The following is a 57671-nucleotide window of genomic DNA, read 5'->3' as shown; positions in this document are numbered from 1 at the left end:
GCCCCGGCCACGATCCCGGCGGTGGCGAGCAGCGCACCCACGGACAGCAGGGCCAGCCCCGTGACGCCGTTGCCCAGGGTGCAACCCAGCGCCGTGATGCCGCCGAAGCCCATGAGCAGGCCGCCCGCGAGATGCAGCGCCAGTTCGCGCGCGTCGGTGAAGCCCTGCAGCCGGCACTCGCGCCGCATGCTTGCCGAAGCGAAGCTGCCGAGCAGCACGCCCACGCCCAGCGTCACGCCGAAAGTGGCCACCGTGCCGCGGTCGGTCCACAGCGTCAGCAGATCCAGCCCGTGCGCGAGCGGGGCGACGAAGCTCAGCCCTTCCGGACGGTTCGACTGCGTGCCCACCCAGCCCGGCTCCAGGGTCTGCGGGTGCTCCGCGACGAAACCAAGTTGCCCGGTCAACAGGAACGCCGCGGCCACCAGCATGCCCACCGCGACGCCCCCGATCCAGTGCGAAGCCGCGATGGCGGCGCGCCGCCGCCAGCCCCATCCGAGCACGATGGCGACCAGCGCGGCCACGGCGACGAAGCGCACCAGCCCGGGGTCGCCACCCGCGCGCCCGGCCAGGGAGCCGAGGTCCTGCGGCCCAGCCAGCGCCAGCGCCGCGGCGTCGAGCGTGTTGGCGCGCCACGGCGCAAACACGCCGCGCAACGTCATGAGGGCCGCCACCGCGGTCACCAGCAGCGTCACCAGTGCGCGCAGGTCGCCCGAACCCGTCTTCACGAGATTGCGCTGCGGGCAGCCGCCGCCGAGCATCATCCCGAAGCCGAACAGCAGCCCGCCGACGGCGCAAGACAGCCAGGGAAGCCGCTGGCTCCAGGCCAGGGTGCGGCTGGCATCGAAGGCGCCGAGCGCGATCAAGGACTGGACGCACGCGGCAGCCACCGCGACGGCGAGCAGCCAGGCCAGCAACCGGCCCGGGCGGCGTGCCCCCGCCCAGTCCGCGATCGCGCCGCGCACGCAAAAGCGCGTGGACTGGCCCACGGCACCGAGCAGCAGTCCCAGCAGGAATCCCCCCCAGACCACCCAGCGGGCGAGGACGTCGATATCGGCGTCGGCGTTCATGGATGAACAAGGCAATGGCAGGCGGACGATGATCGCACGGGGTCCGACCCCTTGATGGAAAATGAACGCATGCAACACCGCCGTCGTTTCCTCGGGACGTCCTTGAGTTGGTTGGCCATGGGTCCCATGGTCGGGTCGCTTTCTTCCCGGGTGCATGCAGCCGGTAGAAGCGGTTTCGACGCGCGCACCGCCGCGGAGGCGGTGCGCGCGTTCGGCGGCTCCCCGCCCGTGGAGAGCCGCGAGGTCACGATCCAGGGCCCGGAGATCGCCGAGGACGGCGCCGCCGTGTCGCTGTCGCTGGCCTCCACGCTGGCCGACGTGCGCCAACTGCTGTTGCTGGTGGAGCGCAATCCGACGCTGCTGGTCAGCCGCTTCGAGGTGAGCGATGGCGTCGAGCCGGCCTTCGCGCTGAAGGTGAAGATGAGCGAGACCTCCGGCGTGGCCGCCGTGGCGATCACGCAGGACGGCCGGTCGTTCATCGCTCGCCGCGAGGTCAAGGTCACCCTCGGCGGCTGCCTCGGGTCCGGCGGCACCGCCACCACGGCCACGCCGGCTTCCGAGCCGAGCCGCATCCGGGCCCAGGCAAGGGCGTCCGGGGCCTTGGTGCGGGTGCTGATGACGCACGACATGGAAAGCGGCCAGCGCCGCGATGGCGCCGGCAAGCTGGTGCCGGCGTGGCACATCACGGACGTCGGCGCCACGCTGAACGGCCGCCCGGTGTTCGCCGCCCAATGGGGACCGGGCGTCTCGCGCAACCCGCTCCTCCAGTTCCAGCTCAAGGGTGCGAAGGCCGGTGACCGGCTGGCGATCACCTGGCGCGACAACCGCGGCGCGAGCCGAACGGACGAGACCTCCGTCGCTTGAGCGAAGCGCAGTGCCTGGCGCGGCGCTCCTGGCGGCCGCCCGCAGGACGCGCCGCCGAGCGGAGCCCCCGTGGGCACCGCTTCGAGAGCTGCCCTCAGCGCACCGCCCCCCAGCGCCGCACGGTCACCCGCTCCAGCGTCGCGAACACCAGGCTCTCGATGGCCAGCCCGATCACGATCACGCAGGCCAGGCCGGCGAAGACGCGGTCGGTGTAGAGCTCATTGCGGTTCTGGAAGACGTACCAGCCCAGCCCGCCCTGGCCCGAGGTGGCGCCGAAGACCAGCTCCGCCGCGATCAGCGTGCGCCAGGCGAAGGCCCAGCCGATGCGCAGCCCCGACAGGATCGCCGGCAGCGCCGCGGGAATCAGGATGTGCACCACCAGCCGCAGCCCCGTGAGCCCGTAGTTGCGCCCGGCCATGCGCAGCACCTCCGGCACGTTCTGGAAGCCCGCATGCGCGGCCAGCGCCAGCGGCCACAGCACCGCGTGCACCAGCACGAACAGCAGGCTGTTGCGCCCCAGCCCGAACCACAGCAGCGCCAGCGGCAGCAGCGCGATGGCCGGCAGCGGGTTGAACATGGCGGTGAGCGTGGACAGCAGGTCGCGCCCAAGCCGCGTGCCCGCGGCCAGCGCCGTGAGCGCGAAGGCGGCCACGATGCCCAGCACGTAGCCCTGCAGCAGCAGCGTCAGCGACACGCGTGCCTTGTCCAGCAGCTCGCCGTTGAGCAGCCCCTCGGCAAAGGCCGCGGCCGTGGCGGCGAAGGTGGGCAGCAGCAGCTCGTTGTCGGTCCAGCGCGCCAGCGCCTCCCACAGCAACGCCAGCAGCGCCAGGATCAGCGCGCGGCGCATGAAGGCGTTGTCACGCAGGCGCCGCGTCCACGGCAGCGTGCGCGCCACGGGCGCGGCGGTGAAAGGCTCCAGCGCGAACTCGGCTTCCGGGCGCACCGGCGCGTCAAGCGGCAGCGGCCGGGTATCGGTATCGGTGTCGGCAGCGATGCCGGTTGTGCCGGCAACCGGCGCGGCGCCGGAGCCGCCCGGGCGCGGCAGCGAAGGAAGTACGGCACTCATGCGGTGGCGGCCTCGGGTTGCGCGTCCTCGTCGAAGAGCAGGTGATGGATGCGCCGGGCCTGGGCCTGGAAGGCCTCGCCGCCGACGCTGGAGAGGTCGAACTCGTGCGCGTGCAGTTCGGCGCGCACGCGCCCCGGGTGCGGTGACAGCAGCACGATGCGGTGCCCCACCACCAGCGCCTCCTCGATCGAGTGCGTCACGAACACCAGCGCGCAGCGCACCTGCGCCCACAGCGCCAGCAGCTCCTGCTGCATGCGCCGGCGCGTGAGCGCGTCCAGCGCGGCGAAAGGCTCGTCCATGAGCAGGATGCGCGGCTGCATCGCCAGCGCGCGGGCGATGGCCACGCGCTGCTTCATGCCGCCGGAGAGCTCGTGCGGGTGCGCGTCGGCGAAGGCCGACAGGCCCACCTGCTCCAGCACGCGCAGCGCGCGCGCCTCGGCCTCGGCGCGGCCGGCGCGCTTCGAGGCCAGCAGCGGGAACATCACGTTTTGCCTGACCGTCTTCCAGGGCGGGAGCTGGTCGAACTCCTGGAACACCATCACGCGCTCCGGCCCGGGGCCGGCGATCTCGCGACCATCGAGCGTGATGCGGCCCTCGACCGGCCGCATGAAGCCACCGATGGCCTTGAGCAGCGAGGACTTGCCGCAGCCCGAGGGGCCGAGCAGCACCAGGCGCTCGCCGGCGTGCAGCTCGAAGCCGACGCGGTGCGTGGCGCGCACCACGCGCGCGCCGCTGGCGTACTCCAGGCTCACACCGTCCACCAGCAATTGGGGCGAAGGGGCTTGCATGCGAAGGCTCCTGCGCGCCGGGCTCAGTTCGCGCCCGCGTTGTGCGGGTCGTCAAAGAAGTAGTCGCGCGCGGACGCGGGCTTGTTCTTGATGGCGCCGACACGGTGCATGAACTCGGCCAGGGCGAAGGTGTTCTGCGGCGCGAGCTTGAACTGCACTTCCGGGCTCTTGACGATGCCCAGCACCAGCTGGCGGTCCACCTTGCTCTTGTTGACGCGCAGGAAAAGGTCGGCCGCGGCCTCGGGGTTGGCGGCGATCCACTGCGCGGCCTCGGCCAGCGCGGCGGTGAAGGCTCTATAGGTTCTCGGGTTCTCGCTGCGGAACTTCTCCGTCGTGTAGAGCACGGTGGCCGAGGCCGGGCCGCCGAGCACGTCGTAGCTCTTGAGCACCACGCGCGCGGCCGGGTTGGCGGCCAGCGTCTGTTCCTGGAACGGCGGGTTGCCGAAATGCGCCGTGATCTCGGTGCCTCCCTTGATCAGCGCGGCCGTGGCCTCGGGATGCGGCAGCGCGACGCTGATCCGGTCGAGCTTCGCGAACTGCGCGTCGCCCCAGGTCCTGGCCGCGGCCATCTGCAGGATGCGCGACTGCACCGACACGCCCACCGCCGGCAGCGCGATGCGGTCCTTGTCGCCGAAGTCGGCGATGGTTTTCACCGCCGGGTTGGTGCTGACGAGGTAGTAGGGAAAATTGCCCAGTGAGGCCACGCCGCGCACGTTCTGCTTGCCCAGCGTGCGGTCCCACAGCGTGAGCAGCGGGCCGACGCCGGCGGCGGCGACGTCGAGCGAGCCCGACAGCAGCGCGTCGTTCATGGCCGGGCCTCCGGAGAGCGTCACCTGCGACACCGTGATGTCCAGGCCCTGCGCCTTGCCATGCTTCTCGATGAGCTTCTGGTCCTTGGCGACGTCGAGCAGGAGGTAGACGATGCCGAACTGGTCGGCGATGCGGATCTGCCCTTCGGCGCGGGCGCCGGCGGTGCCCAGGGCCAGCAGGCCGGCCAGGCCCAGCGCGGCCAGGCGGTGGAATATCTTTGTCATGGGGGTTTCGACGGCGGAGATTGCAGGCAGGGTGGTTGCGGGCGCATCGGCCAGGCGTCAAGCCGGCACGTCGCCCTCGATGGTGGTGCGGTAGAGGCGCCGGCGCTGCCCGGCCGGGCAGCCGGCGGCCAGGTGCAGCACCGAGCGGTTGTCCCAGAACACCAGGTCGCCCGCGCGCCAGCGGTGCCGGTACACCAGCTCGGGCTGCGTGCCGTGGCGGAAGAGTTCGTCGAGCAGCGCGCGGCTCTCGTGGTCGGGCAGGCCGAGCACGCGGGTCGTGAAGTGCTCGCTGACGAAGAGCGCGGGGCGGCCGTTCTCGGGATGGGTGCGCACGACCGGGTGCACGGCCGGCGGCACCTCGGCGACCTGCTCCGGCGTGAGGTTGGGGCGCCAGGGGCTGCGCTGCTGCAGCTCGGCATAGCGCGCCAGGTACCAGTGCTCGGCGAAGCGCCCGGCCACGGCGTCCTTCAGCCGCGCGGGCAGCGTTTCATACGCCAGGTGCTGGTTGGCGAAGAGCGTGTCGCCGCCCTCGGCAGGCAGCTCCTGCGCGTGCAGGAACGAGCCCAGGCTGGGCCGCGGCTTGTAGGACAGGTCCGAATGCCAGAAGTGGCCGGCGTCGCCCAGGCCGATGGGCTGGCCGTTCTCGACGATGTTCGACACCACTAGCACCTCGGGATGCCCGGGCAGCGCGAACTGCTTGAGTACGTGACGCTGCAGCGGGCCGAAGCGCGCGCTCAGCGCCACCTGCTGCGCCGGTGTGAGCGCGTGCTGGTCGCGGATGACGAGCACGTGGTGGTCGAGGTGGGCGCGGTGCAGGCGTGCGAATCCCGCGTCGGACAAGGGCTGTGACAGGTCCAGCCCCAGCACTTCGGCGCCCAACGGGCCGGCAAGGGGACGGACTTCGAATGCTGATGACGATGACATGCAATGCAACGAGACGGCTGGGATGCGAGGCAGTCTAGGAAGCGCCTTCCGTGGACGGAACGAAGCATCCCGAATGTCGTTCGTTGCTTTGTGCAGTTGCGGCCGGCAGCGCCAGGGCCGCCCGGCGGCCGGTATGAGCTTCTGCCATTTCGTTCGTTATCCGCACCAGGCGGCGTCAATAGCATCACGGGACGCGGCCTGCACATGCCGTTGCCAACGCATCGGTCATCTCTGTCCAGCCTGCAGCCGAAGCCCCCTGCCTTCCTCACCAAGCCCGAAGAACCGCCATGAGACGCCGATCCCTTTTGCAAGGCGCTGCCGCGCTGGCCCTCCCCGCCACGCTGCGCGCGGCCGAGCCGCCGCGCGAGCTGCGCCTGGACTACGCTTACTACTCGCCCACCAGCCTGGTGCTGCGCCGCTTCGGCTGGCTGGAGGAGGCTTTCAAGGCCGACGGCACGGCGGTGCGCTGGGTCTTCAGCGCCGGCAGCAACCGCGCGCTGGAGTACCTGGCCGGCAACAGCGTGGACGTCGGCTCCAGCGCCGGCCTGGCCGCGCTGCTCGCGCGCGCCAACGGCAACCCGATCCGCGCGCCCTACATTTTTTCCCGGCCGGAATGGACAGCGCTGGTGGTGCGCCGCGACTCGCCGATCCGCACCCTGGCCGACCTGAAGGGCAGGAAGGTCGCGGCCACCAAGGGCACCGACCCGTACCTCTTCCTGCTGCGCGCGCTGCACACCGCGGGCCTCAAGCGCGGCGACATCGAGCACGTGGCGCTGCAGCATGCCGACGGGCGCACGGCGCTGGAGCAGGGGCGCGTCGATGCCTGGGCCGGGCTGGACCCGCTCATGGCCGCCAGCGAGCTCGACGCCGGCTCGCGGCTGCTCTACCGCAACGTGGCCTTCAATACCTACGGCTTCCTCAATGCGCGCGAGGAGTTCATCAACCGCCACCCGGAGACGCTGAAGAAGGTCATCGCGCAGTACGAGCGCGCGCGGCGCTGGGTGCAGGCCAACACCACCGGGGCGGCGCGCATCCTCTCCGAGGAGGCCAAGGTCAGCCTGGAGGTGGCGCTGCTGCAACTGAAGCTGCGCACGGACTTGAGCAACCCGCAGCCCGGCGCCGAGCACGTGCAGGCGCTCAGGGCGGCCGCGCCGATCCTGATCGACGAGCAGCTCGTCAGGCCGGGCACCGACGTGAATGCCGCCATCGCGGCGCTGGTGGACACGCAGTTCGCACGCGGCCTGGCCGGCGCGGCGGCCTGAAGCGATGTCGTCGCTCGACCCGGCCGTGCCGGCCGCGGCACCGCGCCTGGCGGCGGCCGATGCGCCGCGGCAAGACTCTCCCTCGTCGGCGGCGCGCTCCCGCCCACCGCGCTGGCTGGGCCTGCTGCTGCCGCTGGCGCTGCTGGCGGCGGTTGAAGCCGTGGTGCGTGCCGGCTGGATGCCGGCGCACCTGCTGCCGCCGCCCTCGGCCATCGTGCGCACGCTGGGCGAGCTGTTCGAGCGCGGCCTGGGCGCGCACCTGCTGGCCAGCACGCTGCGCGTGGCGGCGGGATTCGCGCTGGGCGCGGGCCTGGCCGTGCCGCTGGGCGCGCTGGTGGGGCTGTCGGCCCGGGCCGAGGCGCTGATCGACCCGGCCTTCCAGGCGCTGCGCGCGATCCCGTCGCTGGCCTGGGTGCCGCTGCTGCTGCTGTGGCTGGGCATCGACGAGGGGGCGAAGGTGGCGCTGATCGCCATCGGCGCCTTCTTCCCGGTCTACATGGGCGTGGCCTCGGGGCTGCGCGACGTGGACCGCAAGCTGATCGAGGTGGCGCGCATGTCGGGCCTTGGCGGCCCGGCGCTGGTGCGCCGCGTGCTGCTGCCCGCCGCCCTGCCCGCGGTGATGACGGGCCTGCGCAACGGCTTGAGCCTGGCCTGGATGTTCATGGTCGCCGCAGAGCTGATCGCCGCCACGCGCGGACTGGGCTACCTGCTCACCGACGGGCGCGAAACCGGCCGCGCCGACATCGTCCTCGCGGCCATCGTGCTGCTGGCGCTGCTGGGCAAGCTCAGCGACGGCGGCATGGCTGCGCTGGAGCGGCGCTGGCTGGCCTGGCGCGACACGCTGGAGACGCGGCGATGAGTGCTCCGCTGCTGGAGGTACAGGTGCACCGCAAGCGCCTGGGTGGCCGCGAGGTGCTGCGCGACCTGGCATTGAGCCTGCGCGAGGGCGAGATCGCCGCGCTGGTGGGCGCCAGCGGCTGCGGCAAAAGCACGCTGCTGCGCCTGGTGGCGGCGCTGGACCAGGACTTCGAGGGCACGGTGCGCCTGGATGGCCGCGCGGTGGCGGCGCCGTCCACGGCGATCCGCATCGTGTTCCAGGAGCCGCGCCTGTTCCCGTGGCTGAGCGTGGCGCAGAACATTGGCTTCGACGGCCGGGGCTCGGCCCAGGACCGGGCCCGCATCGAGACGCTGCTGGCCGAGGTCGGCTTGCCCGGACTGGGTGAGCGCCTGCCGCGCGACCTCTCGGGCGGGCAGGCGCAGCGCGTGGCGCTGGCGCGCGCCTTGTTCGTGCAGCCGCGCCTGCTGCTGCTGGACGAACCCTTCTCCGCCGTGGACGCCTTCACCCGCGTGAAGCTGCAGGCGCTGCTGCTGCGCCTGGTGCGGGCGCACCGCATCGGCGTGCTGCTGGTGACGCACGACATCGACGAGGCCGTGGCGCTGGGCGAGCGGGTGCTGGTGCTGCGCAGCGACCCCGGCCACGTCGCGGCCCAGGTCGAAGTGCCGGTCGAACACCCGCGCGACCGGGACGACCAGGCCTGCGCTGCCGCAGCGGCGGCAGTGCGCCGCGCGCTGCACGAGGTGCATGCCTTTTGAACCGTCGAATCTGGATCGGCATGAATATTGAAATGCAAATACCTTCGTTCATTCAAATGTGCCGTGGTGAATATATTGGCTCATTCACCCCGACCAAGCAATTCATCTCAACAGATCAAGAAGGCCGCGCGCCACCATGACCGAAATTACCATCGAACATGCGCTCACTGCAGGAGGGCTGGATGCTTTCCGGACCGTCGGCGATTTGAAGCAGCGTGCCGCAACCCTGTTGGCAGAAATACGGCAGGGAGCCGAGAAAAGGGAGCGCGAGCGCATTCTGCCGCACGAGCAGATCCGCCGCCTCGGCAGCGAGCGGCTGCTGACCTGGCGCATTCCGCGTTCCCAGGGCGGACCGGGTGCGACGGTGCGCGAGACGGTGCAATTCGTGATCGACGTGGCGGCCGCCGATTCCAACATCGCGCAGGCCTTGCGGCCGAGTTTCCTGTTCATCGAGAGCCTGCTGGCCGCTGGCGACGAATCCCTGCTGAAACGCTGGCTGCCGCGCTATTTGCGTGGCGACGTCTTCGGCAATGCCGGCTGGGAGATAGGCGGCGCCAACGGGGCCGTCAGTGCCACCATCGTGCGCGACGGCGATCATTACCGCGCCAGCGGCAGCAAGTATTACTCCACGGGCAGCCTGTACGCCGACTGGATCAGCGCGGTGGCGCTGGACGACGGCGGCCGGGAAATCCGCTTCATGCTGCCGCGCGAGCGGCCTGGCCTGGAATTGGTCGATGATTTCGACGCCATGGGCCAGCGCCTGACGGCCAGCGGCACGACAAACCTCGTGGACGTGCTGGTGCGCGAGGAGGACATCGTGCCCGCGCCGGCCAACCCGAGCGGAACCGCCAGCCGCTCCATCGTCCCGCCCTTCGCGCAATTGTTCCTGGCCGCGGTGGAGGCGGGCGTGGCGCGCAATGCGCTGGAAGATGCCGTCCATTTCGCCCGGCACCATGCCCGGCCCATCAAGCACAGCTCCGCCTCGCGCTCGGTGGACGACCCTTACGTTCGATTTTCGGTGGGACAGATTTCCGCCCTGGCCTATGCGGCCGAGGCTGTGGTGTTGCGGGCCGCGGACAGCATCGATGCCGCCTGGTCCGCGGGATTGGAGGACGATTCCATCGTGCGCGCCTCCATCGACGTGGCGCAGGCGCAATTCATTGCGGCGGAATCGGCGCTGCGCGCATCGGAATTGATATTCGACGTGGGCGGCGCCTCCACGACCGCGCGAAAGCACAATCTCGACCGACATTGGCGCAATGCCCGCACGGTGGCCAATCACAACCCGCGCCACTGGAAAGCCGCGGTGGTGGGGGCCTGGCACCTCGACGGCATCACGCCGCCGACCTCCGGGCTGTTCTGAGTTTCTCCCGGATGGCCATAGTCCAGTATTCCCATGCCTTTCAATGACGTGACGTTGCGCCATGCAGGCGACGAAGCCGTTGCCGCCCTTGCCCAGGAACTGGCGGCGGAAATTGCCGGCACGGCGGCAGCCTTCGATGCTTCCGGCGAATTTCCCTTTCAGCATTTTGACCTCCTGCGCCGGCGCGGGGCATTCAGTTTGATGATCCCGCGCAGCCTTGGCGGCCAGGGGCTGACGCTCTATCAGTTGCTGCTGTTCCAGGAGCGCCTGGCGCAGGGCAGCGGCGCCACCGCGCTGGCGCTGGGATGGCATTTGATGGCTTTCGGCTATTTGAGCTTCGAGCTGCAGTGGCCCCGGCCGGTATTCGAGAAACTGTGCCGGGACGTGGTCGAGCAGGGGCATTTGATCAACATATTGATCACCGAGCGCGATGCCGGAAACCTGCTGCGCGGCGCGCAGCCCACCACCACGGCGCGGCGCACGGCCGAGGGTTACTTGATCCGGGGCCGCAAGGCGTTCTGCTCCGCGGCGCCGGCCCTGGACCAGATGGTCATTTATGCCTTCATCGAGGAGGAAGACCGCACCGCGGAATTTCTGGTGCCCCGGTCCGCACGGGTGCGCGTGATCGAGAACTGGAACAGCCTGGGCATGCGTGCCACGGCCAGCCACGACATCGAGTTCGACGACGTGCTGGTGCCGCTCGAAGCCCGGCTCAATGATTTCATTCCGGGAAAGTCCGGCAGTTTCACGACGGGCAGCCGTGCCTTCGGCCTGCAGATCGCGGCGGTCTATCTCGGCATCGCCACGGCGGCGCGCGATTTCATCCTGGCTTTTGCCAACGGCCGCCATTCGGCCAGCCTGGGCGGCAGCATTCTCGATGCGCCGCAGGTGCAGTTGAAACTCGGCGAAATTGAGCTGCTGCTGGGAGCGAGCAAAGCCCTGCTGTATGGATTGGCCGAGCGCTGGGAGCGTTATGCCGACATTCGGCACCGGCTGGCCGACGAGGTGGCCATTACCAAAACCACGGTCACGCAGAATGCCGCGCGCATCGTCGAATTGGCCATGGGCATTGCCGGCGGGCATGCCTTGTCGAAGGAATACCCGCTGGAGCGCTATCTTCGGGACGTGCAGTGCGGGCTGTACAACCCCCCGCAAAACGACATGGTGGTTGCCAACCTGGCGCGGCAGGCGACGCAGCGCCAGCGCGCGCCGGCTGCCGCCAGTACCGTCGCGCCCGATACCGGAATTGCAATTCCGGAGTCGCCCGCCATCCGGGCTGAAACCCTTGGAATCGCCGAGCCCGTGACGCCCTGAGTTTCTGAGATTTCAGCATTCGCTCCACCGAACAGACATTTTCCATGCCGAATCGACCCATCATCCTCAACGCGTTCAATGAAAATTGCGTGGGCCATATCAACCATGGCTTGTGGACGCATCCGCGTGACCGCAGCGGCGAATACAACACGCTGGAGTTCTGGACCGGCATGGCGCGCACGCTGGAGCGCGGGCTGTTCGACGGCATTTTCATTGCCGATGTGCTGGGCGCGTACGACCTGTACGACGGCGGGCTGGACCTGACGCTGCGCGAAGCGGTGCAATTGCCCATCAACGACCCGATGCTGCTGGTGTCGGCCATGGCGGCGGCGACTTCGCACCTGGGTTTCGGCGTGACGGTCAACGCGCTGTCCGAGCACCCGTACCTGCTGGCGCGGCGCTTCTCGACGCTGGACCAGCTCACGCGCGGCCGCTTCGGCTGGAACGTGGTCACGGGCTACCTGGACAGCGCGGCGCGAGCCATCGGCCTGGACAACCAGATCGTGCACGACGAGCGCTACGACCGGGCCGACGAGGCGCTGGACGTCATCTACCAGCTGCTCGAAGGCAGCTGGGAGGACGGCGCGGTGCGCCGCGACAAGGCGGCGCGCGTGTTCACCGACCCGTCGAAGGTGCACCCGATCCGCCACCACGGCCGCTGGTACGACGTGGAGGGCGTGCACCTGAGCGAGCCCTCGCCGCAGCGCACGCCCGTGCTGTACCAGGCGGGCACCTCGGGGCGCGGGCAGCGCTTCGCCGCCCGGCATGCCGAGGCCATCTTCATTGCCGGCAGCGACAAGGGCGTGGTGCGGCGCACGGTGCAGGCGCTGCGCAGCGCGGCACAGGAGGCCGGGCGCCGGCCGGAGGACGTGAAGATCGTGCTGGCCATCACCGTGGTGCCCGGCCGCACCGCCGCGGAAGCGCGCGACCGGCACGACGAGTACGCCCGCTATGCCAGCCCCGAGGCTGGGCTGGCCCACTTCTCGGCCAGCGTGGGCGTGGACCTCTCGCGCTACGGGCTGGACGACCCGATCCGGCTGGAGGGTACGAACGCGATCCAGTCCGCCGCCAAGGCCATCGAGCACCTGGGCGGTACGCGCCGCAAGCTGCTGGAGCACTTCCGCCTGGGTGGCCGCTACCCGGCCATCGTCGGCGATGCCTCCCAGGTAGCCGACGCGCTGCAGTCCTGGGTGGAAGACACCGGCATCGACGGCTTCAACCTGGCGCGCACGGTGGTGCCCGAAAGCTTCGAGGACTTCGTGGACATCGTCGTGCCCGCGCTGCAGGACCGGGGCCTGCACAAGACCGCCTACGCACCGGGGACGCTGCGCCAGAAGCTTTTCGGCGCGGGCGACCGCCTGCCCGAGCGCCACGCCGCCGCGCGCTTCCGGCGCGCAGGCTGACCCTCCCCACCACCGCTTACCGACCGATTTCCCCACTTGAAAGCACACCAATGAAACCCTCCCGACTCCTCCTCTCCTTCCTGGCCGGCTTCTTCGTCTGGGGCGCCGCGCAGGCACAAACGCTCAAGGTCGGCGCCTCCGCCGGCGTGCATGCCGACACCATGGAGGCCGCAGCGCGCGAGGCGCGCAAGCAGGGCCTGGACGTGAAGGTGATCGAGTTCACCGACTGGACCACGCCCAACACCGCGCTCCAGGCCGGCGACCTGGACCTGAACTACTTCCAGCACCAGGCCTTCCTGGACAATGCCGTCAAGGAGCGTGGCTACAAGTTCGCCGTCGCCGGCATCGGCGTGCTGCCCAACATCGGCCTGTTCTCCTACCGCATCAAGAAGTTCGACGAGCTCAAGGACGGCGCCAAGGTCGCCGTGGCCAGCGATCCGGTGAACCAGGGCCGGGGCCTGTCGCTGCTGGAGAAGGCCGGCCTCATCAAGCTGCGCGACGGCGTGGGCGTTCGCGGCACGGTCAACGACATCGTCGCCAATCCGAAGAAGCTCAAGCTGGTCGAGGTGGAGGGGCCGCAGCTGGTGCGCGCCATCGACGACGTGGACCTGGCGCAGGGCATTCCCGCGCATTTCGTCAGCGCCGGCAAGCCGCAGGTGGCGGGATCGGGGCTGCTCTACACCGGCGTGGCCGACCAGGTCTTCGCCATCCGCTTCGTGACCCGGCAGGACAACGCCAACGACCCGCGCATCGGCAAGTTCGTGAAGATCTTCCAGGAGTCCAGGGCGGTGCGCAACGAGGTCCACAGGCTCTTCGGCAACGACGCGAAGCTGTACTCGCTGCCGTGGCTGAACCAGTGAGCCGCGCCATGACAGCCAAGCAATGGACGCTGGCGCCGTGGTCCCGCTTCATGCCCGGATCGGCGGGCACCGGGGCGCGTAACGCGCGGCCGGAATCCGGCGCGAAGGCGCCGGAGGCGGCTGCCCATGACGGCGCGGCCATGGCCCAACATGCCGCGGGCTCAGTGCGCTTCGAAGCGTTGAGCAAAACCTACGAATCCGCCGCCGGCCCGGTGCAGGCGCTGGCGGACATCACGCTGGACATCCCGGCCGGGCGCATCGTCGGGATCATCGGGCGCAGCGGTGCGGGCAAGTCGAGCCTGCTGCGCACCATCAACCGGCTGGAGCAACCCACGCAGGGCCGGGTGCTGATCGACGGGCAGGACATCGCCGCGCTGGGCGAGGACGATCTCGTGCGCCTGCGCCGCCGCATCGGGATGATCTTCCAGCATTTCAACCTGCTGTCGGCCAAGACGGTGTTCGACAACGTCGCGCTGCCGCTGCGCGTGGCCGGCGCACAGCCCGGCTACGTCACTCGGCGCGTCACCGAGTTGCTGGAGCTGGTGGGTCTGGCCGACAAGCAGATGGCCTACCCGGGGCGGCTCTCGGGCGGGCAGAAGCAGCGCGTGGGCATCGCCCGCGCGCTGGCGCACGGCCCGGAGATCCTGTTGTGCGACGAGGCCACGTCGGCGCTGGATCCGGAAACCACGCAATCGATCCTGGCGCTGCTGCGCGACATCAACCGCCGCCTGGGCCTGACGGTGGTGCTGATCACGCACGAGATGGGCGTGATCCGCGAGATATGCGACGAGGTCGTGGTGCTGGAGCGTGGGCGCATCGCCGAGTCCGGCCCGGTGTGGAAGGTGTTCGGCGCGCCCGCGCACCCGGCCACGCGTGCGCTGCTGCGGCCGCTGGAGCAGGCGCTGCCGGCCGAGCTGCTGGAGAAGCTGCAGGCCCAGGCCCCAGCCGGCGTGCCGAGCCGGCGCGTGCTGGAGCTGGGCTTCACGGGCGAAGGCGGCATCGAGCCGGACCTGGCGCTCATCGCCGCCGCGCTGAACGCGCCGGTGCGGCTGCTGCACGGCGGCATCGACCGCATCCAGGGCCACGGGCATGGGCGCCTCGTCATCGCCACCGCGTCCGCGCTGCCTGCCGCCGAGCTGGCGGTGCGCGGCCTGTGCCACCACGCCACGGAGCTGGGACATGTCGCCGATCATGCTTGAGCGCCTCGTCGAGGCCTTCTTCGACACGCTGCTGATGGTCGGCACCTCGGCGCTGATCGCGCTGCTGGCGGGCATTCCGCTGGCGGTGCTGCTGGTGCTCACGGCGCCGGGTGGCGTGCTGCCGTGGCCGCGCTTCAACCGCGTGGCCGGCGCCATCGTCAACGCCTTCCGCGCCACGCCCTTCATCGTGCTGCTGGTGGCGCTGATCCCGCTGACGCGGCTGATCACGGGCACGACCATCGGCATCTGGGCCGCGGTGGTGCCGCTGTCCATCAGCGCCACGCCCTTCTTCGCGCGCATTGCCGAGGTCAGCCTGCGCGAGGTGGACGCGGGCCTGATCGAGGCGGCGCAGGCCATGGGCTGCCGGCGCTGGCACATCGTGCGCCACGTGCTGCTGCCCGAGGCGCTGCCTGGCATCGTGGGCGGGTTCACGATCACGGTGGTGTCGATGATTGGCGCCTCGGCCATGGCCGGTGCCGTGGGCGCGGGCGGGCTGGGCGACCTGGCCATCCGCTACGGCTACCAGCGCTTCGACACGACCGTGATGGCCGTGGTGCTGGTGGTGCTCGTCGCGTTGGTGAGCGCAGTGCAGCTCGCCGGCGACTGGTGGGTGCGGCGGTTGAAGGCACGCTGAGGGCGCGCTGAAGCCCGGGGCCGGGCCACATCGCCGGCCGGCTCATATGCAAGGGCGGAATGCGTCGTTGCCGTCCGCGATGGCCGATTCCTAGACTGGGCTGATTCGAAATGCTTGGCAGGAAGATGGCCCATCACGACACCCACCACGGCAGCGCAACGCCCCACCTCGTCACCCAGGAACAGGTCGCGCTCGCAACCGATGCGCTGGCCCAGGCGCTGGAAGAGACCGCCGTCGCACGCGACCAGCGCGGCGGCCATGCGCGGGCCGAGCGCGAGCTGATCCGCGCCAGCGGACTGCTCGACATCACCACGCCGCGCGACCTCGGCGGCTGGGGCCACTCCTGGCAGACCTTCCACCAGGGGCTGCGCCGGCTGGCGCAAGCCGACAGCGCGCTGGCGCACCTCTACGCCTTCCACCACCTGCAGGTGGCGACCGTGCTGCTGTACGGAGGACCCGAGCAGCACGAGCTCTTCCTGCGCCCCACGGTGCGCGGGCGGCTGTTCTGGGGCAACGCCCTGAATCCCAACGACAAGAGCGCGCTGGCGGTGAGCGAGGGCGAGGGCTTCGTCGTCACCGGGCCCAAGAGCTACTGCTCCGGCTCGGTGGGCGCGGACCGGCTCACCTTCTCGGCCTGGCACGAGGCCTCGCAGGCGCTGCTGATCGCGGCGCTGCCCAGCGACGCGCCGGGCCTGTCGGTGCGCGCCGACTGGGACGCCTTCGGCCAGAAGCAGACCGACAGCGGCACGGTGCTGTTCGAGCGGGTGCGCATCGAGCCGGAGCAGGTGCTGGTGCGCCCGGGCACGGTGCTCACGCCGCGCGCCACGCTGCGCTCGCAGCTGGCGCAGCTGATCCTGGTGAACCTGTACGTCGGCATCGCGCAAGGCGCGCTGGCGCAGGGACTGCGCTACACGCGCGAGTCGTCGCGTCCCTTCTTCGCCTCGGGCGTGGCCAGCGCCGTGGACGACCCCTACGTGCAGCACCGCTACGGTGAGCTGTCGCTGCTGGTGCGGCCAGCGCAAGTGCTGGCGGACCTGGCGGCGCAGCGCATCGACGCGGCGCTGGCGCGCGGGGATGCCGTCACGGCCGCCGAGCGCGGCGAGGTCGCCATTGCCGTGGCGCAGGCCAAGGCCGTGGCGCACCGTGCTGCCATCGAGGTCAGCAGCCAGGTGTTCGAGCTGATGGGTGCGAGCGCGACCAGCGGCCGGCTCGGCCTGGACCGCTTCTGGCGCAACGCGCGCGTGCACACGCTGCACGACCCCATCGACTACAAGCTGCGCGACCTGGGGCGGCATGCCCTCACCGGCCGCTTCCCCGAGCCGACGTCCTATTCCTGATCTTGCTGATCTTCCTGACATTCACGACGAAGAGACCGCCATGAGCCTCGACATCTTCTGGTTCCTGCCCACTTCGGGCGACACGCGCTACCTGGGCAAGTCCGACTTCGGCCGCCCCGCCACCAACGAGTACATGCGGCAGATCGCCGTGACGGCCGAGAACCTGGGTTACGACGGGCTGCTGATTCCCACCGGCGCCTCGTGCCTGGACCCCTGGGTGACGGCGGCGAGCCTGGTGCCGGTGACGCAGCGCATCAAGCTGCTGGTGGCGCTGCGCACCTCCATCAGCGGCCCCACCGCCTCGGCGCGGCAGGCGGCGTCGCTGGACCAGGCGCTCAAGGGCCGGCTGCTGCTCAACGTGGTGCCCGGCGGCGACGCGGCCGAGCTGGCCGCCGAGGGCGTGTACCTCAAGCACGACGAGCGCTACGAGGTGGCCGACGAGTTCCTGGGCGTGTGGAAGCGGCTGCTGCAGGGCGAGACCGTGGACCATGAGGGCAGGCACCTCAAGCTCGAAGGTGCACGCAACTACTTCGAGCCGGTGCAGCAGCTGCATCCGCCGCTGTACTTCGGCGGGTCCTCGCCCGCGGCGCACGAGCTGGCGGCCAAGCATGTGGACGCCTATCTCACCTGGGGCGAGCCGCCCGCGGCGGTGGCCGAGAAGATCGCCGACGTGCGCGAGCGCGCCGCGCGCCATGGGCGCACGGTGCGCTTCGGAGTGCGGCTGCAGGTGATCGTGCGCGAGACCAGCGAAGAGGCCTGGGCCGCTGCCGACAGCCTCATCAGCAAGCTTAGCGACGACGACATCCGCGCCGCGCAGGCCAACTTCGCGAAGATGGATTCCGTGGGCCAGCAGCGCATCACGGCGCTGCACGGCGGGCGGCGCGACAAGCTGGAGATCAGCCCCAACCTGTGGGCCGGTGTCGGGCTGGTGCGCGGCGGCGCGGGCACGGCGCTGGTCGGCGACGCCCAGACCGTGGCGGCGCGGCTGAAGGAGTATGCGGACCTGGGCGTGGACAGCTTCGTGCTGTCGGGCTATCCGCACCTGGAAGAAGCCATCCGATTCGCCGAGCTGGTGTTCCCGCTGTTGCCGGGCAAGCAGCCGGTGACGCTGCGCGACCGCGCGCTCACCGGCGGCGCCTTCGACGTGCGCGCGGGCGAGGACGCTACGCAACGGAAGGCAGCCTAGTCTCCTGGGCGAGCAGGTGCTGTTCGGGTCCTCGTACCCGTTTCGCCCCATCGGCCAGGGCATCGAGGATGCGCAGCGGCTCGGATTCAAGGACGCCGTCCTGGAGACGCTTTTCGCCGGCAATTCGCGGCGGGTGTTGGCGCGGGGCTGATCCGATACAGCCGCAGGAAGACCGTGCGGCCGGCCAGCGCCGGTAGGAGGCCCGCTTGCGGGCCGAACCCGCCACGGTGGCCACGAACGCCGGCCCGCAAGCGACCCCTTACGCGAACCGCCACGGCGATCGGTTGATGCTGCACCCGTCATGGTGGGACGGAAACACGAATGTCCTGCTTCGATCCTCGCTTTGGTTGTATCGATCCAAGCATTGTTTCGTTCCGGCCCGGACGGCGCCCTCCTACGCTGCAAGCCAGCCATCAGGTCAGCTCCCTCAAACATCCCAGGAGACCGCCCCATGTCCGCAGTGCTCAACGAAGTGTTCCTGCATCCCGTGCTCGAAGAGACGCGCCGGCTCGCGCACCGCACCGGGCTGGCCTACGCCGGCGGCGTGCTGCCGCCACAGGCCTGGGCCCTGGCGCAGTCGGGCCACGCCACGCTGGTGGACGTGCGCAGCGCCGAGGAGCGCAAGTTCGTCGGGCTGGTGCCGGGCAGCCTCCACGTGGCCTGGGCCACCGGCACGGCGCTCACGCGCAACCCGCGCTTCACGCGCGAACTCGAAGCCAAGGTGCGCAAGGACCAGCCGCTGCTGCTGTTGTGCCGCAGCGGCAAGCGCTCGGTGCTGGCGGCCGAGGCCGCGGCCAAGGCCGGTTTCGCGCTGGCCTTCAACGTGCTCGAGGGCTTCGAGGGCGATCTCGATGCTGGGCAGCAGCGCGGCAGGGCCGACGGCTGGCGCTTCCACGGCCTGCCCTGGGTTCAGGATTGAAGGGTGCGGCCACCGGCGCGTTGCCGGCCGGGCGCGTTGCGGAGCCTTCAGGCAGATGGTTTGCCCCGGTGCGGGGGTTGATCCACACAACGAGGAGACCTCCATGACCGCCGTGCTGGCCGAGCTGCTGTTGCTGCATCCCACGCTTGCCCGGATCCGTGCCGAGGCGCAGGCTGCGGGGCTGCCCTACGCTGGCGGCGTACCGCCTGCCGACGCCTGGGGCCTGGCGCAGGCCGGCGTCGCGACGCTGGTGGACGTGCGCACGCACGAGGAGCGGGTCTTCGTCGGGCGCGTGCCCGAGAGCCTGCACGTGCCCTGGGCCAGCGGCACGGCGCTCACGCGCAACCCGCGCTTCGCGCGCGAGCTCGAAGCCAAGGTGCGCAAGGAGCTGCCGGTACTGCTGCTGTGCCGCAGCGGCAACCGCTCGGCGCAGGCGGCCGAAGCCGCGACCAGGGCCGGCTTCCTGTTCGCCTTCAACGTGCTCGAAGGCTTCGAGGGAAGCCATGACCCGGCCCGGCAGCGCGGCCACGTCAACGGCTGGCGCTGGCATGGACTGCCCTGGATACAAGATTAGGGCATGCATGCAACTGCAAATTGCTTATGCGAATTGCGCGTTTCCCAAGCCGCGGGAACGGCGCTAATCTTTAGACACAGAATGAATGAGCTTGGAGAGATGAGCGCATAAGGCGGTTGCCGACCTCAACCAACGTGGAGGTTGCGCCGCTCTGGTGCACCGAATCCATGCGGTGCGCCAACGCCATGGACCTGCGCCTTCGGTTGCTTTGGCACCGAGGCTGCGACCGACGCTGGGCCAGGAATGAACGACAAGAACGATTGGGGAAGCACCGGCCTGAACGGCTGCGGTGCAGGGCCGGATCTGGAGCTGGGTGCCGTCGTGGCGGAGCTGCGGCAGGCACGCCAGCGCTGGCGCGAATCGCAGCAGCGGCTGCGCGAGATCGGCGCGCGCGAGCTGCCCTCGCGCGAGGCGCTGGCCGGCATCGTGGCCGGGCTTTGCGGCGCCCTCTTTCCAATGCGGCTGGGTCCGCCGGAGCTGCGCCAGGAAAGCGAGGACTATTACGTCGGCCACACGCTCGACGCCGTGCTGGGTGCGCTGCTGCAGCAGGTGAAGCTGGAGCTGCTGCACCGCCAGCGCCAGGCGCAGCGCGGTGCGCCGCTGCCCGACGGCGCGGCGCAGGCTGACGTCGCGCAGCGGGCGGTGCAAGTGGTGCGCGACTTCGCCGCGGCGTTGCCGGGCATCCGCGCGCTGCTCGACTCGGACGTGCTTGCGGCCTACCACGGCGACCCGGCGGCGCACAGCGTGGACGAGGTGCTGCTGTGCTATCCGGGCATCCACGCCATGATCCACCACCGCATCGCGCACCGGCTCTACGGGCTGGGCGTGCCGCTGCTGGCGCGCATGGTGGCCGAGCTGGCCCATGGCGAGACGGGCATCGACATCCACCCCGGCGCCAGCATCGGGCCGGGCTTCTTCATCGACCACGGCACGGGCGTCGTCATCGGCGAGACGGCGCGCATCGGCGCCAACGTGCGGCTATACCAGGCGGTCACGCTGGGCGCCAAGCGCTTCGAGACCGACGCGGACGGCCACCTCCACAAGGGCGGCGCGCGCCACCCCATCGTCGAGGACGAGGTGGTGATCTATGCCGGCGCAACCATCCTGGGCCGCGTGACGATCGGGCGCGGCTCCGTCATCGGCGGCAACGTCTGGCTCACGCGCAGCGTGGCGCCGGGCAGCCACGTGACGCAGGCGCAGACCCGCGAGGAAGGACGCAGCCATGCGCCGGCCGGCTGAGCTTTCACCGGTCGCGCCACGTTCCGGGCCGCCGCCCTGATGCCGGGGCCGGCAGGCCCCATCCGATGCGCCGCGCGCCCGGCGCGCGACGCCTCCTGTCTTCCCGTCCTCACGCCTTGACTGCACGCGTGCGGATGCGCTCGCCCGTGCGGCAAGCGCGGTTGAGGTCTTCGCAGTTCCACGATTCCATTTCGCAAGCCCGGCTTGCACGCCCAGGAGAGCCTGAATGAACCATCCCGCCGATCCCGTGACGGCCGATCCTTCCTCCGCCCACACCACGCTGGGCGACGCCGCGGCGCGGCAGTTGGCCACCACGACCAAGAGCACGCCGATCCTGCCCACCATCACGCCGCGCTGGCTCACGCACCTGCTGCAGTGGCTGCCGGTGGAAGCCGGCGTGTACCGGCTCAACAAGGTGCGCAACCCCAGGGACGTGAAGGTGGCCTGCGCCAAGCGCGACGAGGCCGAGCTGCCGCAGACCTTCGTGGACTACGAGGACAACCCGCGCGAATACCAGCTCACCGCGCTGAGCACGGTGCTGGACGTGCACACCCGCGTCTCCGACCTCTACAGCAGCCCGCACGACCAGATCAAGGAGCAGCTGCGCCTGACCATCGAGACGATCAAGGAGCGCCAGGAGAACGAGCTGATCAACAACCCGGACTACGGGCTGCTGGCCAGCGTGCACCCGGACCAGATCGTCTACCCGCTCACCGGCGCGCCCACGCCCGACGACATGGACGAGCTGCTGGTGCGGGTGTGGAAGGAGCCGGCCTTCTTCCTCACCCACCCGCTGGCCATCGCGGCCTTCGGGCGCGAGTGCACGCGCCGCGGCGTGCCGCCGCCGACGGTGAGCCTGTTCGGCTCGCAGTTCATCACCTGGCGCGGCATACCGCTCATCCCCAGCGACAAGGTGCCCGTGGCCGACGGCAAGACCAGGATCCTGCTGCTGCGCGTGGGCGACAAGCGGCAGGGCGTGGTCGGGCTGTTCCAGCCCGGGCTGCCGGGCGAGCAGAGCCCGGGGCTGTCGGTGCGCTTCATGGGCATCAATCGGCACGCCATCGCCTCGTACCTCATCAGCCTGTACTGCTCGCTGGCGGTGCAGAGCGACGACGCGCTGGCGGTGCTGGAGGACGTGGAAGTCGGCAAGTACCACGACTACCCGGACACCTACAAGTAAAGCGAGGGCCGGCCCATGCCGCAATTTCCCCCTTCCGAAGGCGCGCCGCCGGGCCTGCCCGACGCGGCCGCGCTGGCGCAGCTGGCCGGCGCCTTGTTCAAGGCGCTGCCAGGCCAGGAGCCCGGAGCCGGCTCGGTGCTGCAGCGGCTGATGCCGGGGCTCGACCTGCCAGGCGGCCCCTCGCCTTCGCCCGCGCTCGCGGGTGTGGATGCGCCGGCGCACCCGCAGCCCGCGGGTCTGACGCCGCCGCCGGGCAGCTTCGGTCCGGCCACGCCGGCGAGCGTGCCGCTGGGCGCCCTGCCGCCGGGCCAGCAGGCGGTGCCGACCTCGCCGCAATCGGCTGCCAACCTGCCGGCCTCGCTGCCGGCGCGCGTGCCGCATGCCCTGGCGCCCAACGGCGTGCCCGACCTGGTGCTGGGCGCGGCACCCGGCTATGACGGCCGTGCCGGCAGCCTGGTGCTGGGCGAACCCCGGGCCGCCGCGGCGGCTTCGCCGCCGGACACGGCCGCGCCGCGCGGCGACAGCGCCACGGCGACCGCGGGCGCGCCCTACTACTTCCTGGACCAGCCGCGCCCCGAAGCCATCGCCGTGGCGACGCCGCTGCGCACGCCCGCGCCGGGCGGCGATGCCCTGCTGGGCGCACTGGCCGGCCTGGACGTGCCGCAGCTGGACTTGGGAGCACCGGCGCGCGCCCCGGCCGCTCCCGCCGGCGGCAGCGGCTTCTACTTCCTGGACCACGCCACGCCGGCCGTGGTGCAGGCACCGCCGCAAGTGAACGCCGCGGCGCATCCGCCCTTCGACGTCCACGCCGTGAGGCGCGACTTCCCCATCCTGCGCGAGCGCGTCAACGGCCGGCCGCTGGTGTGGTTCGACAACGCGGCCACCACGCAGAAGCCGCAGGCCGTGATCGACCGGCTGGCGCACTTCTACGCGCACGAGAACTCCAACATCCACCGCGCCGCGCACGAGCTGGCGGCGCGCGCCACCGACGCCTACGAAGGCGCGCGAGAAACCGTGCGCCGCTTCATCGGCGCGGGCTCGGTGGAGGAGATCATCTTCGTGCGCGGCACCACCGAGGCCATCAACCTCGTGGCCAAGACCTGGGGCGCCAGGAACATCGGCGCGGGCGACGAGATCATCGTCAGCCACCTGGAGCACCACGCCAACATCGTGCCCTGGCAGAAGCTCGCCGCCGAGAAGGGCGCGAAGCTGCGGGTCATTCCGGTGGACGACTCGGGACAGGTGATCCTGGAGGAGTACCAGCGGCTGCTCAACGACCGCACGAAGATCGTTTCCGTGACGCAGGTTTCCAACGCGCTGGGCACGGTGGTGCCGGTGAAGGAGATCATCGACGTCGCCCACCGCCACGGCGTGCGCACGCTGGTGGACGCGGCGCAGTCGGTGAGCCACATGCGCGTGGACGTGCGCGCGCTGGACACCGACTTCCTTGTCTTCTCCGGCCACAAGATCTTCGGGCCCACGGGCATCGGCGTGGTCTACGGCAAGCGCGAGGTGCTCGAAGACATGCCGCCGTGGCAGGGCGGCGGCAACATGATCGCGGACGTGACTTTCGAGCGCACCGTGTTCCACGGCCCGCCCACGCGCTTCGAGGCTGGCACCGGCAACATCGCCGACGCGGTGGGCCTCGGCGCCGCGCTGGAGTACGTGGAGCGCATCGGCATCGAGGCGATCGGGCGCTACGAGCACGCGCTGCTCGAATACGCCACGGCGCAGATGCAGCCCATTCCCGGCGTGCGGCTCGTCGGCACGGCACGCGACAAGGCCAGCGTGCTGAGCTTCGTGCTGGCGGGCTATTCGACCGACGAGGTCGGCAAGGCGCTGAACCAGGAAGGCATCGCCGTGCGCACCGGCCACCATTGCGCGCAGCCGATCCTGCGCCGATTCGGCCTGGAGACCACGGTGCGGCCGTCGCTGGCGTTCTACAACACCTGCGAGGAAGTCGATCGCATGGTGAAGGTCGTGCGCCAGCTGGCGGGCAGCCGGCGCTGAAGCGCTTTGCTCATCCCGGCCCGTGCCGGGATGACGATTCCTCGCCCGCCTTGTCTGCGCCGGTGCCCCCGGGACGCCCGATGTGTGGTGTTGACGACAATATATTCATTTATATATTGTTTTCGAGCCGTTCACGGGCAGGAGGTTTTCCATGGACGCCGGCATCGCCATCCAGCCGTTCTTCGACCCGGCCACCTCGACGGTGAGCTACGTCGTGGCCGATCCCGCCTCCGCCTGCGCCGCCGTCATCGACCCGGTGCTGGACTTCGACATCAAGCCGGGCCGCACTCATACGCGCTCGGCCGACGCCATCGCCGACCACGTGAAGTCCGAGGCGCTGTCGGTGCAATGGATCCTCGAGACCCATGCCCACGCCGACCATCTCTCCGGCGCGCGCTACCTGCAGCAGCGCCTGGGCGGCCGTGTCGCCATCGGCGAGCACATCCGCGAGGTGCAGGCGACCTTCAAGAAGCTCTACAACCTGGAGCGCGGCTTCCTGCCTGACGGCAGCCAGTTCGACCACCTGTTTCGCGACGGGGAGCAGTTCGTCATCGGCAGCCTGCGGGTCACGGCGCTGCACGTGCCCGGACACACGCCGGCGGACATGGCCTACCTGGTGGGCGATGCCGTGTTCGTGGGCGACACGCTGTTCATGCCCGACGTGGGCACGGCGCGCGCGGACTTTCCCGGCGGCGATGCGCGGGCGCTGCATCGCTCCATTCGTCGGCTGCTGGCGCTGCCGTCGGCCACGCGCGTGTTCGTGTGCCACGACTACCCGCCTGCGGGGCGCGGGCCGGCCTGGGAAACCACGGTGGAAGAAGAGCGCCGGCGCAACGTCCACGTGCGCGACGGCGTGGACGAGGACGCCTTCGTGACCATGCGCCAGGCGCGCGACGCCTCGCTGGGCGTGCCCGCGCTGATCCTGCCGTCGATCCAGGTCAACGTGCGCGCGGGCCAGTTGCCGCCACCGGACGACAACGGCGTGTCGTACCTGCGCATCCCGCTCAACCTGCTCTGAAGCCGCGGCGCAGCGCAGGGGCCTGGCATCGGCCCTCGCCGGCGGCGGCATGGTCCCCAGCACCCGCGCGACGGCTCGGCGGCGTACATGGGCCAGCGCTTACGGCTGTGCGCGCCACACGCCCAGCTCGGCCAGGTGCACCTTGCGTGGCAGCACGCCTTCATTGGTGAAGGCGTCGGCAATGCGCTGCAGGTCAGCCAGGCCGTCGGCATCCACGGGCTGCACCTGGTAGCTGCGCCGGGCGTTGGCGGCGGCCACCGTGGCCGCGTCCAGCCCGATCACCGGTGCGTGCCACTGCGCCGCAGCATCCGGGTTGCGCTTGATCCATGCGCCGGCGCGCAGCAGTTCGGCGAAGAGCACGCCAAGCACGTCGCCGCGGCGCTGCGCGAAGGCGCTTCCGGCAAGGTAGAAGCGCCGGTAGTCGGACAGCCCCACGCTCTCGGTCAGCAGCCGCGCGCCGGACTGGCGCTGCACCGCGGCCAGGAACGGGTCCCAGATGGCCCATGCGGCGATGTCGCCCCGTTCGAAGGCCGCGCGCGCATCGGCCGGGCTGAGGTAAGCCGGCTCGATGTCGCGCATGGACAGCCCCGCGCGCTTGAGCGCGGCCAGCACCAGGTAGTGCGCGCCCGCGCCCTTGGCGAAACCTACCTTGCGGCCCTTGAGCTGCGCCACGCGGGCCAGGCCCGAGTCGGCGCGCACGACCAGCGCCTGCGCCTGCGGCGATGGCGCTTCGGTGGCCCAGCAGCTCAGCCGCGCGCCGGCGGCCAGCGCAAAGGGAGGCACCGCGTCGGCCACGTCCGAGCTCACGTCCACGGCGCCGACGTTGAGCGCCTCCAGCAGAGGCAGGCCCGACGTGAACTCGTGCCAGCTCACGTCCACGTCCAGCGGCGCCAGCGCCGTCTCCAGCGTGCCTCGGCTCTTGAGCCAGATCATCAGCGTGGACGACTTCTGGTAGCCGATGCGCAGCCGCTCGGGCGCGGCCCGCACGCGGGCAGGCCACAGGACGGGCAGCGCCAGCGCGGCGGCAAGGAGGTGGCGGCGGTCGGTCATGGTTCACACGTGAGATGGGACTGGCACCGACCATAGGCGGCCGGTCCAGCAGCGGGAACGACGCGATGCGCGCATGCTCATGTCGCTGGCGCATGAACGGCTGCCGGCGGCATGTGGGCGCGGTTCACCACGATGCGACCGCAGCTTCAACGGCAACCCTCGGCCTGGGATCTTGCATATCGGAATTCGTCATTTGCCTGGGCCACGAGGCAGCGATTACGGTAGCCCGGTGCGCATCCGCCTTGCGCACCCTACCCGCAACGGCCGCGAACGCGCGGCCCCTGCCCTGCCATCCGCCATGAGCCTGCAACGCAAATCCGAGTACCCCGTGGACCCGATGTTCACCTGCCGCTGGTCACCGCGCGCGTTCAACGCCGAGTCGATCGAGCCGGCGACGCTGATGACGCTGTTCGAGGCGGCGCGCTGGGCCCCGTCGAGCTTCAATGCCCAGCCCTGGCGCTTCATCTACGGGCGGCGCGACACGCCGGCCTGGCAGCCGCTGCACGATGCCCTCAACGACTACAACCGCAGCTGGGCGCACCGGGCATCGGTGCTGGTGGCCGTGCTGTCGAGCACGACCTGGACGCCACCGGGCAAGTTGCAGGCGCAGCCGCTCGGCAGCCACTCCTTCGACACCGGTGCGGCGTGGGCCAGCCTGGCGTTCCAGGCCACGCTGCTGGGCTGGCACGCGCATGCCATGGGCGGTTTCGATCGCGAGCGCTTGCGCCAGGCGCTGGACATTCCCGAGGACCACGCCATCGAGGCGATGGTGGCCATCGGCTGGCGCAGCGACCAGGACGTGCTGCCCGAGGCGCTCCAGGCCCGCGAGGTGATGACGCAGCGGCTGCCCCTGGACCAGCTGGTTGCGGAAGGCAGCTTCACGTTCAATGGTCGACACAGGAACGTGGACCCAGCGCCCTCGCTCACAGGGGCGGAAAGGGTCGCCAGCTGAACTTGGGCCGGTATCTGCGGATCGCGAGATGGCGCGGTTGGGTGACCCTCGTCAGATGCCCCAGGAAAGGACCGAAGGTCAGCGTCGCTACGCGGAAGATCCAGTCTTGAGCAAACGCTGTGAAGCGACAGCTTCGAAGCTTTTGTCGCGCGATGCCGTGGTTTTTCCATAGGGCTTCACAAGCGCTGCGAGGATTGATTAGAGCCACCGGCCAGAGTCATCAAGAACGACGTCCTGCCAGTAACAGCCTCGACGCTTCGCTTCCGTGTCTTGACGATAGCAGACCTGCGTCAAGGCGCCGGTGTCACGGTATCGCGCTGTCACGCCACGGTTGCTGGCGAGTCCTGGTCAACTGTCCACCCATGTCGTGCGCGAACCGGTTCAACATCGCCCACAACCCGCACGCGTTAATGGTTCCGGGTGCCTTGATGCCTTCCCGGTCAGCAGCGGCAGCACCATCTCCGCAGCACTCACCGCGATCGCGAGCGGTCACGTCACAGCATGCGAGCATGCGAAGCGAGGGCAGATGGCTATCGATTGCTGTGAACTCGGCCGGCAACGCTTGCATCTCGTCGATCAGCCGCGCGATTGGCGTGAGGTTCCTCGCGGCCCGTGCATCACGCAGCGCGCTCATCGGGGACAGCATCATCGTGCGCTCGCGTTCCTCGCCATCCCCCCAAGCTGCACGCGCTACACGGCCGGCATCGCCGCCGCCGCCGCTGCTGCCGCTGCCCGGCGTGCAGCCATCTCCTGCACGGCCGCCTGCATCACGCGCGTCACCAGCGCGGGGTAGGCCCAGGGCACGTCGTGCGCCGGGCCCGACAGGAATGGCGAGCGCGGATCACGCACCCATTCGCGCGGGAACAGCGCAATTTCCTGATCGAGCGGCGCCTGCTCCAGCTGCGCTGCCACGTTCGGGTGGGTGATGGAGGAGACAAAGGCTCCGATCAGATCCACGCCCACCAAACGACCCAGGTGCAGCCACGCCACCGGCCGCGGATTGCATTCAATGGCCAGGGCACGGCCGCTGGCCTCATCGATCATGAAGTCCACCGAGAAATAGCCATCCATGCACCAGAGCGCGGCCAGCCGCTCGCAGGCAATGCGCATGTCCTCGCTGGCAATGGCCCGCACACGGGTAGCCGGCCCGGTGCCGGACTGCTGCTGGGTGTTGAGCAACGACATGCCTGCGACGACGCGTCCACCTTGCGCCAAGCAGGCGCGCATGGCACAGCGACCGCGTACCAACGCTTGCGCGATCAACGGCCTACCGGCACCTTGCAGGCGCTGCAGCGCTGCGTCGAACTCCGTCCGGGACGACACCAGTGCAACGCCCGTTCCGGCCACCGTAGCTTCGGCCTTGAGCACGCAGCGCCACTGGCGCGCCTGGGCCCACTCGTGCAACGGCTTGCCCTGCTCCGGGCACCATCCCTCAGGCTGGAGAACCTGCTTGCCCAGCGCCACCAGCGCACTGCGCCGCCCACGCAGCGCCAGCGAATCCATGTTGCCGAGTGAGTCGCGCAGCAGTGCCCCGAAGGGCAGGAGCGCGGCGTGCTGCTGTTGCCACAGCTGCGCCAGCAGCAGCACCGCCCGGTCGTCCAGCGGCACGATGCGCTGCGGAGCAAAGCGCCGCAGCGCATCCAGCAATCCGGCCCAGGAGCTGCCCGGCCGGTAGGCCGCGCGCAACGCCAGGTTGAGCGCCTGCAGCGTCGTACCTTCGGGATGCCAGGCCGCGCACGCCACGCCGCGCTCCATCAACGCCAGCACCAGACGCTCCGGACCCACCCATGGTTCGGTTTGCACGAACAGAACGCGTGGCGGTTGACCCGGATTGACGCCAGAGCTTGCAGTAGCGGACGAAATGGGAAGGCTCATTCAAAGACGACCTGAATTCCTGAGAAGGCCTAAGCAGGCCACGGCCGGCCCGCAGTGTGCGGGCAGCTGTGGTTTCCATACGTAAAGCGCAACGGATATCCGGCTTGTGCGTGGCAAAAGCCACGCAGCTTCACCCGATCCATTGACTACATTGCTGGCCGACTGCCGATACATGCTTTGGCACACGGCCGGGACTTTCGGCTTCGTCACGAGTCCCTTGCCACGGGGATGTTCTCCCTCGCTGATGCGGCTGCAACCATGACTTGATGCGGTGCATCGTTCTCTGCTGCCTGCAAACCGTTCTACGCCGTGGCTTCAGGCCCCACTTACAACGGCTTGCCCGGGCCAGGCAAGGGACGCGAACTCCGGCCTACATCGACATGAGTTTTCCAAAGGTGCCTGCCACGCAAGTGATCCGCCTGCAGCCTGAATTCCGGATGCTGGATGGCCACGCGCCGCAGTTTGGCGGCCCGGGGTTGCTGGCGACGCTGGAGCTGCAAGCCCTGCCCGAGGGTGCGGCGACGGCGCTGGACGCCATGCACGCCCTGCTGGCAGCCGCACTTCCGACCGGCGCGCTGCCGGATGGCGTGGGCATGACGCTGCCCGAGCGGCTGTTGGCGTGGGCCACGGCGATGCAATATGCCGCTGGCTGGCCGGTGTTCCAGAACGCCAGGGCCCTGTGTGCCCGGCACCGTGATCCCGACATGCCGGACCGGTGGCACCTGCTGCACCTGCCGTGCCAGCCACACGAGGCCACGGCCACGGCCCAGGCGCTGCACTGGGTTGTGGCGCGCGCCGAGGACGCATTGCGCGGCATGGACCCCGAGGCGAGCCTGTCGACGCTGGCGCCGCTGCGGGCGACGCTCGAAGCCCTGGCGCCGCAGGGCGTGAACACGCTGCGCTTCCTGCAGGCGGCGCACGATGCGGGCATTCCGTGGCGTCACGTGCACGGCAACGTCTACCGCTTCGGCTGGGGCGCGCAATCGCGCCTGCTCGACAGTTCCTTCACCGACGCCACACCGCGTATCGGCGCGGGGCTGGCCCGCGACAAGACGGGGGCTGCAGCAGTATTGCGTGCGCTGGGCATGCCCGTGCCCGCGCACCGGCTGGCGCGCGACGCGAACGAGGCCGTGGCGGTGGCCGCACAGTTGGGCTGGCCGGTGGTGGTCAAGCCGGCCGACCAGGACGGCGGACTTGGCGTGCAGGCTGGGTTGAACACGCCAGAAGCCGTGCGCAGGGCCTTTGTCGCAGCGCGCGCGCTGTCGAGCCGCGTGCTGGTGGAGCAGCACGTCGATGGGCGCGACCACCGGCTGCAGGTGTACCAGGGCGAGGTGTATTGGGTCGCCGAGCGGGTGCCGGGCGGCGTGACGGGCGACGGCACGCGCAGCGTGGCACAGTTGCTGCAAGCCCTCAACGACGACCCGCAGCGCAGCGCGGCCGGCCCGCTCCAGCGTCTCGTGTTTGATGACGAGGCCAGTGACCTGCTGGCCGAACAGCAGCTCCAAGCCGACGCGGTGCCGGCTGCCGGGAGATTCGTGCGGCTGCGGCGCGCGGCCAACATCTCCCGGGGCGGGGTGCGCGTGCCGTTGCCACTGGAGAAGGTGCATCCAGACAACTTGGCCCTGGCGGCACGCGCGGCCCGGGCGCTGCACCTGGACCTGGCGGGCGTGGACCTGCTCATCCCCGACATCGGCCGCTCTTGGCTGGAAGGCGGCGCTGCCCTTTGCGAGATCAATGCCCAGCCTCAGCTCGCGCCGCAGCTACCGGGCTGGCTGCTGCAGCGGATGGTGCATGGTCAGGGCCGCATCCCGGTGGTGGTGGTCCTGGGGCACCCGATTCCGCAGGCGCTGGCGCTGGCACTCTCCGAGGCCATGCCGGGCCAGCGCCTGGGCTTGGCGACGGCCGCTGGGGTGTGGATTGGCGGACGCCGCGTGGCGCCGGGAGGGCTCGGCGTGCTGGCGGCCGGCGGCGCGCTGCTGGCCGATGCCGATGTGGACGTGGCGCTGCTTTGCCTCGACGGCGCGGCCGGGCTGCGCGACGGCCTGCCGGTGGACCGCTTCGACCTGCTGGTGCTGGCCGGCGGTCCCGCGGCGCACGCTGATGCAACGGCCTGGCTGCACTGGCGCCACCAGGCTGCCGCACTGCTGCCCATGAGCAGCGCCGGCGCTGTCGGCGCTGCGGAGTGCGTCGGCTGGGCGCCGCTGCTGCAGGGTCTGCCGGCTGGCCAGGGCCGCCGGGTGCCGTTGCCCCAGCTGGCTTCGGCAATCGGAACCGTGCTCAGTGAAACACCGCCAGGCATCGGCACGCGGCGTCAGTCGCCCGGGATCAGGCCAGATTGAATCGGCGCGCCTGCCGGCTTCCAGGCCCGTGGCACTGAACGGCAATAACGGCTTGCCAAAGGCCCCTTTTTCACGGCATCTCCAGCCGGCTCCTCGCGAGAGGATCACATCATGAGCCAGTCCCACACCCTGCCGCCCTTCGTCATCGATCACGCCGGGCAGATTGCCGAAGCCGCCGCTGCGCTGCGCGAGGTGTTGCCGCACCTGCCCGCCACCCTGGTGCAGGGACTGGCCCGCGCGGAAACCGCACGCAAGCACGGGCTGTTCCCCGCTGCTGAGCAGCAGCTTGACGCGCTGCAACCCGAGTACGGCGAGCGCCCGGTGCTCAAGCGCGAGCGCATCCTGCTGCACGTGGCCGCGGAGGAATTCGATCGCGCCGAGGCGCTGCTAGAGCAGGAGTGTCAGCGCACGCCGCCGCAGCGCTGGATCTGGATGATGCTGGCATCGTGTCGCATGCGCCTGGGCAAGCCCGCCGGCGAGAGCGAGGCGCTGCGCCAGGCGCTGGCCTTGCAGTACGAAGAAGCGCCGGCTCGGCGGCTTTTCGAGCTGCAGCGCGACGCTGGCGACATGCGCGGCGCGCTCGACACGGTGCTGCGGCTGCGCACACTGCGCGACACCGAAGAGCTGGCGGTGGCGCATGCCAAGCTGCTGGTGCGCCTGGAGCGCCACGACGAAGCCGAGGTCCTGTGCGGGCAGCTCATGCAGCGCGTGCCTGCGCCCACCGGCGCGGTGGAAGTATGGACACAGTTGCTGCTGCAACGCAGCGGCGGGCCGGAGCAGGTGCTCGCCACGTTGGACGCGTTGCGGGCCCAGGGTCGTGAGGAGGCCGCGCACCTGCTCTCGCGCAGCCGTGCCTGCCACCGCATGGACCGCACCGACGCGGCCATTGCGGCACTGCAGCGCGCACTGGCGCTGCAGCCGCAGCACAAGCAGTGGTGGTACGACCTGGCGGTGCAGCAGCGTCAGGTGGGGCAGATTGCGCAGTCGCAGGTCAGCTTCGAGCGAGCGATGGAGATCGACCCGCTGGACCCTACCACGCTGCGCGTGCACGGCGTGGAACACCGCTACGCCTACGGCGACGACGCCTGGCGCCGCGTCAACCAGGCGCTGGCTCGCATGGAGAGCTATCCGCGCGAGCGCCAAGTCGAGCTGCACTACGCCGCGGCCAAAGCCTGCGAGGACGTGGGCGAGCACGATGCGGCCTTCGACCACTACCGCATCGGCGGCGCCAAGCAAACGGAGATCAACCCTTACCGCCACGGTGCCGCGCTGAGTTTGCTGCGCACGCTGCGCCAGGGCATGCACCCGGCCACCTATGCCGGCTTCAAGGAGCCTGCCTGCCCCAGCGACACACCGGTGTTCGTGCTGGGCATGCCGCGCTCGGGCACCACGCTGACCGAGCAGATCATCGCCAGCCACCCGCAGGCCTGGGGCGCGGGCGAGCTCAAGCTGCTGCACCGCGTGCTCGACGGCATCAACGTCAACGGCACGCGCATCCAGACCGGCAGCGACGACGGCGGCGCGATCCCGACCTACATCCCGGGCGTGGACCTGCAGTGCGCCACGCTGGGATTTCGCGAGCGGGGCGAGCGCTACGTGCAAGCCATCTCGGCGCTGGCCGACGCCGCGGGCCGCACCGGGGCCCTCCGCGTGGTGGACAAGATGCCGGGCAACTACTTCTGGGCCGGCATGCTGCCTTTCATCCTGCCCAACGCACGCATCGTGCACACGCGGCGCCACCCGATGGACTGCGCGCTGTCCAACTACCGCATCTTCTTCCCCGACGGCATGCCCTGGAGCTACGACCTGCGCAACCTGGGCAAGTGCTGGCGTGCCTACCACGAGCACATGCAGCACTGGGAGTCGAACCTGCCGCCGGGGATGCTGCTTTCGGTGCATTACGAGCAGGTGGTGGCCGACCTCGACACCATGGCGCGGCGCATCGTGGCCCACATCGGGCTGCCCTGGGACGACGCCTGCCTGCGCTTCTACGAAACCGAGCGCTCGGTGAAGACTGCCAGCCTGAGCCAGGTGCGCCAGCCCATCTACAACTCCTCGGTGGGTCGCTGGCGCAAGTACGAGAGCTACCTGCAGCCGCTGCTGGCGGAGATCCGACCGCTGGTGGATGCGTACGAGGCCGAGCTGGACGCGCTCTCGCCCCAGGGCACTCCCGCAACCCAGGATGCGGTCCAGGCATCCTGCTCCACGACGGCCTGACCGCCCTGTAGCCCCTGGGCACCACGGCCGGAGCACGGACGTCACGCGCCACGTTCGGACGTGCCGGCGCAGGCCGGCCGCCCATGCGGTCCCGAAGCCAGCCGCAGTTTCTTGACGTCTCCTGGAGTAACCGTGTACGCCGCGTCCGCCTGATTTCAGGCAAACGCGCGGCGTTCGCATGACCGCGACCCGGTCGGCCAGCGCGTGCTGCCGGCCCACTGTGTCAGAAGCGTAAACGAACGCCCCGATACCCCCGGACGACCCTTCAGCCGCTCGCGGTTGCAACCGAAGTAGCGCCATTCCCGTTCGGTGCGCCGGCCTCCCGCGAAGAACAGGCACGGTCACCGGTTCCCCGCCCCGATCCTTGAACGGCATTGCATGAAGACGAACCCCGACACGCTGCGACCTGACACCATGACTGCGCGGCCTGCTGCTCCTCAGCGTCCCACGCTTCCCAACCTGCGCCGCCGTCCTGAGGACGAGCTGCAGCAACTGCAGGACGGCGAGCTGCAGGACGCGCTGCCCGCCGACGCCGACGCCGCAGCGCTGACCGATGCCGCCGAATCCCAGTTGGTGGCCCAGGTCGAAGAAGGCGCTGCGGCCGCGACCGAAGCCGGCGGCGGTGCTGGTGCTGGTGCTGGTGCCGGTGCAGGTGGCGGTGCTGGCGCTGGTGCTGGTGCTGGCGCTGGCGCTGGCGCTGGTGCGTCTGGCGCAGCCGGGGCTGGAGCAGCCGGTGCGGCCGGCGCTGGCGCGGCCGGTGCGGTGGGCAGCGTGGGCGTGGCCACGGCGAGCGCGGTTTCGGCCGGCGCCATCGGTGCCGGCGCAGCTGCCGCAGTCGGTGCGGCTGGCGCAGCCGGCGCAGCCGCTGCCGCCTCCAACGGCGGCTCCAGCCCCACTCCGAGCTCTCCCAGTGCGCCCAGCACCACCGTCAGCGCCATCCACATCAGCGCCGACACGGGCACTTCCACCACCGACTTCCTCACTTCCCAAGCTGCACAGACCGTCACAGCCAGGCTCAGCGCCGCATTGGCCGCGGGCGAGACGCTGTGGGCTTCCGTGGACGGCGGCACCACCTGGACCGACGTCACTGCAGCCGTCGACGGCACCAGCGTGTCGTGGGCCGGCGCAACGCTGCTGGCGGGTACCAACGCCATTGCATTCCAGGTGCGCAACACCGCTGGTGCCGGGACGACCGCCAGCCAGGACTACACGCTCGACACCCAAGTCAGCATGCCCACCTTGGCGCTGTCCCAGGACAGCGGCACCGACAGCAGCGATGCCATCACGAGCAACGGCACGCTGGCCATCACGGCCGAAGCCGGCACCACGCTGGCCTACAGCATCGACGGTGGCCAGACCTGGAGCAGCAGCTTCACCGCCGTCGAGGGCGTCAACAACGTGCTCGTGCGCGCCACCGACGCAGCGGGCAACCAGGCCACGTCCTCGCCCTTCTCCTTCACGCTCGATACGCAGATCAGCGCGCCCACCGTGGCGCTGGCCCAGGACAGCGGCGCCAGCGCCAGCGACCGCCTGAGCAACAACGGCTCGCTGGCCGTCACGGCCGAAGCCGGCACCACGCTGGCCTACAGCATCGACGGCGGCCAGACCTGGAGCAGCAGCTTCACCGCCGTCGAGGGCGTCAACAACGTGCTCGTGCGCGCCACCGACGCCGCGGGCAACCAGGCCACGTCCTCGCCCTTCTCCTTCACGCTCGACACCCAGGTCACCGCCCCCACCGTGGCGCTGGCCCAGGACAGCGGTGCCAGCGCCAGCGACCGCCTGAGCAACAACGGCTCGCTGGCCGTCACGGCTCAGCCCGGCACCACGCTGGCCTACAGCATCGACGGCGGCCAGACCTGGAGCAGCAGCTTCACCGCCGCCGAGGGCGTCAACACCGTGCTCGTGCGCGCCACCGACGCTGCGGGCAACCAGGCCACGTCCTCGCCCTTCTCCTTCACGCTCGATACGCAGATCAGCGCGCCCACCGTGGCGCTGGCCCAGGACAGCGGCGCCAGCGCCAGCGACCGCCTGAGCAACAACGGCTCGCTGGCCGTCACGGCTCAGCCCGGCACCACGCTGGCCTACAGCACCGACGGCGGCCAGACCTGGAGCAGCAGCTTCACCGCCGTCGAGGGCGCCAACACCGTGCTCGTGCGCGCCACCGACGCCGCGGGCAACCAGGCCACGTCCTCGCCCTTCTCCTTCACGCTCGATACGCAGATCAGCGCGCCCACCGTGGCGCTGGCCCAGGACAGCGGCGCCAGCACCAGCGACCGCCTGAGCAACAACGGCTCGCTGGCCGTCACGGCTCAGCCCGGCACCACGCTGGCCTACAGCATCGACGGCGGCCAGACCTGGAGCAGCAGCTTCACCGCCGTCGAGGGCGCCAACAACGTGCTCGTGCGCGCCACCGACGCCGCGGGCAACCAGGCCACGTCCTCGCCCTTCTCCTTCACGCTCGATACGCAGATCAGCGCGCCCACCGTGGCGCTGGCCCACGACAGCGGCGCCAGCGCCAGCGACCGCATCAGCCAGAACGGCACGCTCACGGTCACGCCCCCGGCCGAGCCCGGCGTGACGCTGAGCTACAGCACCGACAGCGGCCAGACCTGGAGCAACAGCTTCACCGCCGTTGAAGGCCTGAACAACGTGCGCGTGCGCGCCACCGACGTGGCGGGCAACACCGCCCACACCGGTTTCAGCTTCACGCGCGATACCACCGCGCCGGCGGCCCCGAGCCTGTCCGTGCCCGAGCATGACACCGTCAACGGCGTGGACGCCGACGAGCGCGCCAGCGACGGCGGCGTGAACGTGCTGGTGCCGCTGTCCGGCCCGGACCTGGCACCGGGCTTCGTGATCACGCTCACGGTGGACGATCCCGGCACGGGCACGCCCTTCACCATCACCCGCACGGTCACGCAGGCCGAGATCGATGCCGGCCAAGCCGTCATCGTCATTCCCGGCATGCAAGCCGCCCTGCCCGGCAGCTACAGCGTCACGGCCACGCTCACCGACCTGGCGGGCAACACCTCCGGCGGCGGCGCGGCCGCCACCTTCGTCTCCGTGCCCGCACTGGTGCTGGGCGACGCGCCCTGCCAGATCTTCGGCCTCCAGCGCCGCCAGTACGAGGCGACCGATGCGAGCGAAACCAACGAGGACAGCAACGTCTTCGTGCTCACGCAGGGCCTGCCCACCCACTCGCCCACGCCTGCGGGCATCGCGGTGGCGCAGTACGCGCTGCGCACCGGCGAGACGCTCACCGGCACCGCGCAGACGCAGAACGTGAGCGCGGGCGGGCTCGACATCCAGGTCACCGACCCGGACGCGGCCATGACCGTCGGCGCGCGCGTCGGTGGTGTCATGCCTGCCGAGACCCTGTGGGTGGACCGCCTGGAGCTGGGAATCAATTCCGCCACCAGCGCCGAGGGCAACCTGCTGTTGGTGGCTCATGGCCAGAGCAACGGCAACCGCGCGCAGCTCGGCGTCTTCGATGCCGGCGTGCACGTGCAGGCCGCGGGCAGTGCCGATGCCGAAGGCTTCGTGTATGCCAAGGCCGCGGGCAACAACTCCCAAGCCAGGGTGGAGGCCTGCCACATCGACGTGCAGGCCCAGGGCGGCACGCAGGCCAGCGCCAGCCTGCAAGGCGTCGCGGTCGCCCAGGGCGACTTCGCCATCGCCAACGACTTCATGTTCACCGGCATCGCCGCCGTGGCCAACCGGGCCGGCTCGCATGCGAGCGTGACCGTGCACGAGGACGTGACGGTGGCCGCCACGGCCACGGCCGGCCCTGCTTCCGCCACGCTGGCCGGCGTACACGCCCTGGCCGTGCAGCCTGGCTTTGCCCCGAGCAGCGCGCGGGTGGACATCGGCGGTGACGTGCAGGTGACGGCGCAGGCCGACACCACGGCCGTGGCCCAGTTCGTGGCCCTGCACGCCACGGCCAGCCGCGCCAGCGCCACGGCCGGCGTGCACATCGGTGGCGACCTGAGCATCGAGGCCACCGGCGCGGACGCGAGTGCCGTCGGCCAGCGCGCGGCCCGCGTCCTGGCCGACGGCGGCAACTCGTACGCGAGCGTCACCGTGGACGGCGACGTGCGCTTCAGCGCCACGGCCACGCAGGGCAACGCCGTGGCCTCGACTTCCAGCGTCAACGAGGTGGTCTCCAACGGCGAGAGCGCCTCGATCGCCGCGCTGACCGTGGGCGGCAGCCTGCTGGCGCAGGCCAGCGCCGCCGACAGCGACGCCCTCGCCACCCTGGCCGGCCTGGACGTGCGGGCCAACAGCGTCGGCGGCGCCGCCAGCGTCCAGGTGGGCAACCGCCTGGAGGCCGAGGCGCACGCCTTCAACCACGCCAACGCCTCGCTGGGCGACATCGACGTCCTGGGCCTGGCAAGCAACGCGGGGGCCAGCGTCGGCATCGGCGGCGAAGACGGCGGCTTCATGGGCGCCCGGGCCTACGCCACGGACGCCGCGGGCGCCGGCCTGGCGAATGCCAGCGTGGGCAACGTGACCGTGGCCGTGGTGCCGCACGTGGTCACGGTGCCAGCCACCAACAGCTCGCCCGCCTACACCTACCTCGGCGGCGTCGAGGGCGCCGGTGCGTCGCTGGATCTGGGCGGTGATTTCCAGGCCTATGCCGAGGGCCTCTACGGCGCCACGGCCAGCTTCGGCAACATCCGCGTGGCCGCTGGCGATGTCGCCACCGGCGCGCGGCTGAACGTGTTTGACGACATCAACGCCGTGGCCCGCGCCGACGACGGCAACGCGCAGGCCAGCGTGGGCCGCGTGGACGTGCTGGCCGAGGGCTTCGGCTCCTACGCCAGCATCTTCACGCACAACGACATCAGCGCCGAGGCCGAGGCTGGCAACAACGCCACGGCCCTGCTGGGCGATCTACGCATCGGCGCGCTGGCCAGCCAGGCCAGCGCCCGCGTGCACCTCAACGACGACTTGGGCGCCTACGCCGAGGCCGTCTCGGGCACGGCCCAGGCCAAGGTGGGCAACATCGCCATCGAAACCCAGGGCAACCAAGCCTATGCCCAACTGGACGTTGACAGCGACCTGGTGGCCGAGGCCGACTCCGAAGAGGGCAACGCCACGGCCACGCTGGGCAGCATCAGCGTGGCCGTCAGCGGCGGCCAGAATGGCACGGCGCGCCTGAACGTCGGCAGCGACCTGATGGCCGACGCCACGGCCGGGGGTGGCAACGCGAACGCCACCGTGGGCTTCATCGGTGTGCAGGCCCATGCCAACGGCTCCAGCGCCCTTGTCGGCGTGGACGAAGAGCTGGTGGCCACCGCCCGCGCCCTTGACCAAGCCGATGCGCAACTGGCCGGGCTGCACATTGCCGCCCTGGGCAACAACGCCAGGGCCGAAGTGCGCATCGGCGGCGAGGACAGCGGCTTCCTGGGCGCGCGCGCCTACGCCAGCGACGCCTCCGGCGCCGCCCTGGCCAACGCCAACGTGGGCAACGTGACGCTGCAGGCCGGTGCGCAGGGCGCCAGCGCCATCCTGGACGTGGGCGGCACGTTCGAGGCCTATGCCTCGGGTGCGCACGGCGCCAGCGCCGCCATCGGCAACATCAGCGTGGGCGCCAGCGTCAGCGGCGCCGTCGCGCAGCTGACCGTGGCCCGGGACGTGCAGGCCTACGCCACCGCCCCCAGCGGCAGCGCTCAGGCCGGCATTGGCGACGTGAACGTGCAGGCCAGCAGCGACGGCGCCCTGGCCGTGCTCACGGTACGAGGCAACTTCAGTGCCTCGGCCACGGCCCACGACAACGCCACCGCCACGCTGGGCAACCTGCGCATCGCCGCCGATGGCACCAACGCCGTGGCGGAAATGAACGTGGGTTCGGACACGGGCGGCGAGGATGACGCGGCCGAGTATCTCGGTGCCTACGCCTATGCCGCGTCCACCGCGAGCGCGAGCGTGGGCGACATCACCGTCGAGGCCAACGGCACCAATGCCTGGGCACGGTTGAACGCCCAGGCTGCCATCGAGGCGTCGGCCAACGGTGCCCAAGGCGCCACGGCCGAGCTGGGCGACATCACGCTGGCGGCCAACGGCACAGCTTCGAACGCACGCCTGGAAGTCAGCCACGGCATCAATACCCTGGCCTGGGCGGCCGACAGCGGCAACGCCACCGCTGCCATGGGCAGCGTCGACGTGGCCGCCCGTGCCGCCGGCGCGCAGGCGGTGCTGCGTGTGGAAGGCGACCTTGGCGCCACGGCCATGGCCGTGGGCAGCAGCGGCAACGCCACCGCGTCCGTCAGCGGCCTGGACATCGTCGCCTCGGGCGCCAACGCCGTGGCGCGGGTTGAAGTGCTGGGCGACGCCATGGGCGCCTATGCCCTGGCCGACAACGGCGCGGCCAGCGCGAGCTTCGGCAGCGTGAGCGTGACGGCCGATGCCAGCGGCGCGATGGCCAGCCTGATTGTGGCGGGCAACCTGGAAGTCAAGGCCAGCGGCATGGACGGCGCCTCGGCCAGCATGGGCTCCTTCGGCGTGGCGGCTTCCGGCATCGGGTCCGTGGCTCGCGTGGACATCGGCGGCGACCTGGTCGTCGATGCCCGCGCCCTGGGCGGCAACGGCCAGGCCACGGCCTCGATCGGCTCCATGAGCGTCTATGCCAGGACCGATGCCGTGGCCGAGCTCAACGTCGGCGGCAACGTGATGATCCGCGCCGAAGGCGTGGGCAATGCCCAGGCAAGCAATGGCTGCTCCTGGGAAGCCGAGGCCGCGGGCGACCGCGCGCAGGCGCAGATCAGCATCGGCGGCAGCCTGGTGTACGAGGCCATCTCGCACGCCGGGTATGCGTCGGCCGATGTGAGCGACCTGGCCGCCACGGCCGACGGCGACAACAGCCGGGCGCGCGTGTTCATCGGGCAAGACCTGATCGTGAAGGCCCAAGGCCATACCGGTGCCTCGGCCGGCATGTCCACCATCAGCGCCACGGCCGGCGGCAGTAATGCCATGGCCGAGGTCTACATCGGCGGCAACGTGCAGGTCGAGGCCGTTGCCCTGGCCGGCGCGGCCTCCGCCTCGCTGAGCACGCTGTCGGTCAGCAGCGAATTCAATGCCGCTAACGGGCACGCCTTCATCGGCATCGGCGGCAACGTGCAGGTGCGGGCCGTGGGCTCGAACGGCGCCCGCGCCGACTTCGACGGCATGGACGTGGAAGCCCACGGCGTGAACTCGATGGCAGGCCTGCTCGTGTCGCCCAGCAGCCTGGGCGGCGGGCAAGTCGTCGTGCAGGCCGAAGGCGACGCGGGCACCGCGCAGGCCACGATGGGCAACATCGAAGTGGCGGCCGATGCAGCAGGGGCCCAGGCCTGGGCCGGGCACTACATGGCGCCCTTCGCGGTGCAGGTGAAGGCCAGCGGTGCCCAGGGCGCGACGGCGCAGATGGGCAACGTCAAGACGCAGGCCAGCAGCCAGGGCACGGCCATGGCCGGGCTGACCACGGTGTCGGTGCAGGCCAGCAGCGCCCAGAGCGCCAGGGCCACGCTGCTGTCGCTCCAGGCGCAAGCCCAGGGCGGCACCGGCGGCGGCATGGCCAGCGCCCTGCTGGGCGCGGTCGCGCTGCACGCCCAGGGAGCCAACGCCACGGCTTCACTGGACGAGGTGCTGGCCGTGGCAGGAGATGCGGGCTCGCAGGCACAAGTCCACGTCCACAGCGACCTCAACATCGTTGCATACGGCCATAACGGCAACGCCCGGGCGAGCCTGGATGGCCTGCAGGTCAAGGCCGGCGGCATCAACGCGAACGCCAGCGTGAGCGTGGAAGACACCCTGCACCTCAGCGCGCAATCCACCGGTGGCGGCAATGCCGATGCCACGCTGGGGGCCTGGGCCCTGACGGCCAGCGGCGTCGGGTCCCAGGCCTTGTTCGGCATGGAAGACATCGACATTCGTGCCAGCGGCCAGTCTGCCCATGCCCAGCAGGGCAACGTCAGCGTCGTTGCCAATGGCGCCGGCGCCAGGGCCTCACTGACGGTGGACGGCGACTGGCACGTGCAGGCCACGACGAACGCCAGCAACGGCAGCGCACGGGCCCAGGGCGGCAACGTCCACGTGCAGGCCAGCGCCAGCGGCGCCGACGCTTCGCTGCTGGTGGCCGGCGCCTTCAAGGTGTCGGCCAACGCCAACGCCGACGGCGCATCTGCGCTCGCCAGCGCGCAGACGCTGGCGGCCCTGGCCAGCAATGGCGGCAGCGCGCTGATCAGCATCGGCGGCAACGTGGACGTGGTCGCCCAGACCAACGGCGAATGGGCCGGCACTCTTGCCCAGGCCCATGCCGCCGGCATGCACGCCGGCAGCTACGGCGCGGGCAACGCCGCCCTCGCCGTCGCCGGCGCGGTCAACGTCAGCGCCAACGGCTTCGCAAAGGCCGAGGCGTGGCTGGAGCATCTGGCGGCCGCGGCCACCGATGGGGACAGCAGAGCCGACCTTACCGTGGGCAGCGTCTCGGTCGCGGCGTATGGTGAGGAGGCCCACGCCGACTTCTACGAGGAACTGTTCACCGACCCGCTGCCGCTGCAGACCCGCGCTGCCGAAGCCTTGCTGGCCCGTGCCGGCGAGGACTGCACGGCGCAGGTCAACGTCACGGGCGACGTGGCGGTGAAAGCCTTCGGTGCCTCGCTGGCCAACGCCCACCTGGGCGGCGTGCGGGCGCAGGCCGAGGATGCCGACCTTGACCTGACCAAGGCCACGGTGAGCATTGGCGGCGACATCCAGGTGTCGGCGACCGCGCAAGGCAACGCCGGCCACGCCGTGGCGCAGTGGGGGCAGTCTTCGAGCATCGAAGCCGTGATCCGCCAGAGCTACACCACGACCAGCAACATCCCTTACTACATCGACATCACCAAGACCGTGCTCCGGCATGGGGCCAGCCTGGCGGCGACCGCCGGCTCGGGCGAGTCCTATGCCACGACCCATGTCGCGGGCAACATCGACATCAGCGCCGAGAGCAGCGACAGCGCGCACTCGGCCACCGCGGTGCTGTGGGATATCGAGGCCCAAGCCGACAACGGCGGCTCGGCCAACGTGAGCATCGACGGCAACGTCACCGTCAGCGCCGACAACGGCCAGCTCGCCACTGCGGCGCTGGGCCGGGTGAGGGCCGACACCTGGTACGGCGACGCCACCGTCACCATCCAGGGCGACATCGACGTGCGAGCGACGGCGGCCCATGGCTCGGCCCGCGCCTTCGGCGGCCTGCACGAGGCCCAGGGCGCGGAAGCACGCCTGGACTACCAGGACGTGACCGTGTTCGCGCTGGGCGAGGACAACGTGCTCGCGGAGGCCGGCTTCTTCGCCGATTTCGGCGGCGACATCGAGGTGGGCAACGTGTCGATCTCCGCGGTCTCCACCGGCGGTGACTTCGACGCCGATGCCGACCTGGTGTTCATCGCCGGCGCCTACGAGGATGACAACGACGACCACCTGCCCCACGACGAATCCAACGTGAGCATCGGCAACCTGTCGGTGTCTCTGCATGGCGCCGGGCTGCAGGGCCAGGTGTTCCTGGGCGCCGACAGCGATGACGCCTCGCTGGCGACCGGCGGCAACTACCACACCGCGCTGCACGGCGGCCCGAACTACGGCACCACCGCCTGGGGCAACATCGCGCTGGCCGTGGAGGTGGGGGCGCTGGACGTGCACGCCGATGCCGGCAGCGACATGGACGTATGGCTGGGCAACGTCCGCGGCACGGGCGTGGACAGCACGGCAACGCTCAGTGGCGCAGGCACCATCACGCTCAACGTCGCCGACAGCGGCAGCCCGTTCGCCTACATCGATGGCGTGGCTCACGGGGGTACGCTGCACTACAACCAGCAGATGCAGGACCGCGACACGGCCGTCAGCTCGCTGTCGGACCTGGCGGGCAACTACACCGCGATCCTGGACTTCGACGTGGACGCCGACAGGCTGGGCTTCGGCAACGCCGCGGCCGACGTGGGCACCTGGACTGACATCGTCGTACAGCCCGACGGGCAATGGCTGGAAACCAGCGGCCAGAACTGGAACGTCACCGGCAACACCGACACGACCTTGAGTGGCGAGGACTTCGCCGCCGTGGCCAGCGTCAGCAACGAGGCGACCCTGTTCTCCGTCCTGAACGCGGCGCTCGACGGCGACACGAAGGTGGCCTATGCGAAGTACACGGGCAACCTGGACTTGGCAGGCTCGATCGACATCGTCGCCAACGACGCCAGTCACGACTGGTACGCCGTGGGCTACGACGGCGACGGCATGGGCATCACCTCGGTGGTGTTCGTGCAGGTCGGGCAAGGGGCCACCTTCGACATGGACCAGATCACGCACCAGGCCTCCCAACAGGGCAGCATCATCTGACGCACGCAACCGGACGTTGAGCCCTCAACCGTAAGACCGAATCAAGGAAGACTCACCATGACCCCCTTTGAAATGAAGCGGGCTGCGGTGGCCGGGGCGGCCGCCCTGGCCGCGCTGGTCCTGGCCGGCTGCGCCGGCGTGCCGCGCGCTCCAGCCATGGGCGCCGCGCCCGATGCCAAGGAGCCGCCGCGCCTGGTGGCCACCGACAAGAAGGACCCCCAGACCGGCAAGCTCCTGCTCGACTGGGATCGTCCGGGCGCCTTCGGCGCCGTCAGCGGCGATCTCAAGGCCGTGGGCGACGGCGCATGCATGGCCGCGCGCGTGGATCTGGAGGCCCTGGGCTACCACCCGCGGGCGCTCGACGAGAAGGGCCAGGCCATCCCGGGCGGCGGCTTCTACTGCTACCCGCGCGCCAACGGCGAGAAGTGGGACGCGACGGCGCCGCAGCTGGTGCCGTCCAAGGGCGAGCGCGGCCTGCTGGCCTGGGACCGGCCCGGCGCCTTCGGCAAGGTGCCGGCGCAACTGCAGGTGCGCGGCGACGTGGCATGCATGCTGGCCGACGTGAAGCTCGAAGCCATCGCCTACCACCCGCAGGCCAGGGGCCCGGACGGCGCCGTGCTGCCTGGCGGCGGCTTCTACTGCTTCCCCAAGCGCCATGGCGAGCAGCCCGGCGAGGTCGCGCCGCGCCTGGTGCGCCAGGACGGGCAGCTGGCCTGGGACCGCCCCGCGGCCTTCGGCAAGGTGCCCGAAGGACTGCGCCAGCGCGGCAATGCCGTGTGCGGCAAGGGGCAGGAAGCCATCGGCTACCACCCCAAGGCATTGAACGACCAGGGCCAGCCCATCCCTGGCGGCGGCTTCTTCTGCGCCGCCGCGCGCCCGAAGGACGGCGAGCGCCGCCAGGCCTGAGGCCCCGGATGCCGGCCAGGCGCAGGTTCCTGTCGCCGGCATGCCCCCGGCCCGACCCATGGACGGTCGGGCCTTCATGCCCGCGCACGCGGGCATTTTCGCTGGCGCCGGCCGCCGAGCCGGCCGCAAGGCCCCGAGGCCTCAAACCCTGAACTGGGCAGCGTTCCCGACGCTATTCGCGCCCTCGCCGCGCAGGGCCCGATGCTCCAATTCCTTACCGTGACGAGACGGGCCGGAACGAGCCGGCCTGCCGCCACGATCCCCGTGTCCCGTCCGCCACCCATCGCGTGGCTCCGGCACACCGAACGCCCGCCGTCCATCCTCACTGCGCCGCGAACTGCGGCCGGGCGGCTCCTGCAAATGCCCTGCCCCCGGCCCTGGCGCCCCATGAAGTTGTTGTCATCGAGTAGTACAAAGGCTGGCTGCGGCGGCAAGCCGCCGCGAGCGGCCGCGGTGCTGGGCCTGGTGGCGCTGGCCTGGGCCTGGGCCGGCATGCCGGCCCAGGCCCAAACCCAGGCCCAAACCCAGGCCGACACACCGGCGCCGGTCCGCATCACCGTCACCGCTTCGAGCCTGGCCGGCGTCTACACGCTGCGCGCCGCCGTGGCCGATGCGCTGGCGCGCAGCCCTGCAGTGGCCGCAGCCGGTTCCGAGCGCGTCACCGCGGGCTACCTGCGCGAAGGCGCGGAGTGGGCACGCTATCCCACGCTGTCGGCCGAGGTCGTACCGGGCCGGTCGTCCTCACAGTCGGGCTCGAACTCGCGGCTGCTGCGCTTGGACCAGCCCCTGTGGAGCGGCGGGCGCATCTCCGGCGCCATCGACCTGGCCCGTGCACAGGAAGCTGCGGCGCGGCTGGGTGAGTCCGAGGCCCGCCGCAACACCGAGGAGCAGACGGCCGTGGCGTACCTGGGCTGGTCCGGGGCACAGGAGCGGCTGCGCATCGCCGACGACGGGCGCGCCGTGTTCGAGCGGCTGCTGGCCTACGTCGAGCGGCGCGAGCAGGCCGGTGCCGCGGCCAAGTCCGACGTGTCGGCAGCACAGGCCCGGCTGGCGTCGGTGGGCGTGCAGCGCGAGCAACTGGCGGCCGAACTCGAGCGCTCGCGCTCGGAGCTGCGAGCCCTTGTCGTGGGCCCGGTCGCGGGTGCGCCGCAGGCCCTGGAGGTGCCCGCCTCGGCGCTGCGCGACGCCGACAGCGCCGAGGCCGAGTACCTGGCCCGATCCAACGTGGCCGCGCAGCGCGAGGCCGACATCGAGGCGGCGCAGGCGGCCGCGGCGGTGCGCCGCGGCGAGTCGCTGCCGCGGCTGTCGCTGCGCCTGGAGCGCCAGGACGGCACCGCGGGCGGCGTGCCGGGCGACACCCGCGCGATGCTGGCGCTGAGCTTCACGCCCGAGGCCGGCCTGGGGTCGCTGTCGTCGATCCAGGCCGCGCAAAGCCGCATCACCACCGCGCAGGACCAGGCGCGTGTGGCCGAGCAGGAGATCCGGCTGCGCGCGCGCGCGCACCTCACCGAGGAGCAGTCGGCGCGGCGCCAGATCGCCGGGCTGGTGCCGCAGATCGAGTCGCTGCAGTACACGGCCGATTCCTACATGCGCCAGTTCGAGGCCGGGCGGCGTACCTGGATCGAGGTTCTCAACATCTTCCGCGAGGTGCTGGACACGCGCGTGGCGCTGTCGCGCGCCCGCACTCAGCACGCGCAGGGCGCGCTGCGCCTGATGGGCAACACCGGAGCACTGTCCCCATGGATCGAAACCAACCCGTGAGCGACCCCGCGGCCGCAACGGACGCCGCCCCCGGCGGCACGGCGCTGGGCGCGGCGGCGCTGCAGCGGCTGCTGGGCCTGCTGGGCCGTGCCGTGGAGCTGGAGGCCACGCGCCACGCGCTGAAGGCCACGGGCGAGCCGCGATTCGGCCAGGGACGCGAGACGCTGCGCCGGCTCGACGGCGCGCTCAACAAGCTGGGCCTCTACGGCTTCGAGCTGGCCGGCACCCTCGGCCACGCGCTGCAGCCGCAGCACCTGCCCGCTCTTGTCGAGCACGACGGCCGCACCTGGGTGCTGGTAGAGCAGCGCGGCGAGCACGTGGTGCTGGATGCGGGCGACGGCGCGCTGCTGGAACTCTCTCGCCAGGACGTCGCGCAGGCCGCAGCGCTGTGGCTGCGCCCGCGTGCCGGGGCGGCCGCTGCCGCGGCCGACGGCGACGAGGCGCAGCCCGCGCGCGCGCTGCTGGGCAGTGCGCTGCGCCAGCGCCGCCGCCTGCTGGCGGAGGTGGCCCTGGCCTCGCTGCTCACCAGCGTGCTGGCCGTGGCCACGGGGCTGTTCTCGCAGCAGGTATACGACCGCGTGGTGCCGTCCTTCGCGCTGTCCACGCTGTGGGCGCTGGTGGGCATCGTGGGGCTGCTGCTGGCCTTCGACTTCGTGCTGCGCGTGGTGCGCGCGCGCATGCTTGACCGAATTGCCTGCGACATCGACGAGGAGGTGTCGTCCGAGGTGTTCCGCGTGCTGGGCGACGTGCGGCTGGACGCCCGGCCGCGCGCGGTCGGCACGCTCGCGGCGCAGGTTGGCGGCCTGGAGGCCGCGCGCGCCTTCTTCACCTCCAGCGTGCTGTTCACGCTGGCGGAGATTCCCTTTGCACTGGTCTTCATCGTCGTCATCGCCTGCATCGGCGGGCCGCTGGCGTGGGTGTACGTGGCCGCGGCGGCGCTGGCGCTGGTAGCGGGGCTGCTGGCTCAGGCGGGCGTGCGGCGCCTGGCAGCGCAACAGCAGGCGGGCGTGCACGCGCGCAACGGGCTGCTGGTGGAGTCCATCGCCGGCAGCGAGACCATCAAGGCGCTGGGCGCGACGTGGCGCTTCGCCGAGCGCTGGCGCGCTCTCACGCGCGACGTCTCGGAGCACGCGCGCCGCCAGCGCGCCACCAACGCCCTGACGTCGTCGCTGGCCGTGAGCCTGTCCAGCGTGTCGTACCTGGCCGTGATCGTGTTCGGGGTGTACCTGATCCAGGAAGGCAGCCTGACCGTGGGCGGTCTCATCGCCGTGACGATGCTGGGCGGGCGCGTGGTCGGCCCGATCTCCAGCGGCATCCACCTGCTCACGCAGGGCCACGCCGCGGCGCTGGCGCTCAGGGCGGTCAACGCGGTGCTGAGCCTGCCCGCCGAGCGCGACCCGAGCGTGCGGCTGCTGCGCCCGCAGGCGCTGGGCGCGGAGCTGCGGCTGGAGGGCCTGCGCTTCAACTACGACGAGGCACCGGTGCCGCAGCTCGACATCGGCGCGCTCACGCTGGCCGAGGGCGAGCGCGTGGTGCTGGTGGGCCCGCCGGGCTCGGGCAAGTCCACGCTGCTGCGCGTGCTCGCCGGGCTGTACCGGCCCAGCGCCGGCCGGGTGCTCATGGGCGGGCTGGACATCACGCTCGTGGACCCGGACGTGCTGCGCCGCGCCGTGGCGCTGCTGCCCCAGGAAGTGCAGATGTTCCGCGGCACGCTGCGCGAGAACCTGTGCCTGGGCGCGCTGGTGCCGGACCAGCAGCTGCTGGAGGCGGTGCGCGCGCTGGGCCTGGACGGACTGCTGTCGGACCACCCGCGCGGGCTGGACCGCCCCATCGCCGAGGGCGGCAGCGGGCTGTCGGTGGGCCAGCGCCAACTCTGTGGCGTGGCGCGCGCCATGGCGCGACGCCCGCGCATTTGGCTGCTCGACGAGCCCAGCAGCGCGCTGGACCCCGCCACCGAACAACGCATGTACCAGGCGCTGGAACAGGTGCTGGGCGAGCGCGACGTGCTGGTGGTGGCCACGCACCGCCCGGGCGCGGCCTCACTGTGCCGCCGCGCCATCGTCATGCAGCGCGGCCGCGTGGTGGCCGACGGCGACCGCGCCGCGCTGCTGCAGCGCTCCCGCGCAGCCGCTGGCCCGGCGACCGCGCCGGCCGCTGCGGCCTCGGCCTCCCCCACCACCGCGGCGGCCCGGGCCGCCACCGCCGTCTCCACTTCCGCTCCCGCGCTGTCATGAACGACGACTTCACGAACGCCACCGCTCCGGCGGCCCGCCGCCGCGGCTCGCTGCTGGGCTCGGCACTGATCTGGCTGGTGACGCTGACGCTGGGCGCCCTGGTGGCCTGGTCGGCCGTCTCCGAGGTGGACGAGGTCGTGCGCGCGCAGGCCACCGTCATTGCCAGCCGCCGCGTGCAGGTGATCCAGTCCGTCGATGGCGGCGTGCTGGCCCAGCTGGGCGTGGCCGAGGGCGACCGGGTGCGCAAGGGACAGGTGCTGGCGCGTTTCGACGAGACGCGCAGCAAGTCCGAGCTCGACGCCACGAGCGCCAAGCGCGCCTCGCTGCTGGCGAGCATGGCGCGCCTGCGTGCGGAGCTCGCCGGCGCGGCCTCGGTGAGCTACCCGGCCGAAGTGCGGGGCTTCCCCGAACTCATGCGCGATCAGGACCTGCTGTTCGCTGGCCGGCGCGCCAACCTGCAGACGGACCTGGCCACGCTCACAGGCATCGTGCGCACGGCGCGCGAAGAGCTGGCGATCACGGAGAAGCTGCTGGCCGACGGCGACTCCAACCGCATGGAGCTGCTGCGCGCCACGCGCATGGTCTCGGAGGCGCAGGCCAAGGTGGACAGCCGCCGCAACCAGTACGTGCAGGACGCCAGCGCCGAGCTGGCCAAGGCGCGCGACGAACTCCAGCAGATCCAGGAGCAGGCCACGCAGCGCCGGCGCCAGCTCGACAACGTGGTGGTGGCCTCGCCCATGGACGGCATCGTCAAGAACGTGCGCTTCACGACGCTGGGCGCGGTGCTCAAGCCCGGCGACGAGCTGCTGAGCATCGTGCCGGTGGACGACCGCATGATTGTGGAGGCCAAGGTCGCGCCGCGCGACATCGCGCAGGTACGCCCGGGGCTGGAGTCGATGATCAAGTTCGACGCCTACGACTACACGGTGTACGGCGCGGTGCACGGCCAGGTCGCCTACGTCGGCGCCGACAGCATGCGCGAGGAAGGGCAGCGCCCGGACACACCGGGCAGCACCTACTACCGCGTGCACGTGGCCACGCCCTCGCCGGCGGCCACGCACACCGGCCGCAGCCTGGACGTCATTCCCGGCATGACCGCCACCATTGACATCCGCACCGGGCGCCGCACGGTACTGGAGTTCCTGCTCAAGCCCGTGGTCAAGACCTTCTCCGAGGCCTTCGGCGAGCGCTGAGGCGCCGCGCCGCCCTTCGCCGCCGGCCTCCGGCCGCATCCACTGACTTGCCGGGCCCGCGCAGGGCCCGCACGAAAGGCATTCCCATGAGCCGCGTCATGATCTGCACGCCCTGCTACGGCCGGGTCGTCAACGAGTCCTACCTGAAGTCGATCCTCGCCAGCCAGGACGCGCTGCGCGATGCCGGGCACGCGATGGTGCTGTCAACCTTCAGCAACGAGTCGCTGATCACGCGCGCGCGCAACAACCTCGTGGCCGCCTTCCTGGGCTCGAACTGCGACGCGCTGATGTTCATCGACGCCGACATCGGCTGGCGCCCGCGCGCGCTGCTGGACCTGGTGGATGCCGGCTACGACGTGTGCGGCACGCCCTATCCCACCAAGGGCTACCAGTGGGACCGCGTGGCGCGGCTGGCCACCGAGCCCGGTCCGGACGGCAACCCGCTCAAGCCCGCGGCGCTGCGCGCGCGCGCCATGAACTACACGCTGCTGCGCAGCGACGACCAGCCCGCCGGACTGCCCCGGGGCTGGCAGGAGGTGCAGGCGCTGGGCACAGGCTTCATGCTGATCCAGCGCCACGTGCTGGAGCGCATGCGCGACCACTACCGCGCCGAGCTGGGCTACGTCAACGACGTCGCGGGCTACCTGGAGCACGTGCGCCCCGAGCACTGCGTGGGCCTGTTCGAGACCATGATCGAGCCGGACTCGCGCCGCTACCTCTCCGAGGACTACGCCTTCTGCCGGCGCTGGCGCGACCTGGGCGGCAAGGTCTTCGCCAACCTGCGCCACCGGCTCTCGCACACCGGCGCGCACGAGTTCTGACCGCTCCCGCGCCCGACGCCGCCACGGCCCCATGCCCATGACAACAACCCCTACCGTGCAGGCGGCCGCTCCCGCCGCGGCGCTGCTGCGCCTGGACCCGCAGTGGCAGGCGCTGCCCGGCCGGGCCTACGGCAGCCGCCAGCCGGTGCTGCGCGGCGGCCTGGTGGTGGCGCCGCTGCCGCGGGGACTGGACGTCGCCGCGCTGGACGCGGGCCTGGCCGCCGCGACGGCCCTGCCCGGACCGCTGCCGCTGCCGCCGCACACGCCCGCCGCGCTGGCGCTGGCGCAGCGGCTGCTCTTCTGGAGTTGCGCGCTGCAGCGCCAGGCCCTGCTGCCGGTGCACGGCAACGCCAGCGCCTGGCTGCCCGGGCCGCCGGCCGAGGCGTCGGCGCCGCAGCGCGTGGAAGCGGCACTGCCCTGCGCGACGCCCAGGGCCGCCGCCGCCACGCTGGCCTGGGTGGCGGGCGCGCTGCAGGCCGCCTTGGCCGGCGCCGCGCCCCGGCCGGAAAGCCTGGAGCGGTTGCGCGAGCAACTGCAAGCCGACCGCGCCGGCGGCATCAACACGCACCGCTTCCTGGCCGCGGCGGCCCAGCTGGACCTGCCCGTGACGCCGGTGGCCGGCAACGTGCACCGCTTCGGCGACGGGCGGCACGCCTGCTGGCTCGACAGCAGCTTCACCGAGCGCACCCCCGCCATCGGCACGCGGCTGGCACAGGACAAGGTGCAGACCGCGCAGGTGCTGCGCCAGCGCGGTCTACCCGCGCCCGTGCACGCGCTGGCGGCCGACGCCGACGCGGCGCTGCGCGTGGCGCGGCGGCTGGGCTGGCCGGTGGTGGTCAAGCCGGCGGACACCGACCAGGGCCGTGGCGTCGCCGCCGGGCTGTGCGACGAGGAGTCGTTGCGCGCGGCCTTCGCCGCCGCGCGCGCGCACTCCGCGCGGGTGCTGGTGGAAAAGCACTTCGACGGCAGCGACCACCGCATGACGGTGTTCCAGGGCGAGCTGCTCAAGACCACGGTGCGCCGCCCTGGCGGCGTGGAGGGCGATGGCGTGCAGAACGTGGCGCAGCTCGTGGCGCTGGCGCAGCGCGGCGCGGAGTTGCAGCGGCGCAGCCGCGAGCGCGGCCGCGGCGAGCTGCTGGCGCTGGACGAGGAAGCGCTGGGCCTGCTGGCGCAGGCCGGGCTGACGCCGCAAAGCGTGCCGGCCCCCGGGCGCTACGTCGCGCTGCGCCGCCGCGCCAACGTCTCGGCCGGCGGCAGCATCGCGCTGGTGCCGCCCGAGGCGGTGCATCCCGACAACCGGCGCCTGGCGGTGGAAGTGGCTGCGGCGCTGCAGCTGGACCTGGCCGGCATCGACCTGCTGATCCCCGACATCTCCACCTCCTGGCTGGAGTCCGGGGCGGTGGTTTGCGACGTCAACAGCCAGCCGCAGATCGGCTCCAGCACATCGCCGCACGTGTACGCCGAGCTGCTGCGGCGGCTGGTGCCGCGCGGTGGCCGCATTCCGGTGCTTTTGGCGCTGGGCGCGCCGGCCCTGGCCGGGGCCCTGGCTGCGGCGCTGCCGCCGCTGCCCCGTGCCGGCGTGCTGGGCTGCGCCAGCGCGCTGGGCGTGCACGTGGGCGGCGTGCCGGTGGCCGGCCGCCTGGACAGCGCCTTCGACGCCGGGCAGGCCGTGCTGGCGCACCGCGGCGTGGACGCGGCGGTGCTGGCCCTGCCCTGGGGGCCGCTGCAGCGCACCGGGCTGCCGATGGACCGCTGCGACGTGCTGCTGCTGACCCCGCCGCCGCCGGCGCTGCCGGAGGGCGCGGTGCGCGAGGCGCTGCGCCTGGTGCTGCCGCATGCCCGCGGCGTGGTGGTGCTGCCCCAGGCGATGCGCGGCCTGCTGCCGGCGGGCTTCGGCACCGGGAGCGCGCCACGCCTGCTGTTCGAGTCCGATACCGCGGCCTGCATCGCGCGCGCTGCACGCTGCCTTGAGGAGACTTGCCATGACTGATCGCCGACGACTGCTGCAGCTGGGCGCTGCCGCGCTGCTGGGTGGGCTGCGGTGCGCCCCAGGACATGCATTCAGCGGCAGTTCCGGCCCGGAGCCGCTGGAGCTGATCGTGTCGCTGCGCCCGGGCGGGTCGGGCGACCTGCTCGCACGCACGCTGGCGCCGCAGCTGCAGCAGCTCGCACGCCGCGACGTGGTGGTGCTCAACGTGGACGGCGCCGGCGGCGAACTGGCGCGGCGCCGGCTGCTGGCGGCCCCGGCCAACGGCAACCATTGGCTGCTGTGCCCGGAGAGCCTGCTCACGATCAATCCCAGCTTTTACCCGCGCCCGGCCGATCCGCTCGACGGCCTGGCCGCGGTGGCGCGGCTGGCCAGCAGCCCGTCCTTCCTGCTGGCCCGCGCCGACGCGGGACTGCAGGGCGTCGAGGACTTCGCGCGCGCGGCCCGTGCGGCGGCCCAGCCGCTGGCCTTTGGCAGCGGCGGCGTGGGCACGCTGCACCACCTGGCGATGGAGCAACTGGCCGCGCGGCTGGGCCTGCGACTGCTGCACGTTCCCTACCGCAGCAACACCGCGGCGCTGCAGGGCCTCATGGCCGGCGATGTGCGCGTGATGTTGGCCGGCACCTCGGCGCTGGAATTGGTGGCCAGCGGGCAGCTGCGCATGCTGGCCACCACGGCCCCGCGCCGGCTGGCCACGCTGCCCGACGTGCCGGCGCTGGCCGAAACGCTGCCCGGCTTCGAGGCGCGCAACTGGTTCGGCCTGTTCGCGCGGCGCGAAGTGCCCGCGACTGCGCTGCAGCAGATGCGGTTGCACCTGCGCGCCGCTCTGGACCACGAGCCGGTACAGCGCCTGCTGCGCGAGCGCAGCCAGCTCCAGGGCGCCTACCTTGACGGCGCACCCTTTGCCGCGCTCATCGATGCGGAGCGGCGCCACTTCGCCTCGCTGGCGGCCCGGCTGGCCCCGTTCTGAGCGCCGCCCGCCCCTCCACTCCTGCATGCACCGCCGCCCCCCGGGGTCGCGGCAGCCACGCCATGACCACCGAACCGTCCTGCCTGCCTCCCGCCTTCGAGGAGCCCCTGGCGCTGTCGGCGCCGCTGGCGCGCGCCTGGGCCGCCCGGCACTGCGCGCACGCGCCCGGCGGCGGCTGCGACCACTACCATGGCTTCTGGCAGCACCTGCGCCTCATGGGGCTGGGTGCGACGCTGGGGGGCCATCCGCAACGCTACCTGCGCGCGATGTCGGATCTGGCGCGGCGCTGGGCCGGCGCTGGCACCGACGGTGGCGTGGCGGCGCGGCGCGTGCTCGTGTCGGGCACGGCGGACTACTCGATGCTGGCGCACGTGGCGGCAGCCTTCCACGGCGGCGCGGGTGCGATGCCGCAGCTGCACGTGCTGGACCTGTGCCCCACGCCGCTGCGCCTCAACGAGTGGTACGCGCGGCGCACGGGGCTGGTGGTACAGACGGTGTGTGCCGACTTGCTGGCGCACGAGGCGCCACAGGGCTACGACCTGGTAGTGACGAGCAGCCTGCTGGGCTACTTCAGCCCTGCGCAGCGGCCCGCGCTGTTCGCGCGGCTGGCGGCGCTGCTGCGCCCCGGCGGATGCCTGATGTTCTCCAACCGGCTGCGCCCGGGACTGCCAGCGCAGCCGCTGGCGCAGACGGAAACGGCGCTGCAGCGCTTGGCCGATGCGGTGGCCGCGCGGGTGCCGGGGCTGCCGGCGCAGGCGGCACTGGACAGCGGGACGGCCATGGACGCGGCGCGGGCCTATGCCGGGCACCGGCGGCCGTATCCGCTGGACGGCGCCGACACGCTGCGCGCGCTGGCGCAGGGCGCGGGCCTGCAGTGGCTGCAGTGCGAGGCCGTGGGCGGCGAATCCGCCGCGGCACCGGGCACGCCTGGCGGACCGACGCTGGCCGACGGCTCGCCCTACGTCTTCGTCACGCTGGGCCGGCCGGCGGCGTAAGCGCCGCCTCGGCCCGCAGCAGCCGCTGCGCCAGCCGCGCCGCGGCCTCGCCGGCGGCCACCGGCTGCGCCGAGGCCTGCACGGCTGCGTCCAGCCGGCCGAGCGCCGTGCGGGCAGCGCCGGGCAGCACCAGCAGCGGTCCCCGGCACGCAGGCGCCAGTGCGGCCAGCGCCTGGCGCAACAGCCCGGGCCGCTGCGCGTCCAGCCCGTCGCCGGCCAGCACGAGCGCGTCGATGCGGTCGAAGGCCAGCCCGGTGCGCAGGAACGTGGCGTCGTCCAGGCACAGCAGCGCGGCCTGCACGCCACGGTCGCCTGCCAGCAGCCGGCTGCCTTCGAGTGCGTCCAGGGGGCCTGCGGCCACGCGCTCGCCGCCCACACACGCGCCACCAGCCGTGGCCCATCCCGCGACCAGTCCGCTGCGCCGCAGCTCGGCCGCGGCCGACTGCGCCAGCGCCCCGTCGGCACCGCCGCCCAACACCACTGCCACCGGTATGCGCCCGCCCCGTGGCAGGAGCCGCTGCAGGATCTCGCCGTACAGGTGCGCGGAGGTGGTGTAGCCCAAGTTAGGCTGGCCGTTGACCTCGCACACGGCCGCCCCGCTGTCCAGCCAGGAGCGGGCGATGTCGGGAATGAGCAGGTCCACGCCCGCCAGGTCCAGGCCCAGCGCGTCGGCCGCACGCTCGGCCAGGCGGCGGTTGTCGGGGTGCACGCGGTCGAAAGCCGCCACCGGCGTGCCGCCGGAGGCGACGTTGGCGGCGCGGCGCAGCGCCAGGAAGCGGCCCGCGGGCAGCACGCTGTCCTCGCTCAGCCCGGCGCGTGCCAGCAGCACCTGCGCCTCGGCGTCCAGCGTCAGCTGGCGCAGCGGCGCGTGCGGACCACTGCCGCGACGCGGGTCGGCGTTGAGCTGCGTCAGCAGTTCGCGCACCGTGTGGCGGCCGTCGCCGCTGACACCGCCGGGCACGCGCTCGATCGCCCACAACAGCCGCCCCTGTACCACCACCAGCCGGTAGTCGCGGCCATGGAAATGGCGCTCTACCAGCACGCGGCGCGAATGGCGCCGCGCCTGCGCGAAAGCCTCGCGTACCTCCTGGGGCGTATGCAGCCCCGCGGCCACGCCCACGCCGCCATCGCAGTCCAGCGGCTTGACCACCACCGGCCAGCCCAGGCGCTGCGCCGCGCGCAGCGCCGCCTCCACGTCGGACACGGCCTCGTGCGCCGGCACCGGCACGCCGGCGCGGCGCAGCACCACGGCGGCCTGCTGCTTGTCGCGTGCCAGCCGCGCCGCCAGCAGCGGCGTGCGGTCGGAGTAGGAGCTGTCCAGCCAGCACGAACGCGCGCCCTGACCGAATTGCAGCACCGCTCCGGCCACCACCGAGCAAGGCAGCCCGGCGTCGAAGGCGGCGCGCAGAAAGCGGGGCACGTTGGACGACGAGAACGCGGCCTGCGCGAGACGCCGCAGCAGCGCGGGCAGCTGGCCCTGCACGGCGGCGACGTCGCCGCCATGCACCAGCGCCGCGTGCAGCGACAGCATCCACGCCAGCGCCTGCCCAGCACCAGCCAACCCGGGCACGGGGGTGGTCAACGCCACCCAGACCCGGTCGGACCGCGGCGCGTGCGCCACCAGCCGCCCGCACTCGAACACGGGCTGCCCGGCCGCGCGCTGCAGACGGTGCACGCCCTGTAGCAGCGCCTGGACCACCGTCGGCGGCGCGGCTGTGGGTGTGGGCTCATCGGCTGCGGTCGCTGCGGCGGCCTGCAGCACCGCCTCCAGCGCTGCGGCCAGTGGTGCGGCGCCCGCACCATCGTCGGCCAGCGCCGCGGGCAGCGGCACCAGCAGCGCCGGATGGCGCAGGCCCCACAGGAAACCCGGCACCAGGCCGGCGCCGGCCGGCAGGCGGCCGCTGGCGGCCACGCCGCGCACGGGGCCGGCCGGCGCGCCGGGCAGGTCAGGCAAGTCGGAATGCATGGCGGAACGTCCTTCAGGAGCATGCGGGCAGGCGCCGCGCAACGATGGTCATGAGCTGCCAGCGCAGGCCCAAGCGGCCATCGGGCAGGCGCTCCGTGCCCAGCATCGCCTCGGCAGCCCTGGCCGCCTCGCCGGGCGCACAGCGGCACAGGTCGAACAGGTCGCGGCAGAACCCGTCCCGCGCAGCCCGGTCGTCGAAGGCCCAATGAAAGGACACGTGCTCGTGCGACTGCGTGTCCCAGCCCGTCTCGCGCAGCGCCCGCAGCGTGTGCTGGCCCAGGAACCTGCCTTGGTGGCCGGTGCTGTTGCAGCGGCCTACAAAGCCGTCCAGGAAGCAGGCCACGGCCGAGGCCTCGGCCACGTCGGACAGGTAGCCGCCGCCGGCGGGCACGTCGGCCACCACCATGCCCGAGGCCAGCGCGGCACGCGCGAGCACTTGCGCAAACTCGGCGGCTTGCGCGCCGGGCTGGGTGCGCATCGCGCGCTCGCAGGCGCCGCCGCGGCGGTCGAAATGAGTCTGGTAGTCGTGCGCGGGCACGCACGCGGCCGCGCTCACGGTTTTGGCGCCGACGCGGCCTGGCCCTCCAGCAGCACGGTCGGGCAGCGCTCGGCCAGCTCGTAGCTGCCATGGCGCAGTGCCGTCATGCGAAAGGCCGGCGCGGCGCGCTCGGCCAGCTGCTGCAGCGTCGGAAAGGTGTAGCGGGTAGCCATGGCAGCGTAGGCGTCGATGGTGGCGATGGACTCGGCAGGCCAGCCCGTGCGCCGTTGCAGCTTGCCGCGGTCGGGAAAGAGGCGGTCGAAGGCGCTGAGGATGTCCGCGACGGCGATGCCGCCGTCGGTGCCGGCCTGCGCCATCGCCAGGCGCCACTTGAGCACGTGGAAGCTGCCAATGCGCCCGCCCAATGCCGCATCCGCCACCTCGGGCAATGTCTCCGTACGATCGGGGCGTACGTAGCAGCGCAGCACCAACGCGCCACCGGGCTTGAGCACGCGCGCCAGTTCGCCAAGGACCTGTCGCCACTGCGTTGCGCTGCCCAGGGCATTCAGGCTGCCGTCACCGGCCACCAGGTCCACGGAGGCCGCCGGCAACCCGGTGTCTTCCCACGCTGCCTGCCGTACCTGAGACGCGCGGTCAGGGTGCGGCTGCCACACCGAGGCAATGATCTCGGCGCTTTGGTCCAGCGCCAAAAGGCTGACGTGGGCTGGCCACGGCTG

41 protein-coding genes (2 of these 41 cut by a window edge) are annotated in these 57671 nt (G+C 71.5%); 30 read left to right on the top strand and 11 right to left on the bottom strand.

What is annotated here, in order from left to right:
• Positions 1–1067: the 5' portion of a YeeE/YedE family protein gene (locus FJ694_RS03595; protein ID WP_157264358.1), read on the bottom strand. It extends 115 nt beyond the left edge of the window; the window shows 1067 of its 1182 coding nt (coding positions 1–1067); the start codon lies at positions 1065–1067; its stop codon lies off the left edge, out of view.
• A gap of 117 nt (positions 1068–1184) precedes the next feature.
• Here FJ694_RS03595 and soxZ point away from each other — a divergent pair, with 117 nt between their 5' ends.
• Positions 1185–1931 carry a thiosulfate oxidation carrier complex protein SoxZ gene (gene soxZ / locus FJ694_RS37750; RefSeq protein WP_310735029.1) on the top strand — a complete coding sequence of 249 codons (747 nt, stop codon included), beginning with the start codon at positions 1185–1187 and terminating at the stop codon, positions 1929–1931.
• Between the two features lie 94 nt (positions 1932–2025).
• Here soxZ and FJ694_RS03585 read toward each other — a convergent pair whose 3' ends face one another.
• From FJ694_RS03585 to FJ694_RS03570, 4 genes are all read right to left on the bottom strand, one after another.
• On the bottom strand, positions 2026–2874 hold the full coding sequence (locus FJ694_RS03585; protein WP_375140195.1) for an ABC transporter permease: 849 nt from the start codon (positions 2872–2874) through the stop codon (positions 2026–2028).
• Positions 2875–2993: 119 nt separating this feature from the next.
• The gene (locus FJ694_RS03580) at positions 2994–3785 is read right to left on the bottom strand and encodes an ABC transporter ATP-binding protein (RefSeq protein WP_157264356.1); all 792 of its coding nucleotides are present in this window, start codon (positions 3783–3785) and stop codon (positions 2994–2996) included.
• Positions 3786–3808: 23 nt separating this feature from the next.
• A complete protein-coding gene (locus FJ694_RS03575) occupies positions 3809–4819 on the bottom strand; it encodes an ABC transporter substrate-binding protein (RefSeq protein WP_157264355.1) in 1011 nt (336 codons plus the stop codon).
• A 57-nt stretch (positions 4820–4876) separates the two neighbouring features.
• The gene (locus FJ694_RS03570; protein WP_157264354.1) at positions 4877–5743 is read right to left on the bottom strand and encodes a TauD/TfdA dioxygenase family protein; all 867 of its coding nucleotides are present in this window, start codon (positions 5741–5743) and stop codon (positions 4877–4879) included.
• Positions 5744–6030: 287 nt separating this feature from the next.
• Between FJ694_RS03570 and FJ694_RS03565 the strand changes: the two genes are divergently transcribed.
• From FJ694_RS03565 to FJ694_RS03485, 17 genes are all read left to right on the top strand, one after another.
• Positions 6031–7005: an aliphatic sulfonate ABC transporter substrate-binding protein gene (locus tag FJ694_RS03565; protein ID WP_157264353.1), complete on the top strand. Its 975-nt coding sequence runs from the start codon at positions 6031–6033 to the stop codon at positions 7003–7005.
• A 4-nt stretch (positions 7006–7009) separates the two neighbouring features.
• Positions 7010–7864, top strand: a complete 855-nt coding sequence (locus FJ694_RS03560) for an ABC transporter permease (RefSeq protein WP_157264352.1) — start codon at positions 7010–7012, stop codon at positions 7862–7864.
• On the top strand, positions 7861–8598 hold the full coding sequence (locus FJ694_RS03555; RefSeq protein ID WP_157264351.1) for an ABC transporter ATP-binding protein: 738 nt from the start codon (positions 7861–7863) through the stop codon (positions 8596–8598). Before FJ694_RS03560 ends, FJ694_RS03555 begins: the two co-directional genes overlap by 4 nt.
• A gap of 136 nt (positions 8599–8734) precedes the next feature.
• Entirely contained in the window at positions 8735–9961 is a 1227-nt protein-coding gene (locus FJ694_RS03550) for an acyl-CoA dehydrogenase family protein (RefSeq protein WP_157264350.1), read from the top strand.
• 33 nt (positions 9962–9994) lie between these two features.
• On the top strand, positions 9995–11275 hold the full coding sequence (locus tag FJ694_RS03545; RefSeq protein WP_157264349.1) for an acyl-CoA dehydrogenase family protein: 1281 nt from the start codon (positions 9995–9997) through the stop codon (positions 11273–11275).
• A 44-nt stretch (positions 11276–11319) separates the two neighbouring features.
• Positions 11320–12678, top strand: a complete 1359-nt coding sequence (locus tag FJ694_RS03540) for an LLM class flavin-dependent oxidoreductase (protein ID WP_157264348.1) — start codon at positions 11320–11322, stop codon at positions 12676–12678.
• 50 nt (positions 12679–12728) lie between these two features.
• Positions 12729–13538, top strand: a complete 810-nt coding sequence (locus FJ694_RS03535) for a MetQ/NlpA family ABC transporter substrate-binding protein (RefSeq protein WP_157264347.1) — start codon at positions 12729–12731, stop codon at positions 13536–13538.
• 8 nt (positions 13539–13546) lie between these two features.
• A complete protein-coding gene (locus tag FJ694_RS03530; protein WP_375140192.1) occupies positions 13547–14737 on the top strand; it encodes a methionine ABC transporter ATP-binding protein in 1191 nt (396 codons plus the stop codon).
• On the top strand, positions 14718–15371 hold the full coding sequence (locus tag FJ694_RS03525; RefSeq protein WP_157264346.1) for a methionine ABC transporter permease: 654 nt from the start codon (positions 14718–14720) through the stop codon (positions 15369–15371). The genes FJ694_RS03530 and FJ694_RS03525 overlap by 20 nt, the downstream gene beginning before the upstream one ends.
• Before the next feature lie 125 nt (positions 15372–15496).
• Complete coding sequence (locus FJ694_RS03520) at positions 15497–16708, top strand: acyl-CoA dehydrogenase family protein (protein WP_198320710.1); 1212 nt, start codon at positions 15497–15499, stop codon at positions 16706–16708.
• A 40-nt stretch (positions 16709–16748) separates the two neighbouring features.
• Positions 16749–17894 carry an FMNH2-dependent alkanesulfonate monooxygenase gene (gene ssuD / locus FJ694_RS03515; protein WP_157264344.1) on the top strand — a complete coding sequence of 382 codons (1146 nt, stop codon included), beginning with the start codon at positions 16749–16751 and terminating at the stop codon, positions 17892–17894.
• A 451-nt stretch (positions 17895–18345) separates the two neighbouring features.
• A complete protein-coding gene (locus tag FJ694_RS03510; RefSeq protein WP_157264343.1) occupies positions 18346–18813 on the top strand; it encodes a rhodanese-like domain-containing protein in 468 nt (155 codons plus the stop codon).
• 103 nt (positions 18814–18916) lie between these two features.
• Positions 18917–19387, top strand: a complete 471-nt coding sequence (locus tag FJ694_RS03505) for a rhodanese-like domain-containing protein (RefSeq protein ID WP_157264342.1) — start codon at positions 18917–18919, stop codon at positions 19385–19387.
• A gap of 243 nt (positions 19388–19630) precedes the next feature.
• Positions 19631–20626, top strand: coding sequence for a serine O-acetyltransferase EpsC (gene epsC / locus FJ694_RS03500; protein ID WP_157264341.1), 996 nt, complete (start codon positions 19631–19633; stop codon positions 20624–20626).
• A gap of 226 nt (positions 20627–20852) precedes the next feature.
• On the top strand, positions 20853–21806 hold the full coding sequence (locus FJ694_RS03495; protein WP_157264340.1) for a family 2A encapsulin nanocompartment shell protein: 954 nt from the start codon (positions 20853–20855) through the stop codon (positions 21804–21806).
• A 15-nt stretch (positions 21807–21821) separates the two neighbouring features.
• Positions 21822–23816: a family 2A encapsulin nanocompartment cargo protein cysteine desulfurase gene (locus FJ694_RS03490; protein ID WP_157264339.1), complete on the top strand. Its 1995-nt coding sequence runs from the start codon at positions 21822–21824 to the stop codon at positions 23814–23816.
• A 151-nt stretch (positions 23817–23967) separates the two neighbouring features.
• Positions 23968–24834, top strand: a complete 867-nt coding sequence (locus tag FJ694_RS03485) for an MBL fold metallo-hydrolase (RefSeq protein WP_157264338.1) — start codon at positions 23968–23970, stop codon at positions 24832–24834.
• Positions 24835–24933: 99 nt separating this feature from the next.
• Here FJ694_RS03485 and FJ694_RS03480 read toward each other — a convergent pair whose 3' ends face one another.
• Positions 24934–25884, bottom strand: coding sequence for an aliphatic sulfonate ABC transporter substrate-binding protein (locus FJ694_RS03480; protein ID WP_157264337.1), 951 nt, complete (start codon positions 25882–25884; stop codon positions 24934–24936).
• Between the two features lie 298 nt (positions 25885–26182).
• On the opposite strand from FJ694_RS03480, the gene FJ694_RS03475 reads away from it, so the two are divergent.
• The gene (locus tag FJ694_RS03475) at positions 26183–26836 is read left to right on the top strand and encodes a nitroreductase family protein (RefSeq protein ID WP_157264336.1); all 654 of its coding nucleotides are present in this window, start codon (positions 26183–26185) and stop codon (positions 26834–26836) included.
• A gap of 304 nt (positions 26837–27140) precedes the next feature.
• Here FJ694_RS03475 and FJ694_RS03470 read toward each other — a convergent pair whose 3' ends face one another.
• Together FJ694_RS03470 and FJ694_RS03465 are read right to left on the bottom strand one after the other, a co-directional pair.
• On the bottom strand, positions 27141–27485 hold the full coding sequence (locus FJ694_RS03470) for a hypothetical protein (RefSeq protein ID WP_157264335.1): 345 nt from the start codon (positions 27483–27485) through the stop codon (positions 27141–27143).
• Between the two features lie 41 nt (positions 27486–27526).
• Positions 27527–28711 (bottom strand): hypothetical protein, encoded by a 1185-nt coding sequence (locus FJ694_RS03465; protein ID WP_157264334.1) that lies wholly within the window; start codon positions 28709–28711, stop codon positions 27527–27529.
• 266 nt (positions 28712–28977) lie between these two features.
• Between FJ694_RS03465 and FJ694_RS03460 the strand changes: the two genes are divergently transcribed.
• The 11 genes from FJ694_RS03460 (at position 28978) to FJ694_RS03410 (ending at position 54490) form a co-directional block, all read left to right on the top strand.
• A complete protein-coding gene (locus FJ694_RS03460) occupies positions 28978–31050 on the top strand; it encodes an acetate--CoA ligase family protein (RefSeq protein ID WP_157264333.1) in 2073 nt (690 codons plus the stop codon).
• Between the two features lie 111 nt (positions 31051–31161).
• A complete protein-coding gene (locus FJ694_RS03455; protein WP_157264332.1) occupies positions 31162–33267 on the top strand; it encodes a tetratricopeptide repeat-containing sulfotransferase family protein in 2106 nt (701 codons plus the stop codon).
• Between the two features lie 378 nt (positions 33268–33645).
• Positions 33646–43623: a beta strand repeat-containing protein gene (locus tag FJ694_RS03450; RefSeq protein ID WP_157264331.1), complete on the top strand. Its 9978-nt coding sequence runs from the start codon at positions 33646–33648 to the stop codon at positions 43621–43623.
• A 57-nt stretch (positions 43624–43680) separates the two neighbouring features.
• Positions 43681–44529 (top strand): hypothetical protein, encoded by an 849-nt coding sequence (locus FJ694_RS03445; protein WP_157264330.1) that lies wholly within the window; start codon positions 43681–43683, stop codon positions 44527–44529.
• 387 nt (positions 44530–44916) lie between these two features.
• A complete protein-coding gene (locus tag FJ694_RS03440) occupies positions 44917–46290 on the top strand; it encodes a TolC family protein (protein ID WP_157264329.1) in 1374 nt (457 codons plus the stop codon).
• Positions 46269–48524 (top strand): ATP-binding cassette domain-containing protein, encoded by a 2256-nt coding sequence (locus FJ694_RS03435; RefSeq protein WP_157264328.1) that lies wholly within the window; start codon positions 46269–46271, stop codon positions 48522–48524. The genes FJ694_RS03440 and FJ694_RS03435 overlap by 22 nt, the downstream gene beginning before the upstream one ends.
• Positions 48521–49717, top strand: a complete 1197-nt coding sequence (locus FJ694_RS03430) for an HlyD family type I secretion periplasmic adaptor subunit (protein ID WP_157264327.1) — start codon at positions 48521–48523, stop codon at positions 49715–49717. The genes FJ694_RS03435 and FJ694_RS03430 overlap by 4 nt, the downstream gene beginning before the upstream one ends.
• 86 nt (positions 49718–49803) lie before the next feature.
• Complete coding sequence (locus FJ694_RS03425; protein WP_157264326.1) at positions 49804–50538, top strand: hypothetical protein; 735 nt, start codon at positions 49804–49806, stop codon at positions 50536–50538.
• A 37-nt stretch (positions 50539–50575) separates the two neighbouring features.
• Positions 50576–52528 carry an acetate--CoA ligase family protein gene (locus tag FJ694_RS03420; RefSeq protein ID WP_157264325.1) on the top strand — a complete coding sequence of 651 codons (1953 nt, stop codon included), beginning with the start codon at positions 50576–50578 and terminating at the stop codon, positions 52526–52528.
• Positions 52521–53495, top strand: coding sequence for a tripartite tricarboxylate transporter substrate binding protein (locus tag FJ694_RS03415; RefSeq protein ID WP_157264324.1), 975 nt, complete (start codon positions 52521–52523; stop codon positions 53493–53495). The genes FJ694_RS03420 and FJ694_RS03415 overlap by 8 nt, the downstream gene beginning before the upstream one ends.
• 62 nt (positions 53496–53557) lie before the next feature.
• Positions 53558–54490, top strand: a complete 933-nt coding sequence (locus tag FJ694_RS03410) for a methyltransferase domain-containing protein (protein ID WP_157264323.1) — start codon at positions 53558–53560, stop codon at positions 54488–54490.
• Here FJ694_RS03410 and FJ694_RS03405 read toward each other — a convergent pair.
• The 3 genes in view from FJ694_RS03405 to FJ694_RS03395 are tightly spaced (at most 13 nt apart) and all read right to left on the bottom strand, a layout consistent with a single transcriptional unit that may run on beyond the window.
• Complete coding sequence (locus FJ694_RS03405; protein WP_157264322.1) at positions 54465–56456, bottom strand: ATP-binding protein; 1992 nt, start codon at positions 56454–56456, stop codon at positions 54465–54467. The two genes, FJ694_RS03410 and FJ694_RS03405, sit on opposite strands and share 26 nt — an antisense overlap.
• A 13-nt stretch (positions 56457–56469) precedes the next feature.
• Complete coding sequence (locus FJ694_RS03400; protein WP_157264321.1) at positions 56470–57012, bottom strand: hypothetical protein; 543 nt, start codon at positions 57010–57012, stop codon at positions 56470–56472.
• Positions 57009–57671, bottom strand: partial view of a methyltransferase domain-containing protein gene (locus tag FJ694_RS03395; protein ID WP_157264320.1) — the 3' portion only. It continues 120 nt past the right edge of the window; 663 of the gene's 783 nt are visible here — the last part of the coding sequence; its start codon lies beyond the right edge, outside the window; its stop codon occupies positions 57009–57011. The genes FJ694_RS03400 and FJ694_RS03395 overlap by 4 nt, the downstream gene beginning before the upstream one ends.

It is taken from the genome of Azohydromonas aeria (genome assembly GCF_009760915.1).
Lineage (GTDB): Bacteria > Pseudomonadota > Gammaproteobacteria > Burkholderiales > Burkholderiaceae_C > Azohydromonas > Azohydromonas aeria.
The sequence above is the reverse complement of the archived record's forward strand: the minus strand, read 5'-3'. Positions and strand labels throughout refer to the sequence as shown.

What these genes read in the sequence shown, in the direction of transcription:
- soxZ (WP_310735029.1), top strand. Translation starts at nt 1,185, where the DNA reads ATGGGTCCCATGGTCGGGTCGCTTTCTTCCCGGGTGCATGCAGCCGGT.
- FJ694_RS03580 (WP_157264356.1), bottom strand. Translation starts at nt 3,785, where the DNA reads ATGCAAGCCCCTTCGCCCCAATTGCTGGTGGACGGTGTGAGCCTGGAG.
- FJ694_RS03575 (WP_157264355.1), bottom strand. Translation starts at nt 4,819, where the DNA reads ATGACAAAGATATTCCACCGCCTGGCCGCGCTGGGCCTGGCCGGCCTG.
- FJ694_RS03570 (WP_157264354.1), bottom strand. Translation starts at nt 5,743, where the DNA reads ATGTCATCGTCATCAGCATTCGAAGTCCGTCCCCTTGCCGGCCCGTTG.
- FJ694_RS03565 (WP_157264353.1), top strand. Translation starts at nt 6,031, where the DNA reads ATGAGACGCCGATCCCTTTTGCAAGGCGCTGCCGCGCTGGCCCTCCCC.
- FJ694_RS03560 (WP_157264352.1), top strand. Translation starts at nt 7,010, where the DNA reads ATGTCGTCGCTCGACCCGGCCGTGCCGGCCGCGGCACCGCGCCTGGCG.
- FJ694_RS03555 (WP_157264351.1), top strand. Translation starts at nt 7,861, where the DNA reads ATGAGTGCTCCGCTGCTGGAGGTACAGGTGCACCGCAAGCGCCTGGGT.
- FJ694_RS03550 (WP_157264350.1), top strand. Translation starts at nt 8,735, where the DNA reads ATGACCGAAATTACCATCGAACATGCGCTCACTGCAGGAGGGCTGGAT.
- FJ694_RS03545 (WP_157264349.1), top strand. Translation starts at nt 9,995, where the DNA reads ATGCCTTTCAATGACGTGACGTTGCGCCATGCAGGCGACGAAGCCGTT.
- FJ694_RS03540 (WP_157264348.1), top strand. Translation starts at nt 11,320, where the DNA reads ATGCCGAATCGACCCATCATCCTCAACGCGTTCAATGAAAATTGCGTG.
- FJ694_RS03535 (WP_157264347.1), top strand. Translation starts at nt 12,729, where the DNA reads ATGAAACCCTCCCGACTCCTCCTCTCCTTCCTGGCCGGCTTCTTCGTC.
- FJ694_RS03530 (WP_375140192.1), top strand. Translation starts at nt 13,547, where the DNA reads ATGACAGCCAAGCAATGGACGCTGGCGCCGTGGTCCCGCTTCATGCCC.
- FJ694_RS03525 (WP_157264346.1), top strand. Translation starts at nt 14,718, where the DNA reads ATGTCGCCGATCATGCTTGAGCGCCTCGTCGAGGCCTTCTTCGACACG.
- FJ694_RS03520 (WP_198320710.1), top strand. Translation starts at nt 15,497, where the DNA reads ATGGCCCATCACGACACCCACCACGGCAGCGCAACGCCCCACCTCGTC.
- ssuD (WP_157264344.1), top strand. Translation starts at nt 16,749, where the DNA reads ATGAGCCTCGACATCTTCTGGTTCCTGCCCACTTCGGGCGACACGCGC.
- FJ694_RS03510 (WP_157264343.1), top strand. Translation starts at nt 18,346, where the DNA reads ATGTCCGCAGTGCTCAACGAAGTGTTCCTGCATCCCGTGCTCGAAGAG.
- FJ694_RS03505 (WP_157264342.1), top strand. Translation starts at nt 18,917, where the DNA reads ATGACCGCCGTGCTGGCCGAGCTGCTGTTGCTGCATCCCACGCTTGCC.
- epsC (WP_157264341.1), top strand. Translation starts at nt 19,631, where the DNA reads ATGAACGACAAGAACGATTGGGGAAGCACCGGCCTGAACGGCTGCGGT.
- FJ694_RS03495 (WP_157264340.1), top strand. Translation starts at nt 20,853, where the DNA reads ATGAACCATCCCGCCGATCCCGTGACGGCCGATCCTTCCTCCGCCCAC.
- FJ694_RS03490 (WP_157264339.1), top strand. Translation starts at nt 21,822, where the DNA reads ATGCCGCAATTTCCCCCTTCCGAAGGCGCGCCGCCGGGCCTGCCCGAC.
- FJ694_RS03485 (WP_157264338.1), top strand. Translation starts at nt 23,968, where the DNA reads ATGGACGCCGGCATCGCCATCCAGCCGTTCTTCGACCCGGCCACCTCG.
- FJ694_RS03480 (WP_157264337.1), bottom strand. Translation starts at nt 25,884, where the DNA reads ATGACCGACCGCCGCCACCTCCTTGCCGCCGCGCTGGCGCTGCCCGTC.
- FJ694_RS03475 (WP_157264336.1), top strand. Translation starts at nt 26,183, where the DNA reads ATGAGCCTGCAACGCAAATCCGAGTACCCCGTGGACCCGATGTTCACC.
- FJ694_RS03470 (WP_157264335.1), bottom strand. Translation starts at nt 27,485, where the DNA reads ATGATGCTGTCCCCGATGAGCGCGCTGCGTGATGCACGGGCCGCGAGG.
- FJ694_RS03465 (WP_157264334.1), bottom strand. Translation starts at nt 28,711, where the DNA reads ATGAGCCTTCCCATTTCGTCCGCTACTGCAAGCTCTGGCGTCAATCCG.
- FJ694_RS03460 (WP_157264333.1), top strand. Translation starts at nt 28,978, where the DNA reads ATGCGGTGCATCGTTCTCTGCTGCCTGCAAACCGTTCTACGCCGTGGC.
- FJ694_RS03455 (WP_157264332.1), top strand. Translation starts at nt 31,162, where the DNA reads ATGAGCCAGTCCCACACCCTGCCGCCCTTCGTCATCGATCACGCCGGG.
- FJ694_RS03450 (WP_157264331.1), top strand. Translation starts at nt 33,646, where the DNA reads ATGAAGACGAACCCCGACACGCTGCGACCTGACACCATGACTGCGCGG.
- FJ694_RS03445 (WP_157264330.1), top strand. Translation starts at nt 43,681, where the DNA reads ATGACCCCCTTTGAAATGAAGCGGGCTGCGGTGGCCGGGGCGGCCGCC.
- FJ694_RS03440 (WP_157264329.1), top strand. Translation starts at nt 44,917, where the DNA reads ATGAAGTTGTTGTCATCGAGTAGTACAAAGGCTGGCTGCGGCGGCAAG.
- FJ694_RS03435 (WP_157264328.1), top strand. Translation starts at nt 46,269, where the DNA reads ATGGATCGAAACCAACCCGTGAGCGACCCCGCGGCCGCAACGGACGCC.
- FJ694_RS03430 (WP_157264327.1), top strand. Translation starts at nt 48,521, where the DNA reads ATGAACGACGACTTCACGAACGCCACCGCTCCGGCGGCCCGCCGCCGC.
- FJ694_RS03425 (WP_157264326.1), top strand. Translation starts at nt 49,804, where the DNA reads ATGAGCCGCGTCATGATCTGCACGCCCTGCTACGGCCGGGTCGTCAAC.
- FJ694_RS03420 (WP_157264325.1), top strand. Translation starts at nt 50,576, where the DNA reads ATGACAACAACCCCTACCGTGCAGGCGGCCGCTCCCGCCGCGGCGCTG.
- FJ694_RS03415 (WP_157264324.1), top strand. Translation starts at nt 52,521, where the DNA reads ATGACTGATCGCCGACGACTGCTGCAGCTGGGCGCTGCCGCGCTGCTG.
- FJ694_RS03410 (WP_157264323.1), top strand. Translation starts at nt 53,558, where the DNA reads ATGACCACCGAACCGTCCTGCCTGCCTCCCGCCTTCGAGGAGCCCCTG.
- FJ694_RS03405 (WP_157264322.1), bottom strand. Translation starts at nt 56,456, where the DNA reads ATGCATTCCGACTTGCCTGACCTGCCCGGCGCGCCGGCCGGCCCCGTG.